This window comes from Streptomyces sp. NPDC021096, from assembly GCF_040641275.1.
GTDB lineage: Bacteria > Actinomycetota > Actinomycetes > Streptomycetales > Streptomycetaceae > Streptomyces.
In genome coordinates this window covers 1-56,015 of record NZ_JBFADG010000031.1, presented here as the reverse complement: position 1 = coordinate 56,015, position 56,015 = coordinate 1, and the positions used below count along the sequence as shown (strand labels likewise).

General features: G+C 72.9%; 53 protein-coding genes, 1 pseudogene and 1 riboswitch (1 of these 55 running past the window's edge). Of the genes and pseudogenes, 27 read left to right on the top strand and 27 right to left on the bottom strand.

All coding sequences use genetic code 11. The annotated features are described in order from the left end of the window. From AB0G59_RS26390 to AB0G59_RS26360, 7 genes are all read right to left on the bottom strand, one after another. Positions 1–302 carry the 5' portion of a DUF6286 domain-containing protein gene (locus AB0G59_RS26390; RefSeq protein WP_360916374.1) on the bottom strand. It extends 292 nt beyond the left edge of the window, so only the first 302 of its 594 coding nucleotides appear in the window; the start codon lies at positions 300–302; its stop codon lies beyond the left edge, outside the window. Next, positions 299–652 carry a hypothetical protein gene (locus AB0G59_RS26385; protein ID WP_360916371.1) on the bottom strand — a complete coding sequence of 118 codons (354 nt, stop codon included), beginning with the start codon at positions 650–652 and terminating at the stop codon, positions 299–301. The genes AB0G59_RS26390 and AB0G59_RS26385 overlap by 4 nt, the downstream gene beginning before the upstream one ends. Positions 653–655: 3 nt before the next feature. Further along, positions 656–856 (bottom strand): hypothetical protein, encoded by a 201-nt coding sequence (locus AB0G59_RS26380; RefSeq protein ID WP_360916368.1) that lies wholly within the window; start codon positions 854–856, stop codon positions 656–658. 10 nt (positions 857–866) lie between these two features. After that, the gene (locus AB0G59_RS26375; protein WP_071962431.1) at positions 867–1,316 is read right to left on the bottom strand and encodes an Asp23/Gls24 family envelope stress response protein; all 450 of its coding nucleotides are present in this window, start codon (positions 1,314–1,316) and stop codon (positions 867–869) included. Between the two features lie 130 nt (positions 1,317–1,446). Beyond that, complete coding sequence (locus AB0G59_RS26370) at positions 1,447–2,238, bottom strand: enoyl-CoA hydratase/isomerase family protein (protein WP_360916364.1); 792 nt, start codon at positions 2,236–2,238, stop codon at positions 1,447–1,449. A 131-nt stretch (positions 2,239–2,369) separates the two neighbouring features. After that, positions 2,370–2,591: a helix-turn-helix domain-containing protein gene (locus tag AB0G59_RS26365; RefSeq protein WP_006606369.1), complete on the bottom strand. Its 222-nt coding sequence runs from the start codon at positions 2,589–2,591 to the stop codon at positions 2,370–2,372. 378 nt (positions 2,592–2,969) lie between these two features. Further along, positions 2,970–4,568 carry an ABC-F family ATP-binding cassette domain-containing protein gene (locus tag AB0G59_RS26360; RefSeq protein WP_360916361.1) on the bottom strand — a complete coding sequence of 533 codons (1,599 nt, stop codon included), beginning with the start codon at positions 4,566–4,568 and terminating at the stop codon, positions 2,970–2,972. A gap of 254 nt (positions 4,569–4,822) precedes the next feature. Between AB0G59_RS26360 and AB0G59_RS26355 the strand changes: the two genes are divergently transcribed. Both AB0G59_RS26355 and AB0G59_RS26350 read left to right on the top strand, forming a co-directional pair. After that, positions 4,823–5,710 carry a neutral zinc metallopeptidase gene (locus AB0G59_RS26355; RefSeq protein ID WP_360916358.1) on the top strand — a complete coding sequence of 296 codons (888 nt, stop codon included), beginning with the start codon at positions 4,823–4,825 and terminating at the stop codon, positions 5,708–5,710. Positions 5,711–5,752: 42 nt separating this feature from the next. After that, positions 5,753–6,175: a VOC family protein gene (locus AB0G59_RS26350; protein ID WP_360916355.1), complete on the top strand. Its 423-nt coding sequence runs from the start codon at positions 5,753–5,755 to the stop codon at positions 6,173–6,175. A 28-nt stretch (positions 6,176–6,203) separates the two neighbouring features. On the opposite strand, the gene AB0G59_RS26345 is transcribed toward AB0G59_RS26350, so the two are convergent. From AB0G59_RS26345 to AB0G59_RS26335, 3 genes are all read right to left on the bottom strand, one after another. Continuing rightward, a complete protein-coding gene (locus tag AB0G59_RS26345) occupies positions 6,204–7,616 on the bottom strand; it encodes a hypothetical protein (protein WP_360916352.1) in 1,413 nt (470 codons plus the stop codon). Between the two features lie 111 nt (positions 7,617–7,727). Further along, the gene (locus tag AB0G59_RS26340; RefSeq protein WP_360916349.1) at positions 7,728–8,852 is read right to left on the bottom strand and encodes an alpha/beta fold hydrolase; all 1,125 of its coding nucleotides are present in this window, start codon (positions 8,850–8,852) and stop codon (positions 7,728–7,730) included. A gap of 45 nt (positions 8,853–8,897) precedes the next feature. Further along, complete coding sequence (locus tag AB0G59_RS26335; RefSeq protein WP_360916346.1) at positions 8,898–9,572, bottom strand: class II aldolase/adducin family protein; 675 nt, start codon at positions 9,570–9,572, stop codon at positions 8,898–8,900. 112 nt (positions 9,573–9,684) lie between these two features. On the opposite strand from AB0G59_RS26335, the gene AB0G59_RS26330 reads away from it, so the two are divergent. The 9 genes from AB0G59_RS26330 to cobC all read left to right on the top strand — a co-directional run bounded on the left by AB0G59_RS26330 (position 9,685) and on the right by cobC (position 20,029). Further along, positions 9,685–10,947, top strand: a complete 1,263-nt coding sequence (locus AB0G59_RS26330; RefSeq protein ID WP_360916343.1) for an inorganic phosphate transporter — start codon at positions 9,685–9,687, stop codon at positions 10,945–10,947. Positions 10,948–10,973: 26 nt separating this feature from the next. Then, complete coding sequence (locus tag AB0G59_RS26325; RefSeq protein ID WP_360916340.1) at positions 10,974–11,204, top strand: hypothetical protein; 231 nt, start codon at positions 10,974–10,976, stop codon at positions 11,202–11,204. 177 nt (positions 11,205–11,381) lie between these two features. Continuing rightward, positions 11,382–11,514, top strand: a riboswitch (cobalamin riboswitch). A gap of 142 nt (positions 11,515–11,656) precedes the next feature. Then, positions 11,657–12,649 (top strand): cobalamin biosynthesis protein, encoded by a 993-nt coding sequence (locus AB0G59_RS26320; protein ID WP_360916337.1) that lies wholly within the window; start codon positions 11,657–11,659, stop codon positions 12,647–12,649. Next, complete coding sequence (locus AB0G59_RS26315) at positions 12,646–14,190, top strand: cobyric acid synthase (protein WP_360916334.1); 1,545 nt, start codon at positions 12,646–12,648, stop codon at positions 14,188–14,190. Before AB0G59_RS26320 ends, AB0G59_RS26315 begins: the two co-directional genes overlap by 4 nt. A 166-nt stretch (positions 14,191–14,356) precedes the next feature. Further along, positions 14,357–16,423 (top strand): putative cobaltochelatase, encoded by a 2,067-nt coding sequence (locus AB0G59_RS26310; protein WP_360916331.1) that lies wholly within the window; start codon positions 14,357–14,359, stop codon positions 16,421–16,423. Next, on the top strand, positions 16,423–17,022 hold the full coding sequence (gene cobO, locus AB0G59_RS26305) for a cob(I)yrinic acid a,c-diamide adenosyltransferase (RefSeq protein WP_360916328.1): 600 nt from the start codon (positions 16,423–16,425) through the stop codon (positions 17,020–17,022). Before AB0G59_RS26310 ends, cobO begins: the two co-directional genes overlap by 1 nt. Continuing rightward, positions 17,019–18,527: a cobyrinate a,c-diamide synthase gene (locus tag AB0G59_RS26300; protein WP_360916325.1), complete on the top strand. Its 1,509-nt coding sequence runs from the start codon at positions 17,019–17,021 to the stop codon at positions 18,525–18,527. Before cobO ends, AB0G59_RS26300 begins: the two co-directional genes overlap by 4 nt. Next, positions 18,524–18,904, top strand: a complete 381-nt coding sequence (locus tag AB0G59_RS26295) for a cobalamin biosynthesis protein (RefSeq protein WP_360916322.1) — start codon at positions 18,524–18,526, stop codon at positions 18,902–18,904. Before AB0G59_RS26300 ends, AB0G59_RS26295 begins: the two co-directional genes overlap by 4 nt. 72 nt (positions 18,905–18,976) lie before the next feature. Continuing rightward, positions 18,977–20,029 carry an Rv2231c family pyridoxal phosphate-dependent protein CobC gene (gene cobC, locus AB0G59_RS26290; protein WP_360916319.1) on the top strand — a complete coding sequence of 351 codons (1,053 nt, stop codon included), beginning with the start codon at positions 18,977–18,979 and terminating at the stop codon, positions 20,027–20,029. Positions 20,030–20,036: 7 nt separating this feature from the next. Here cobC and AB0G59_RS26285 read toward each other — a convergent pair whose 3' ends face one another. Both AB0G59_RS26285 and AB0G59_RS26280 read right to left on the bottom strand, forming a co-directional pair. Continuing rightward, complete coding sequence (locus AB0G59_RS26285; RefSeq protein ID WP_360916316.1) at positions 20,037–20,948, bottom strand: SCO1860 family LAETG-anchored protein; 912 nt, start codon at positions 20,946–20,948, stop codon at positions 20,037–20,039. 213 nt (positions 20,949–21,161) lie between these two features. Further along, on the bottom strand, positions 21,162–22,304 hold the full coding sequence (locus tag AB0G59_RS26280; protein WP_360916313.1) for an amidohydrolase family protein: 1,143 nt from the start codon (positions 22,302–22,304) through the stop codon (positions 21,162–21,164). 173 nt (positions 22,305–22,477) lie between these two features. Between AB0G59_RS26280 and AB0G59_RS26275 the strand changes: the two genes are divergently transcribed. The 3 genes from AB0G59_RS26275 to AB0G59_RS26265 are packed head-to-tail and all read left to right on the top strand — an operon-like array spanning position 22,478 to position 25,439. Next, positions 22,478–23,518, top strand: coding sequence for a hypothetical protein (locus tag AB0G59_RS26275; protein ID WP_360916310.1), 1,041 nt, complete (start codon positions 22,478–22,480; stop codon positions 23,516–23,518). After that, positions 23,515–24,774: a histidine kinase gene (locus tag AB0G59_RS26270; RefSeq protein ID WP_360916307.1), complete on the top strand. Its 1,260-nt coding sequence runs from the start codon at positions 23,515–23,517 to the stop codon at positions 24,772–24,774. Before AB0G59_RS26275 ends, AB0G59_RS26270 begins: the two co-directional genes overlap by 4 nt. Then, entirely contained in the window at positions 24,771–25,439 is a 669-nt protein-coding gene (locus tag AB0G59_RS26265; RefSeq protein ID WP_360916304.1) for a response regulator transcription factor, read from the top strand. Before AB0G59_RS26270 ends, AB0G59_RS26265 begins: the two co-directional genes overlap by 4 nt. On the opposite strand, the pseudogene AB0G59_RS26260 reads toward AB0G59_RS26265, so the two are convergent. Beyond that, positions 25,436–25,561, bottom strand: a pseudogene (locus AB0G59_RS26260) (EstA family serine hydrolase); the annotation flags it as partial. The gene AB0G59_RS26265 and the pseudogene AB0G59_RS26260 overlap by 4 nt on opposite strands. Before the next feature lie 100 nt (positions 25,562–25,661). Here AB0G59_RS26260 and AB0G59_RS26255 point away from each other — a divergent pair. Then, entirely contained in the window at positions 25,662–26,795 is a 1,134-nt protein-coding gene (locus tag AB0G59_RS26255) for a TerD family protein (protein ID WP_360916407.1), read from the top strand. Positions 26,796–26,996: 201 nt separating this feature from the next. On the opposite strand, the gene AB0G59_RS26250 is transcribed toward AB0G59_RS26255, so the two are convergent. Next, complete coding sequence (locus AB0G59_RS26250; protein ID WP_360916301.1) at positions 26,997–28,484, bottom strand: alkaline phosphatase PhoX; 1,488 nt, start codon at positions 28,482–28,484, stop codon at positions 26,997–26,999. 194 nt (positions 28,485–28,678) lie between these two features. Continuing rightward, positions 28,679–30,178 (bottom strand): hypothetical protein, encoded by a 1,500-nt coding sequence (locus AB0G59_RS26245; protein WP_360916298.1) that lies wholly within the window; start codon positions 30,176–30,178, stop codon positions 28,679–28,681. Between the two features lie 321 nt (positions 30,179–30,499). Here AB0G59_RS26245 and AB0G59_RS26240 point away from each other — a divergent pair, with 321 nt between their 5' ends. Both AB0G59_RS26240 and dapA read left to right on the top strand, forming a co-directional pair. Continuing rightward, positions 30,500–32,341 (top strand): endonuclease/exonuclease/phosphatase family protein, encoded by a 1,842-nt coding sequence (locus tag AB0G59_RS26240; RefSeq protein WP_360916404.1) that lies wholly within the window; start codon positions 30,500–30,502, stop codon positions 32,339–32,341. 100 nt (positions 32,342–32,441) lie between these two features. Then, complete coding sequence (gene dapA, locus AB0G59_RS26235) at positions 32,442–33,347, top strand: 4-hydroxy-tetrahydrodipicolinate synthase (RefSeq protein WP_360916295.1); 906 nt, start codon at positions 32,442–32,444, stop codon at positions 33,345–33,347. 75 nt (positions 33,348–33,422) lie between these two features. Here the strand turns inward: dapA and dapD are convergent, their stop codons facing one another. Next, positions 33,423–34,418, bottom strand: coding sequence for a 2,3,4,5-tetrahydropyridine-2,6-dicarboxylate N-succinyltransferase (gene dapD, locus AB0G59_RS26230; protein ID WP_360916292.1), 996 nt, complete (start codon positions 34,416–34,418; stop codon positions 33,423–33,425). 276 nt (positions 34,419–34,694) lie between these two features. Here dapD and AB0G59_RS26225 point away from each other — a divergent pair, with 276 nt between their 5' ends. Beyond that, positions 34,695–35,936: a S8 family peptidase gene (locus tag AB0G59_RS26225; protein WP_360916289.1), complete on the top strand. Its 1,242-nt coding sequence runs from the start codon at positions 34,695–34,697 to the stop codon at positions 35,934–35,936. Between the two features lie 6 nt (positions 35,937–35,942). Further along, positions 35,943–36,956: an agmatine deiminase family protein gene (locus AB0G59_RS26220; RefSeq protein ID WP_360916286.1), complete on the top strand. Its 1,014-nt coding sequence runs from the start codon at positions 35,943–35,945 to the stop codon at positions 36,954–36,956. Between the two features lie 52 nt (positions 36,957–37,008). On the opposite strand, the gene AB0G59_RS26215 is transcribed toward AB0G59_RS26220, so the two are convergent. The 8 genes from AB0G59_RS26215 to AB0G59_RS26180 are packed head-to-tail and all read right to left on the bottom strand — an operon-like array spanning position 37,009 to position 43,587. After that, positions 37,009–37,350, bottom strand: coding sequence for a metal-sulfur cluster assembly factor (locus AB0G59_RS26215; protein ID WP_071965084.1), 342 nt, complete (start codon positions 37,348–37,350; stop codon positions 37,009–37,011). Continuing rightward, positions 37,347–37,820, bottom strand: coding sequence for a Fe-S cluster assembly sulfur transfer protein SufU (gene sufU / locus AB0G59_RS26210; RefSeq protein ID WP_360916283.1), 474 nt, complete (start codon positions 37,818–37,820; stop codon positions 37,347–37,349). The genes AB0G59_RS26215 and sufU overlap by 4 nt, the downstream gene beginning before the upstream one ends. A gap of 18 nt (positions 37,821–37,838) precedes the next feature. Beyond that, positions 37,839–39,092 (bottom strand): cysteine desulfurase, encoded by a 1,254-nt coding sequence (locus AB0G59_RS26205; protein WP_360916401.1) that lies wholly within the window; start codon positions 39,090–39,092, stop codon positions 37,839–37,841. A 2-nt stretch (positions 39,093–39,094) separates the two neighbouring features. Then, positions 39,095–39,862, bottom strand: coding sequence for a Fe-S cluster assembly ATPase SufC (gene sufC / locus AB0G59_RS26200; RefSeq protein ID WP_071964235.1), 768 nt, complete (start codon positions 39,860–39,862; stop codon positions 39,095–39,097). A gap of 7 nt (positions 39,863–39,869) precedes the next feature. Further along, entirely contained in the window at positions 39,870–40,196 is a 327-nt protein-coding gene (locus AB0G59_RS26195; protein WP_071964234.1) for a non-heme iron oxygenase ferredoxin subunit, read from the bottom strand. Further along, positions 40,193–41,374 carry a Fe-S cluster assembly protein SufD gene (gene sufD, locus AB0G59_RS26190; RefSeq protein ID WP_360916278.1) on the bottom strand — a complete coding sequence of 394 codons (1,182 nt, stop codon included), beginning with the start codon at positions 41,372–41,374 and terminating at the stop codon, positions 40,193–40,195. The genes AB0G59_RS26195 and sufD overlap by 4 nt, the downstream gene beginning before the upstream one ends. 60 nt (positions 41,375–41,434) lie before the next feature. Further along, the gene (gene sufB / locus AB0G59_RS26185; RefSeq protein ID WP_360916275.1) at positions 41,435–42,856 is read right to left on the bottom strand and encodes a Fe-S cluster assembly protein SufB; all 1,422 of its coding nucleotides are present in this window, start codon (positions 42,854–42,856) and stop codon (positions 41,435–41,437) included. Continuing rightward, on the bottom strand, positions 42,853–43,587 hold the full coding sequence (locus AB0G59_RS26180) for an ArsR family transcriptional regulator (protein ID WP_360916272.1): 735 nt from the start codon (positions 43,585–43,587) through the stop codon (positions 42,853–42,855). Before AB0G59_RS26180 ends, sufB begins: the two co-directional genes overlap by 4 nt. Before the next feature lie 169 nt (positions 43,588–43,756). On the opposite strand from AB0G59_RS26180, the gene AB0G59_RS26175 reads away from it, so the two are divergent. From AB0G59_RS26175 to AB0G59_RS26165, 3 genes are all read left to right on the top strand, one after another. Continuing rightward, positions 43,757–44,683 (top strand): ABC transporter ATP-binding protein, encoded by a 927-nt coding sequence (locus tag AB0G59_RS26175; RefSeq protein ID WP_360916269.1) that lies wholly within the window; start codon positions 43,757–43,759, stop codon positions 44,681–44,683. Further along, on the top strand, positions 44,680–45,450 hold the full coding sequence (locus tag AB0G59_RS26170) for an ABC transporter permease (RefSeq protein ID WP_360916266.1): 771 nt from the start codon (positions 44,680–44,682) through the stop codon (positions 45,448–45,450). The genes AB0G59_RS26175 and AB0G59_RS26170 overlap by 4 nt, the downstream gene beginning before the upstream one ends. 65 nt (positions 45,451–45,515) lie before the next feature. Beyond that, complete coding sequence (locus AB0G59_RS26165; protein WP_360916263.1) at positions 45,516–46,508, top strand: COX15/CtaA family protein; 993 nt, start codon at positions 45,516–45,518, stop codon at positions 46,506–46,508. On the opposite strand, the gene AB0G59_RS26160 is transcribed toward AB0G59_RS26165, so the two are convergent. The 3 genes from AB0G59_RS26160 to AB0G59_RS26150 form a co-directional block, all read right to left on the bottom strand. Next, positions 46,481–47,527, bottom strand: a complete 1,047-nt coding sequence (locus AB0G59_RS26160; protein ID WP_360916398.1) for an amidohydrolase — start codon at positions 47,525–47,527, stop codon at positions 46,481–46,483. The genes AB0G59_RS26165 and AB0G59_RS26160 overlap by 28 nt on opposite strands. Positions 47,528–47,615: 88 nt before the next feature. Next, entirely contained in the window at positions 47,616–47,939 is a 324-nt protein-coding gene (locus AB0G59_RS26155) for a hypothetical protein (protein ID WP_071964227.1), read from the bottom strand. Positions 47,940–48,031: 92 nt separating this feature from the next. Further along, complete coding sequence (locus AB0G59_RS26150) at positions 48,032–48,979, bottom strand: heme o synthase (protein WP_071964236.1); 948 nt, start codon at positions 48,977–48,979, stop codon at positions 48,032–48,034. A 375-nt stretch (positions 48,980–49,354) separates the two neighbouring features. Here AB0G59_RS26150 and tkt point away from each other — a divergent pair, with 375 nt between their 5' ends. Genes tkt through pgl form a run of 5 tightly spaced genes read left to right on the top strand, consistent with a single transcriptional unit; the run spans position 49,355 to position 55,948 of the window. Next, a complete protein-coding gene (gene tkt / locus AB0G59_RS26145) occupies positions 49,355–51,436 on the top strand; it encodes a transketolase (protein WP_360916259.1) in 2,082 nt (693 codons plus the stop codon). Positions 51,437–51,473: 37 nt separating this feature from the next. Next, positions 51,474–52,589 carry a transaldolase gene (tal, locus tag AB0G59_RS26140; protein ID WP_071965954.1) on the top strand — a complete coding sequence of 372 codons (1,116 nt, stop codon included), beginning with the start codon at positions 51,474–51,476 and terminating at the stop codon, positions 52,587–52,589. A gap of 1 nt (position 52,590) precedes the next feature. Continuing rightward, on the top strand, positions 52,591–54,114 hold the full coding sequence (gene zwf, locus AB0G59_RS26135; RefSeq protein WP_360916254.1) for a glucose-6-phosphate dehydrogenase: 1,524 nt from the start codon (positions 52,591–52,593) through the stop codon (positions 54,112–54,114). After that, on the top strand, positions 54,111–55,172 hold the full coding sequence (gene opcA, locus AB0G59_RS26130) for a glucose-6-phosphate dehydrogenase assembly protein OpcA (protein WP_360916251.1): 1,062 nt from the start codon (positions 54,111–54,113) through the stop codon (positions 55,170–55,172). Before zwf ends, opcA begins: the two co-directional genes overlap by 4 nt. After that, positions 55,169–55,948 carry a 6-phosphogluconolactonase gene (gene pgl / locus AB0G59_RS26125; protein WP_360916248.1) on the top strand — a complete coding sequence of 260 codons (780 nt, stop codon included), beginning with the start codon at positions 55,169–55,171 and terminating at the stop codon, positions 55,946–55,948. The genes opcA and pgl overlap by 4 nt, the downstream gene beginning before the upstream one ends. The last annotated feature ends 67 nt before the right edge of the window (positions 55,949–56,015 follow it).

The window sequence follows — 56,015 nt, the reverse complement described above, 5'->3', positions numbered from 1 at the left end:
CCGGGGGTGACGGCCAGGACGATCAGCCACAGGCCCAGCAGGACGGCGACCACGGCGCCGGCGGTCAGCCAGAAGTCGCCGAGGGGGCGGGTGGCCAGTTCGTGGGCGAGGCGGCGGCGCCAGCGCAGGGCGGGGCGGCCGGCCCGGACGGCGGCGATGTCGTAGAGCAGGGCCCCGGCGGCGGCCAGCACGACGGCGGCGACGAGCGCGGCGGGCAGGCGGCGCGTGGACCAGAAGCGGTGGGCGCGGGGGTGCGCGCCCTGCCCGGGGTCGTCCTTCTCCAGGGAGACGGGCTCGCTCATCGGACCCGCTCCCCGTCCCCGCGGTCCGAGTGCGGCGAGTGCAGCCGCTCCACCGTGATCACCACCTCCGGGACCTCCATGCCCGCCAGGCCGCGGACGCGCTCGACGACGCGGCCGCGCACCGCGCGGCAGCGGGCGCCGACGTCGGCGGGGTAGTCCAGCTCGAGGGCGACCCGCACCCGGGCCGAGCCCTCATGGACGACCACGGAGGCGTGCGGGGGCTCGTGGTGTGCCGCGGCCGTGCCGCTCAGTGCCTCGCGGGCCGCCCGCGAAGCGATCTTCGCGACGACACGGTCGGCGATACGGGTCGCGCCGCGCTCGGCGGGCTCGACCTCCCGTCCTCCCCCCACGCCCTACCTCCTGGGTCCGTCGTGGTCACGGGGGCGCAGGAACCGTTGGAACTCGCCCGGTTCCAGGTCGCCGTCGAGGAACCGGCCCGCCACGAACCCGACGGCGCCCAGCGCCGCCACCAGCAGAAAGGCCCCGAAGCCACCGAAGTAGCCGGCGAATCCGAGCCCCATGCCGGCCATCAGGCCGGCCACCGCCATGCTCATCGCGCGCTCCTCACTGGATCCTGGGCTCGGGCTCTTCCTCTTCCTCGTCCGGGAGCTTGACGTCGGTCACGGCGATGTTGACCTCGACCACCTGCAGGCCCGTCATGCGCTCGACCGCCGCGATGACGTTCTCCCGTACCGCGCGGGCCACGTCCGCGATGGCGACGCCGTAGTCGACGACGATCTCGAGGTCGAGGGCGGTCTGGACCTCGCCGACCTCCGCCTTCACACCGCGGGTGGCGGACTTGCCGCCGCCGGGCACCCGGTCGCGCACGGCGCCGAAGGTGCGGGAGAAGCCGCTGCCCATCGCGTGGACGCCCAGCACGTCGCGGGCCGCCAGGCCGGCGATCTTCTCGACGACGCCGTCGGCGATGGTGGTGCGGCCCCGGTCGGCGGCGGCGACCGGCGAGTGTTTGCCCTGGGCACCGGTCTGGCTGGTCTGGCTCGTGGTATCGCTCATCGTCGATCGCCTCTCTTCCAGTCCTTTTGCCACCTTAGGCGGGGTTACCCCGAGCCGCGCGGCCGATGCGGGGGAAGTCCGGGTGAAGCCCGCCGTTCGGGTGGGGCGGGCCTCACCGGGGAGGCGCGGGCTAGTCGCCCAGGCCGGCCAGGTCCCGCAGCCGGCGGGCCTGGGCGGCGCGCTCGGCGACGCGCTGGTCGTCGTAGGTACGGTCGGCGGCGCCCCGCAGCAGCGCCTTCGTCTCGATGACCGCGTCCCGCGGCGCGGCCAGCAGGGCAGCCGTCAAATCGTCCGTGGCGGCGGCCAGTTCAGCGAGCGGGACGACCACGTTGGCCAGGCCCATGCGCTCGGCCTCGGCCGCGTGGACGAAGCGGCCGGTCGCGCAGATCTCCAGGGCGCGGGCGTAACCCACCAGCGACACCAGGGGGTGGGTGCCGGCGAGGTCGGGCACCAGGCCCAGGCTGGTCTCGCGCATCGCGAACTGCGCGTCGTCCGCGCACACGCGCAGGTCGCAGGCCAGGGCCAGCTGGAAGCCCGCGCCGATGGCATGGCCCTGCACGGCGGCTATGGAGACGATGTCGGTCCGCCGCCACCAGGTGAACGCCTGCTGGTACGTGGCGATTTCGGCGTCCAGCGCCTCGTCGCTGCCGCGTGCGAGGTCGATGAAGGAGGGCTCGCCGTCGAAGCCCTCGGGCGTGAACGCCTGGCGGTCGAGGCCCGCGGAAAAGGACTTGCCCTCTCCCCTCAGCACCACGACGCGCACGGCGCCCGGCAGCAGCCGTCCCGCTTCGGCCAGGGCCCGCCACAGCGCAGGCGACTGGGCGTTGCGCTTGGCGGGGTTGGTGAGGGTGACGGTGGCAACCGCGTCATCGACGGTGAGCTGTACGCCGTCCTGGTCGAGCAGGGTCTTGCGGGCAGTCATGGGGGCCTCCGGAATCGGCCGCAGTCGCGTTGGTTGACTGCACAGTAACCACCCGGAGGGCCGGTCGGCCGACCGGGTGGTGACTGTCCTGACTGCTGTGCTCTGACTGCTGTGCTCTCAGGTGCGCGGCGTCAGGCCGAGGCGGCCTTCTTGCCGCGCGTGGCTCCGCCGCGGCCCCGCAGGACCACGCCGGATTCGCTCAGCATCCGGTGGACGAAGCCGTAGGAGCGGCCGGTCTCTTCGGCCAGCGCCCTGATGCTCGCACCGGAGTCGTACTTCTTCTTCAGGTCTGCCGCGAGCTTTTCGCGCGCGGCGCCGGTTACCCGGCTGCCCTTCTTCAGAGTCTCGGCCACCCGTGCCTCCTCATGGGAGATGCGCCTCTTGACTCTCATGATCACCCCTTGGCGGCCTCATGGCCACCCATTCGGCAAGGTCCATGAGAAGTCGAGGGGAACGGACGTCCGGAAAATCCGGCCGCAGCAGCGCCCGGAGCAGGCGATTCCGAGTGATCGGGCTCGTACGGCCGTACGGGTGGCGGGACGAAGAAGCAGGTCAGGCGGGGGCCTCTCCCGCACGGCGCGAACGGCGCCCCGCACCTCACGCAGCGCATGCGCCGGAGCACCCGGCGCCATCGGGGTACGAGCCGTACTCACTCAGATGATGGATCACCTGTCGGCCGAATGATCGGGACGACACTGATCAAGAGACCGCGCCCGGCGCCGGGCGGCGGATCAGGCGAGAGTCACCAGGTCCGCGTAGTCCGGGCCCCACAGGTCCTCGATGCCGTCCGGCAGCAGGATGATCCGCTCGGGCTCCAGGGCCTCGACGGCGCCCTCGTCGTGCGTCACCAGGACCACCGCGCCCTTGTAGGTGCGCAGCGCGCCGAGGATCTCCTCGCGGCTGGCGGGGTCGAGGTTGTTGGTGGGCTCGTCCAGCAGGAGGACGTTGGCCGAGGAGACGACGAGGGTGGCCAGCGCGAGCCGGGTCTTCTCGCCGCCGGAGAGCACGCCAGCGGGCTTGTCGACGTCGTCGCCGGAGAACAGGAAGGAGCCCAGCGTCTTGCGCACCTCGACGAGGTCGAGGTCGGGCGCGGCGGAGCGCATGTTCTCCAGGACCGTGCGGTCCGGGTCGAGCGTCTCGTGCTCCTGGGCGTAGTAGCCGAGCTTGAGGCCGTGACCGGGCGTGACCTGCCCGGTGTCGGACTTCTCGGTGCCGGCGAGCAGGCGCAGCAGGGTGGTCTTGCCGGCGCCGTTGAGGCCGAGGATGACGACGCGGGAGCCCTTGTCGATGGCCAGGTCGACGTCGGTGAAGATCTCCAGCGAGCCGTAGGACTTCGACAGGCCCTCGGCCATCAGCGGCGTCTTGCCGCAGGGGGCCGGGTCGGGGAAGCGCAGCTTGGCGACCTTGTCGGAGACGCGGGCCGCCTCCAGGCCGGAGAGCAGCTTGTCGGCGCGGCGGGCCATGTTCTGCGCGGCGACGGTCTTGGTGGCCTTGGCGCGCATCTTGTCGGCCTGGGCGTTGAGGGCCGCGGCCTTCTTCTCGGCGTTCTGGCGCTCGCGCTTGCGGCGCTTCTCGTCGGCCTCGCGCTGCTGCTGGTAGAGCTTCCAGCCCATGTTGTAGACGTCGATGGCCGAGCGGTTGGCGTCGAGGTAGAAGACCTTGTTGACGACCGTCTCGACGAGGTCGACGTCGTGGGAGATGACGATGAAGCCGCCGCGGTAGGTCTTGAGGTAGTCCCTCAGCCAGGCGATGGAGTCGGCGTCGAGGTGGTTGGTGGGCTCGTCGAGGAGGAGCGTGTCGGCGTCGGAGAAGAGGATCCGGGCCAGCTCCACGCGGCGGCGCTGACCACCGGAGAGGGTGTGCAGCGGCTGGGTGAGGATGCGGTCGGGCAGGCCCAGGCTGGCGGCGATGGTCGCGGCCTCCGCCTCGGCGGCGTAACCGCCCTTGGTCAGGAACTCCGTCTCCAGGCGCTCGTACTTCTTCATCGCCTTCTCGCGGGTGGCGCCCTTGCCGTTGGCCATCCGGTCCTCGTTCTCGCGCATCTTGCGCAGGACGGAGTCCAGGCCGCGGGCGGAGAGGATGCGGTCGCGGGCGAGCACGTCGAGGTCGCCGGTGCGGGGGTCCTGCGGGAGGTAGCCGACCTCGCCGGAGCGGGCGATGGTGCCCGCCGCGGGGATGCCCTCGCCGGCGAGGCACTTGGTGAGGGTGGTCTTGCCCGCGCCGTTGCGGCCGACCAGGCCGACGCGGTCGCCCTTGGCGATGCGGAAGGAAGCGGACTCGATGAGGACGCGTGCGCCGGCGCGCAGCTCGATGCCGGAGGCGGTGATCACGGGGGTTCTACTCCTGAGCAGGGTGGACGGCGGTGGGACGGGCTGGGGTCGCTATGACGCCGTCTAATGCACGAGGAGGAATGCCATAGGCCCCAGTCTAACGGGGGCGCGCAAGCCGATTTCCGGGGTCGCCCGCCGGGCGCCCCCCGCCCCCGCGCTTCGAAAAGGGCGGAGAAGGGGTGATTCGCGGATACTCGGGGTGGAAAAACCTGGCGGGAGAGCGGAGCGCGGGACGGCCGGAGAGGCGGTGCGCAGTGCAGTTCGACGACGACGCGGATCTCGACACCTCCCAGGTCCAGGACCGGCGGGGCGGGATCCCCGGCGGCGGACTCACGATCGGCGGCGGGGTCGCGGGGCTGATCGCCCTGGTGCTGGGGCTGTTCTTCGGCATCGGCCCGGGTGAGCTGGGTCTCACCTCACAGGAACCGGCGACGCGGGGCACCGCGAGCACGGACGCACAGGTCTCCGGCAGCTGCCGCACGGGCCGGGACGCCAATACCCGCGAGGACTGCCGGATCGTGGCGGTCGTCAACAGCGCCCAGTCGTTCTGGAGCCAGGAGTTCGCCCGCCGCTCGGGCACGTACACGCCCGCCTCCACGGTCTTCTTCACCGGCCAGGTCCGCACGGCCTGCGGGGCCGCCTCCTCGGAGGTCGGCCCCTTCTACTGCCCGGGCGACCGCAAGGTCTATCTGGACCTGGGCTTCTTCGACGACCTGCGGTCGAAGTTCGGCGCGAGCGGCGGCCCCTTCGCCCAGGCCTACGTGGTGGCCCACGAGTACGGGCACCACGTCCAGAACCTGACGGGCACCCTCGGCCGCGCCCAGGACCGGCGCACGGGCGCCGACAGCAACTCCGTCAAGGTCGAGCTGCAGGCCGACTGCTACGCCGGCGTCTGGGCCCGGCACGCGACCACGACACCCGAGAAGTCCACCGGCCGGCCGCTGGTCAAGCAGCTGACGCGGGCCGACATCGACGACGGCCTGTCCGCGGCCGCGGCGGTCGGCGACGACCGCATCCAGGAGAAGTTCCAGGGCCGGGTCACTCCGGAGAGCTGGACGCACGGCTCGGCGGCCCAGCGCCGCCAGTGGTTCTCCACCGGTTACTCCACCGGCGACATGGGGCGCTGCGACACCTTCCGCTGATTCCGATCGATTTCCGCTGGCACCGAAGCGAGGAGCGAACGCATGGCAGGCACGAGCACGACCGCACCGTCCATCTGTCCGGCGCTGCTGTACCAGGACGCGAAGGCGGCGATCCGGCAGCTGACCGAGGCCTTCGGCTTCACCCGGACCGCGCTGTACGAGAGCGAGGACGGCACGGTCCTGCACGCGGAGCTGGTCTACGGCAACGGCCTGGTGATGATCGGCTCCAGGGGCCGGGGCGGGGTGTTCGACGAGGCCATGAAGGACTCGGGGGCCAGCGGCATCTACGTCGTGGTGGAGGACACGGACGCCCACCACCGGCGGGCCGTGGAGCACGGCGCGGAGATCCTGATGCCGCCGACGGACCAGGAGTACGGGTCGCGCGACTACATGGCGCGCGACGTCGGCGGGAACCTGTGGAGCTTCGGCACGTACGCCCCGAAGGGGCCGGAGCTCACGGCCTGAGGCCCGGGGGGCGCCCCGGGCCCCGCGTCTACGCCCCGCCCCGGTGGACCTGGAAGGCCGCCCGGCGGACCGCCTTGGCCAGGGCCGGGTCGGGGTGCGCCGCGGCCAGGGCGACGAGGACCTGGACCGTGCGGGGGTGGCCCACGGCCCGGACCTCCTCCAGCAGGCCCGGCACGGTGCCCTGCACGGCCGACTCGAGGTGGCGCACCAGCAGCCTGCTCTCGCCGTGGTCGGCGACGGCCGCGGCCGTGTCCACCCACAGCCAGGTCGCCTCCTCCCGGGTGAGGACCTCCGCGGCCTCCTCGGGGTCGTGTCCCTCGTGCTCGGCGAGCCACAGCAGCGCGTACGGGCGCAGGACCGGCTCGCCGGCCACCGCCCGCACCGCCGGTTCGGCGGGGGCGCCCACCGCGCGCAGCGCCTCGAAGGCGAGGCCGCGCACCATCGCGTCGTCGCCGCGGGCGGTGTCGAGGAGCTCCTCGACGGCGCTGCGCACGGGCCGGGCGGCGAGCCAGGCGCGGTACTCGGCGCGGGCGGGGCCGGGGGTGAGGTCGGCGCAGCCGCGGAGCATGGCCTCGGCGGACAGCTCGATGTTGCCGGCGGGGCTCTGGGCGGCGACGCAGATCTGTTCGAGCTTGACCCACACCGCCCAGTTGCCGAGCGGTGTCAGGACGGCCTCGGCGCGGGGGCCGGTACCGCCGCGCATGATCAGGGCGCCGACGGAGGCGAGCGCCTCCAGGGCCCAGTCGAGCAGCTCGGGCAGCGGGTCGCCGGCGGGGGCGGCCGGGGCGGGGGCGGGCACGGGCGGCGGGCCGTAGGGGACCTCGCAGCGCTCGGCCCGGATCTCGGCGACGCGCTGCTGCAGCAGGTCCAGGAGCATCGCCACGGAGACGGGGCCGGCCGACAGGTGCATGACCGACAGCAGCTGGGGGGCCGCCTCGACGACCTCGGCGGCGATGGTGGAGTCGGTGCCGGCGGGTTCGGGGTGGGCGAGGGACCAGGCGTCGAAGAGCGCGACCCAGCCGCGCAGCACGGCGCTGTCGTCGCGGTCCCAGGCCTGCAGGCGCCAGCCGGGGCGGGCGGTGCCGCCGTGCAGTTCGAGGAGGCCGGCGAGGCGGGCCCGGTCCCAGTCGGTGCGTACCTGGCCGGCGGTCAGTCCCAGCTCGGCGGCGGCCCGCTCGAGCGTCTCCTCGTCCATCCCCCCGGCCGTGCCCGGCCGCAGTGTGGCGCCGCGGCCGCATTCGGCGGCCGCCCAGCGGGCCAGGCGGACCGCGCCGGTCAGCCCGCCTCTCGCCTGCCGGGCGAGTTCCGGACGGGCCGGGGTGCCCGCGGGCGGGCGGGGAGCCGGCCGGGAGCCCCGGTTCGCCACGGCCCGGCGGGCGGCGGCGATCGGCTGTCGGGGAACGAGTCTGAGCCGGGAGTCGCGCGGAGTACGGGACGTCACAGGAGCAGTCTTGCCGTTCACGCTCCGAAAACCCAATCGGAACCAACTATCCGGCCGCTGACGACCGGTGGTGGGCCGTCGGGAAGGAGCCGGCCGCGGGCTGCGGGCGCCCTACATGAGGGGGACCAGGAAGCGTCGCAGGGCCTCTTCGTAGCCCTGCGGATCGACGTTCCAGGACCCGGCGTGACCGGCTCCGCGCACGGCCCGCAAAGTGATCAGTTCCGGTCGCCCTGCGGCGAGTTCACGGGAGAGCGCCAGGGGCGCGAGGGTGTCGTCGCGGCCGTGCACGAGGAGCGTCGGCATGGGCAGGGCGGCGGGGTCGGCCGCCGCGAGGAGGGCGTGGGGTGCGAGACCGGTGCGGCCCTCGGTCGCCCGGACCGCAAGCGGAATGAGGGCTGCCGGGACGCGGCGGCCGGCGAGGGCGCGCAGCGCGGCCGGCCAGTCGAGGACCGGGGAGTCCAGGACGAGGCCGCTGACGCGGCTGCTCAGCGCGGAGTTCTGGGCGGCCAGCAGGGCCATGGTGGCGCCGGTGGACCAGCCGTGCAGGACCACCCGGCGGGCGCCGTAGCGCAGCGCGTAGCGGATGGCGGCGTCGAGATCCCGCCATTCACCGGCGCCGAAGTGGCCGATTCCATGGGGTGGCCGGGGTGCGCCGGGATCGCCGCGGTACGCGATGTCGAGCACGGGCAGCCGCTGGCCGTGCAGGAACGGCATGACGTTCATGGGGTGCTCGCGGGTGGTGCCCAGGCCGTGCACGGTGATCACCCAGGTGTCGCGGCTGCCGGGCACGAACCACGCGGGCAGCGGTCCGAGCTCGCCGGGGACGTCCACCTCGGCGTGGGCCAGGCCGAGGGCGTCGCGGGGGTTGCCGGCGTGCACCTGCGGGGTGAGCCAGACGCGCTCGCCGGGGCGCAGAGCGCCCCGGGTGACGCGGTCCAGGCGGCGGATCACCCGGTCGTGCGGGTGCGAGACGTCCGCGATGACGGGCCCGACCACGGCGTGCACGCCCCGCCCCGCGAGCCCGTAGACGCCTGGGAGCAGGGAGGCGGGGGTACGGCCGAGGGTGACGGTGGCGCCGGTGACGTCGTGGAGGGCGAGCCGGGGCTCGCCGGGCGGCGGACGGCCGGGGTCCGCCTTCAGGGCAGCGTCACCGGCGTACCGCCCGGCCGCCACCGCGGCCGCTCCGGCACCGATCAGCGTGGTGGCGGCCGCGGCCGCCACTGTGCGCAGCACCATCGCCTTCCAGTGTGGCCGCGCCCGGCGGGCGCGGCCAGTGGGGGCTCAGCCGCGCTGTCCGTAGCCCCGCAGCTTGGCGGCCGCCTCGTCCAGGAGCCCGGGGCCGAGCAGCGAGGGGGTGTGGCCGGGGACGGCGGCGGCGGTGAGCCAGACCCGGCACATCCACTCCAGCTGTGCGGTGCGGTCGTAGGCCTGGTCGAGGGTGGCGCCGTAGGTGAGGGTGCCGTGGTTCTGCAGGAGGCAGCCGGTGCGGCCGTCGAGGGCCCGGAGCATGTGGGCGGCCAGTTCCTCGGTGCCGTAGAGGGCGTAGGGGGCGACGCGGACCGGCCCGCCGAGGGCGGCGGCCATGTAGTGGATCAGCGGCACCTCGGTGACGAGCGTGGAGACGGCCGTGGCGTGCACGGCGTGGGTGTGCACGATCGCGGCGGCGTCGGTGGAGCGGTAGACGGCCAGGTGCATCGGCAGCTCGCTGGTGGGCGCGAGGTCGCCCAGGACCTGGCGGCCGTCGAGGTCCACGCCGACCGCGTCGCCCGGGCCCAGCCGGTCGTAGGGGACGCCGGTGGGAGTGACAAGGACCACGTCGCCGGCGCGCGCGGAGACGTTGCCGGACGTGCCCACCACGAGCCCGTCGGCGGTGGTGCGGCGGGCGGTGGCCACGACCTGGGCCCAGATGCGCGGTATGTCGTCCCGCGCGGCCCCCGCCTGTTCGAACTCCCTCATCGGTCTTCGCCTCCGGTTCGCGTCATCGACCTGCCCGTCCCAGTTCACCTTCCGTTCACCCAGGGTCCCTACGGTCGCCGCGTACTGACCATCGAGCTGATTGCCTGGGTGAATGGAAAACATCACGCTTCTCATCGGGATCGTGATCGTCACGGCCTTGGTGTTCGACTTTACGAACGGCTTCCACGACACGGCCAACGCCATGGCCACCACCATCTCCACCGGGGCCCTCAAGCCCAAGGTCGCGGTGGCCATGTCGGCCGTGCTCAATCTCGTCGGCGCGTTCCTGTCCGTGGAGGTCGCGGCGACGATCTCCAAGGGCATCGTCGACGAATCAGGCATCCGGCCGGAGATCATCTTCGCCGGACTGGTCGGCGCGATCGTCTGGAACCTGCTCACCTGGCTCGCGGGCCTGCCCTCCAGCTCCTCGCACGCGCTGTTCGGCGGCCTGATCGGCGCGACCATCGCCTCGGTGGGCACCGACGCCGTCCACGGTGACGCCGTCGTCATGAAGGTCCTCATCCCCGCCGTCGTCGCCCCGGTCGTGGCCGGCCTGGCGACCGTGCTGGCGACCCGGATGACCTACCGCCTGGCGCGCAACACCGACCCCGAGGCCAGCGCCAAGGGCTACCGCGCCGGCCAGATCGCCTCGGCCGCCCTGGTCTCCCTCGCCCACGGCACCAACGACGCGCAGAAGACCATGGGCGTCATCACCCTCGCGCTGATCTCCGGCGGCGCCCTCGGCGCGGACGCCGACCCGCCGATGTGGGTCATCGCCTCCGCCGGCATCGCCATCGCGCTCGGCACCTACCTCGGCGGCTGGCGCATCATCCGCACCCTCGGCAAGGGCCTGGCCGACATCCAGCCGCCGCAGGGCTTCGCCGCCCAGACCGGCGCCGCCGTCACCATCCTGGCCTCCTCCCACATCGGCTTCGCGCTCTCCACCACCCAGGTCTGCTCCGGCGCCGTCATGGGCGCGGGGCTCGGCCGCAAGGGCGGCGTGGTGCGCTGGTCCACCGCCGGCCGCATGGTCGCCGCCTGGGGCCTGACCCTCCCGGCCGCCGGCCTCGTCGGCGCCGGCGCCGCGCTCCTGGCCGACCAGGGAGACTGGGGCGTCGCCGCGGTCGCCGTCCTGGCCCTGGCCGCCTGCGGCGCCATCTGGGTGGCCTCGCGCCGCAAGCCGGTCACGCACGACAACGTCAACGACCTCAACGAGCCGCAGGGCGTCTCCGTCCCGGCCGAGCCCGTCGGCGTGGTCACCGCGGCCCTCCAGGCCGTCGCCCCGCCGCCGGCCGGCCCGGTCGCCGGCCCCACCGCCGCCCCGGCAGCCGCCCCGGCCGCCGCTCCCGCCCCCGCCCCCGCGACGGCCGGCTGACCGCCGGGCAACGGAGGAGAACCACCATGAACATCGACTGGGCAGCACTCGGCCAGGTCTTCGGCGTCAGCCTCGTGGCCACCCTCGGCCTCGTGGCCGTCTTCACCCTCGGCATCGTGGGCACGTCCCGCAAGGCCGCACCCGCCGCCACCGCCCCGGCGGCCGGCCCGAGCGCGATGGCGCGCACCGGCGCGTACGCCTGCTTCGCGCTGTGCGCGGCCGCCGTGGGATACGGCATCTACCTGATCGTCGCCTGACGCGACCGCAGCACATCCCGCGCACCAAGCGCCGGTCCGGCACCCGCCGGACCGGCGCTTCGTCGTTGCCCGCGTCGCCCGCCGCCCCACCCGTGACCGGCAGCCTCACCGCAGGTCAGGGTGAGTTGACTGCCCTTCCCGGGCCGTGGTGGACTTCCGGAGCCAAACGGCGACAGCAGAGGAAGCCGGTGCGAATCCGGCGCGGTCCCGCCACTGTCACCGGGGAGTGTCCCCCCGATTCCAGGGCCACGGTCCGCGGTCCGCGGACTGGAAGGCCGGGGGCGACGCCGATCCGGGAGCCAGGAGACTCTGGTCGCCGGTCACGTCGAGCCAGGGCGCGGACCCTGAGTGAGGACACATCGCCATGCCCGGCTGCCGTCGCCCCCTGCCCTTCGCGCCCCCTGTGCCCCCGGTGCGCCGCACCCGCCACGGTGTGACGGCGGCCTGATCCGATGCGCCCGACGCGCAGTGATCAGATAGCCGGGAACACGACCGGGAAGCATCTCGCCTTCGTCTGCGGCGCCGCGCTCGGATTCGCCTGCGACCTCGTGGTGGGCGACCCGCGCCGCGGCCACCCCGTCGCCGCGTTCGGCCGCGCCGCGCAGGCCGTCGAGGAGCGACTGTGGCGCGACCACCGCGGCTACGGCACCCTGCACGCGCTGCTGTGCGCGGGCGGCACGGCGGCCGCCGCCGGGCTGCTGGCCCGTACCGCGCGCCGCTCCCCCTCCGCCGGCGTCGCGCTGACCGCCGCCGCGACCTGGGCCGTGCTCGGCGGTACGACCCTGGGCCGCGAGGCACGGGCGGTCGGCGGAGCCCTGGAGGCCGGCGACCTCGAGGTCGCCCGGGAACGGCTGCCGCACCTGTGCGGCCGCGACCCGCAGGCGCTGGACGGGCAGCAGATCGCCCGGGCCGTCGTCGAATCCGTCGCCGAGAACACCTCCGACGCCGTCGTGGGCGCCCTCGTCTGGGGAGCCCTCGCCGGGGTGCCCGGCCTGGTGGGCTTCCGCGCGGTCAACACCCTCGACGCCATGGTCGGCCACAAGTCGCCGCGCCACCGGCGGTTCGGCTGGGCCTCCGCCCGCCTCGACGACATCGTCGGCTGGCCCGGCGCCCGCCTCACCGCCGCCCTCGCCGTCCTCGCCGGCCCCGACCCGCGCGGCGCCTGGCGCGTGGCCCGGCGCGACGCCGCCCGCCACCCCAGCCCCAACGCCGGCCCGGTCGAGGCCGCCTTCGCCGGCGCCCTCGGGGTCCGCCTGGGCGGCACCCTCGCCTACGCCGGCCGCGTCGAACACCGCCCCGTCCTGGGCGCGGAGAACCGGCCCGTGGCCGTGGCGGACATCGAACGCGCGGTGCGGCTCTCGCGCCGGGTCTCCCTGCTGGCCCTGGGCACCGCCGTGGTGGGCAGGCTCTCCCTCGCACACCTCGCCAGAAGGAGGAATCGGTGACAGCTGCCGACAGGAGCGGGCCCGCGCGCCCGCCGGGCGGGGGCCTGCTGGTGGCCGGGACCACCTCGGACGCGGGCAAGAGCGTGGTGACGGCCGGCATCTGCCGCTGGCTGGTCCGCAAGGGCGTCAAGGTCGCGCCGTTCAAGGCGCAGAACATGTCGCTCAACTCCTTCGTCACGCGCGAGGGAGCGGAGATAGGGCGCGCCCAGGCCATGCAGGCCGCGGCCGCCCGCGTCGAGCCGAGCGCGCTGATGAACCCCGTGCTGCTCAAGCCCGGCGGTGACCGCAGCAGCCAGGTCGTGCTCATGGGCAAGCCGGTGGGCGAGCTCAGCGCCCGCGGCTACCACGCGGGCCGGCAGGAGCAGTTGTTCGGCACGGTGACCGAGTGCCTCGAGGAACTGCGGCGTACGCACGACGCGGTGATCTGCGAGGGCGCCGGCAGCCCGGCGGAGATCAACCTGCGCCGCAGCGACATCGTCAACATGGGCATCGCCCGCGCGGGCCGGCTGCCGGTGGTGGTGGTCGGCGACATCGACCGCGGCGGGGTCTTCGCGTCCTTCTTCGGCACCACCGCGCTGCTCTCGCCCGAGGACCAGGAGCTGATAGCGGGCTACATCGTCAACAAGTTCCGGGGCGACGTCTCCCTGCTGGAGCCGGGCCTGGACATGCTGCACGCCCTGACGGGCCGGCGGACGTTCGGCGTACTGCCGTTCGCCCACGGCCTCGGCATCGACGAGGAGGACGGCCTGCGCGTCTCGCTGCGCGGCGCCGTCCGCGAATCGGTGGTGGCCCCGCCGCACGGCGCCGACGTGCTGCGCGTGGCGGTGTGCGCGGTACCGCTGATGTCCAACTTCACGGACGTGGACGCCCTCGCGGCCGAACCGGGCGTGGTCGTCCGCTTCGTCGACCGCCCCGAGGAGCTCGCGGACGCCGACCTGGTCGTGGTGCCGGGCACGCGCGGAACGGTCCGGGCCCTGGCGTGGCTGCGCGAACGGGGCCTGGCGGAGGCCCTGGCCCGCCGGGCCGCCGAGGGCCGCCCGGTGCTCGGCATCTGCGGCGGCTTCCAGGTGCTGGGCGAGCGGATCGACGACGAGGTGGAGTCACGGGCCGGTTCGGTCGAGGGCCTGGGCCTGCTGCCGGTGCGGGTGCGGTTCGCGGTCGAGAAGACCCTGGCCCGGCCGGTGGGCGAGGCCCTGGGCGAGCGGGTGGAGGGCTACGAGATCCACCACGGCGTCGCCGAAGTCCTGGGCGGCGACGAGCCGTTCCTGGACGGCTGCCGGGTCGGTGCCGTCTGGGGCACGCACTGGCACGGATCGCTGGAGAGCGACGGCTTCCGGCGCGCGTTCCTGCGGCGGGTGGCGAAGGCGGCCGGGCGGGCGTTCGTCCCGGCGCCGGACACGTCGTTCGCGGGGCTGCGGGAGGAACAGCTGGACCGGCTGGGGGACCTGATCGAGGAGCACGCGGACACGGATGCGTTGCTGCGGCTCATCGAGGACGGGGTGCCCGGCGGTCTGCGGTTCATACCGCCGGGGGCACCGTGAGCAGGGGAATCCCCGCACGAGCGGGGAGCACAGTAGGGCTTCCACGAGGTGATCGCCGAAGAGCGGACCAACCCCGCCGGTGCGGGGAGCAGAAGGCAAGCGTGACCCTCAACTGCGGCAACGGCCGACCCATTCGGCGAGAGCCCCTCGAAGGAGTGAACAGCGCATGAATACCACCTATCCCTTCACTGCGATCGTCGGCATGGACGATCTGCGCGTGGCTCTCCTGCTGAATGCCGTCTCCCCAGCCGTGGGCGGTGTGCTCGTACGTGGCGAGAAGGGCACGGCCAAGTCGACGGCAGTTCGCGGTGTCGCGACGCTGATGCCACCGATCGCCGTCGTCGACGGCTGCAGGTTCTCCTGTGACCCGACGGCGCCGGACCCGGCGTGTCCGGACGGGCCGCACGGAGTCGATACGTCGAGGGACACCCGGCCAGCGCGGATGGTCGAACTGCCCGTCGGGGCCTCGGAGGACCGACTGGTCGGCGCCCTCGACATCGAGCGGGCCCTGTCCGAGGGCGTGAAGGCCTTCGAGCCCGGCCTCCTGGCCGACGCGCACCGAGGCGTGCTGTACGTCGACGAGGTCAACCTCCTCCACGACCACCTGGTGGACCTCTTGCTCGACGCGGCAGCGATGGGCGCCTCCTACGTCGAGCGCGAAGGCGTCTCCGTCCGTCACGCGTCCCGCTTCCTCCTCGTCGGCACCATGAACCCCGAGGAGGGCGAGCTGCGCCCGCAGCTCCTCGACCGGTTCGGGCTGACCGTCGAGGTCGCGGCCTCGCGGGAGACCGACGAGCGCGTCGAGGTCGTCCGTCGGCGCCTGGCCTACGACGAGGACCCGGCGGCGTTCGCCGCCAAGTGGGCCGCCGAGGAGGACGCGCTGCGCGAGCGCATCGCCGCCGCGCGGGCGCTGCTGCCGGGCGTCCGGCTCGGGGACGGGGCGCTGCGCCGCATCGCCGCCGTGTGCGCCGGGTTCGAGGTGGACGGCATGCGTGCGGACATCGTGACCGCGCGCACCGCGAGCGCGCTCGCCGCGTGGGCGGGGCGTACGGACGTGACGACGGCGGACGTCCGGCAGGCGGCGTTGCTGTCGCTGCCGCACCGGCGCCGACGCAATCCGTTCGACGCGCCCGGTCTGGACGAGGACAAGCTCGACGAGATCCTCAACCAGTTCGAGGACGACGAGCCGGAGCCCGAGCCGGATCCGGAGCCCGAGGGTCCGGACCCGGACGGCGACGGCCCCGACGGCCCCGACGGCGGCGGGCAGCAGCCCCCGCAGGACGGTCCGGGCCCCGACGGCACCCCCGACGTGCCGCAGCAGCGGGAGGGCTCCGACTCACCCGCCCCGCAGGAAGCCCCGGCGTCCGGCTCCGGCGGCGTGGCCCCCGAGGCCCCCGCCGTCGCCGCCGCCGATCCCTTCCGCACGCGCCGGTTCGACGTGCCCGGCCTCGGTGAGGGCGCCGACGGTCGCCGGTCGCGCGCGCTCACCGCGCACGGGCGTACGACGGGGGCGCGCCGCCCCCGCGGTGGCACCCTCGGCAAGCTGCACGTCGCCGCGACCGTGCAGGCCGCGGCCCCGCACCAGCGGGCGCGCGGGCGCAGCGGCCCCGGGCTGGTGGTGCGGCGCGACGATCTGCGCGAGGCGGTGCGCGAGGGCCGCGAGGGCAATCTGGTGCTGTTCGTCGTCGACGCCTCCGGCTCCATGGCGGCGCGCAAGCGGATGAGCGCCGTCAAGGGCGCGGTGCTGTCGCTGCTGCTGGACGCGTACCAGCGCCGCGACAAGATCGGCATGATCACCTTCCGGGGCGCGGAGGCGGAGGTGGCGCTGCCGCCGACGTCCTCGGTGGAGGCGGGCGCGGCGCGGCTGGAGAAGCTGCCGACCGGTGGTCGTACGCCGCTGGCCGCGGGGCTGCTGCAGGCGCACGACGTGCTGCGGGTGGAGCGCCTGCGCGACCCGTCGCGCCGCCCGCTGCTGGTCGTGGTGACCGATGGCCGGGCCACCGGCGGCCCCGAGCCGCTGGAGCGGGCCTCGCGGGCGGCGCGCCTGCTGGCCGGCGAGGGCACGGCGTCGGTCGTGGTGGACTGCGAGTCGGGGCCGGTGCGGCTCGGGCTGGCGGGCGAGCTGGGGCGCGCGCTGGGCGGCCCGGTCGTGACGCTCGACGAGCTGCGCGCGGACAACGTCTCCGCGCTGGTGCGTACCGTACGGAACACGAACTCGAGGAGGGCCGCGTAATGCCCAAGGGACAGCCGACCGTCGTACCGGACGACGGGCTCACCACGCGCCAGCGGCGCAACCGTCCGCTGGTCTTCGTCCACACCGGCATCGGCAAGGGCAAGTCGACGGCGGCCTTCGGCCTGGCGCTGCGGGCCTGGAACCAGGGCTGGCCGATCGGGGTGTTCCAGTTCGTGAAGTCCGCGAAGTGGAAGGTCGGCGAGGAGAACGCGCTGCGCGTCCTCGGCGCCTCGGGCGAGGGCGGGAGCGTCGACTGGCACAAGATGGGCGAGGGCTGGTCCTGGATCCAGCGCGACTCCGAGCTCAGCAATGAGGAGAAGGCGCGCGAGGGCTGGGAGCAGGTCAAACGCGACCTGGCGGCGGAGAAGTACAAGCTGTACGTGCTGGACGAGTTCGCGTACCCGATGCACTGGGGCTGGATCGACACCGATGAGGTGATCGAGGTGCTGCGCAACCGTCCGGGCACCCAGCACGTGGTGATCACGGGCCGCAACGCGCCGGAGAAGCTGGTGGAGTTCGCGGATCTGGTGACGGACATGTCGAAGGTCAAGCACCCGATGGACACCGGTCAGAAGGGCCAGCGGGGCATCGAGTGGTGAGTACGCACATCCCCCGCCTGGTCGTCGCCGCCCCGGCGTCCGGCAGCGGCAAGACCACGGTGGCCACCGGCCTGATGCGGGCCTTCACGGACGCCGGGCTCGCGGTGTCGCCGCACAAGGTCGGCCCGGACTACATCGACCCCGGCTATCACTCCCTCGCGACCGGTCGCCCCGGCCGCAACCTGGACGCCTGGATGTGCGGTCCGGAGCGGATCGCCCCGCTGTTCCTGCACGGGGCGGCGGGCTGCGACCTCGCGGTGGTCGAGGGCGTGATGGGGCTGTACGACGGTGCGGCCGGCCAGGGCGAGCTGGCGTCGACGGCACACGTGGCGAAGCTGCTGCGGGCGCCGGTGGTGCTCGTCGTCGACGCGTCGTCGCAGTCGCGGTCGGTGGCGGCGCTGGTGCACGGCTTCGCGGCCTGGGACCCCGAGGTACGGGTGGCGGGCGTGATCCTCAACAAGGTCGGCTCGGACCGGCACGAGGAGCTGCTGCGGGAGGCGCTGGCGGAGTCGGGGGTGCCGGTGCTCGGGGCCGTGCGGCGCGCCGGCCAGATCCATACCCCGTCCCGCCACTTGGGCCTGGTGCCGGTCGCCGAACGCACCGCCGAAGCGGTGGACGCGGTGGCGGCTTTCGCCGCCAGAGTCCGCGAAGGCTGCGACATGGAGGCCCTCCTGGCCGTGGCCCGCAGCGCCCCGCCGCTGCCGGGCCCGGCGTGGGACCCGGCGGATGCTTTCCCCCACCCCGCCCCTTCCCGTAACCGGGGCTCCGCCCCGGACCCCGGTCCTCAAACGCCGGACGGGCTGCAAGTTGTGGGCAATCGTTCCGCAGGGCTGGGGGTACCCCCAGCGGTAGCTGGGGGAGGGTGGGCACAACGGGACCACGGCCCGCAGACGAACGGTGCCCCCGTCATCGCCGTGGCAGGCGGTGCCGCGTTCACCTTCTCGTACGCCGAGCACACGGAACTGCTCCAGGCGGAAGGCGCGGAGGTCGCCACCTTCGACCCCCTACACGACGAGGCGCTGCCCGAAGGCACCGCCGCCATCCTCATCGGCGGCGGCTTCCCCGAGATGTACGCCCCCGAACTCTCCGCCAACGAACCCCTCCGCAAGGCCGTGGCCGACCTCGCGGCCACCGGCGCGCCCGTCGCCGCCGAGTGTGCGGGCCTGCTCTATCTCGCCCGTTCGCTGGACGGAAAGCCGATGTGCGGGGTCCTGCCGGCGGAGGCCCGGATGTCGGAGCGGCTGACGCTCGGCTACCGCGAGGCCGTGGCGATCGCGGACAACGTCCTGGCCCCGGCGGGCACGCGCGTGCGCGGGCACGAGTTCCACCGCACGGTGATCGAGCCGGGCGCGGGCGCGTCCCCCGCCTGGGGGCTGACGCACCCGCAACGGCGCGTCGAGGGCTTCGTCCAAGGCGCCGTGCACGCCTCGTACCTGCATGTGCACTGGGCCGGAGCCCCCGGCACCGCGGCCCGTTTCGTCGCCGCCGCGGCGGGCCCGAGGTGACCTCGCTGTGTGTCGGCGTCGGCGCCTGCCGGGACGCCGCGGCCGACGAGGTGCTCGCGCTCGTCGAGCGGACCGTCGCCGAAGCGGGCGCGGCCATGGGTGCGGTGACGGTCCTGGCCACGGTGGACGTGCGGGCCGCCGAGCCCGGCGTGCTGGCGGTGGCGGCGCGGCTCGGGGTGCCGGTCACGGCGTACGCCCCGCACGAGCTCGCCGCGCAGCCGGTGCCGCACCCCTCGGACACCGCCCGCAGGGCCCTCGGCACGGCGGGGGTCGCCGAGGCCGCCGCGCTGCTCGCGGCCGGTCCGGGCGCGGTGCTCGTCGTGGCCAAACGGAAGTCCGCGCAGGCCACCTGCGCGATCGCCCGTGGCCCCGCCTGACGCGGGAGCGTCGGCGCTCAGTACCGTGTGAGTACTGCACATACCCGAGCCGGAAGAGAGCTGTCCGCGGCCATGCACACATCCGCCGAACCCGACCTGCGCCACCACGGTGACGCCGAAGTGCGGGGCATGAGCGCGGAACTGACCGATCTCGCCGTCAACGTGCGGGCCGGTACGCCGCCGCAGTGGCTGCGCGAGCGGATAGCCGACTCGCTCGGCACGCTGGCCGCGTACCCGGACGGGCGGGCGGCCCGCCGTGCGGTGGCGGAGCGGCACGGGCTGCCCGAGGAGCGGGTGCTGCTGACGGCGGGGGCGGCGGAGGCGTTCGTGCTGCTCGCGCGGGCGCTGCCGGTGCGGCGCCCGGTCGTGGTGCATCCGCAGTTCACGGAGCCGGAGGCGGCCCTGCGGGACGCCGGGCACACGGTGGAGCGGGTGCTGCTCGACGCGGCGGACGGGTTCCGGTTCGATCCGCGGGCGGTGCCCGGGGACGCGGATCTGGTCGTCGTCGGCAACCCCACCAACCCCACGTCGGTCCTCCACCCGGCCCGGGCGCTGGCCCGGCTGGCCCGTCCGGGGCGGACCCTGGTGGTGGACGAGGCGTTCATGGACGCGGTGCCGGGCGAGCGGGAGTCGCTGGCGGCCCGTACGGACCTGCCGGGCCTGGTGGTGCTGCGCAGCCTCACCAAGACCTGGGGGCTCGCGGGGCTGCGCATCGGCTATGTGCTGGCCTCGCCCGGCACCATAGCCCGGCTGGAGCGGGCGCAGCCGCTGTGGCCGGTGTCCTCGCCGGCACTCGCGGCGGCGGAGGCGTGCAGCGCGCCACCGGCTCTCGCCGAGGCCGCGCACGCCGCGGACCGGATCGCCTCGGACCGCTCCCATCTGCAGTTGCGGCTGGCGGAGTTCCCGGAAGTGACGGTGTGCGGTCCGGCGGCCGGGCCGTTCCTGCTGATCCGGCTGGAGCGGGCCGCGGCCGTACGGACCCGGCTGCGCGGCCTGGGCTTCGCGGTGCGCCGGGGCGACACGTTCCCGGGGCTGGGCCCGGACTATCTGCGGCTGGCGGTCCGGGACCGTACGACCACGGACCGCTTCGTCGCCGCGCTGGGCGAGGCCCTCTCCGCGGACTGACGCGGGGTCAGTCCTCGGCCCGGCCGGCCCGGCGGCGGCGTGCGGCGACGACCGCTCCCCCGCCCCCGACGAGCAGCAGTCCCGCCGCGCCGGCGAGGTAGGGCGTGGTGGAACTGCCGCCGGTCTCGGCCAGGTTGCCCTTCGCGGGCGGTTCGCCGGCCGTACGGGCGGCGGTCTGCGGCTTCGGGTCCGTGGGAGAGGCGTCGGCGGGCGCCTCGCAGCCGGCTCGTACGAGCGTCACCGTGCCCCGGACCTTGGCCACGCCCAGCGCCAGCGGGTCGACGGAGACCTCGAGGCCGAGCGCGGTGGCCGCGGCGGTGCGGGAGGTGGTGGCGGTCTTCGACAGCTCCAGGCGTACGTCGCCGACCCCGGGCACGGAGACCTTGGTGGGGCCGGTGGCGTCGAGCGTGACCTTCTTGCCGAGCACGGAGACGCTGCCGAGGACGTTGGAGGTGGCGGTGGGCTTCTTCCCGGCCTCGCAGACGGCCTCGGAGGTGACCTGCTGGACCTCGACGAGGGAGCGCAGCGGCAGGCCGGGGACGTGCACCCGGGCGCGGACGAGGCGGGCGTAGCCCTTGGCGGCCGTGCGGTCGGCGGTGGCGCGCGAGGTGGCGGCGTCGGCGCGCAGGAGGGTGACGGGCCTGCCCTGTTCGACTCCGTCGAGGGTGACGGCGAGCGTGGTCCTGCCGGCGTCGGCCGGGGCCTTGACGTCGTTGAGCGAGGCGTTGACCGGTACGTGCGCGGCGCCGCCGAGCAGGGAGACGTCGAGGCCGGTGCGCAGGACGGTCGCCGTCGCCGTGCCGGATTCGGTGGCGTGCGCGGGCGCGGCGGCCAGGGTGAGCGCGGTGGCGGTGACCGTAGCGGCGGTGGTCAACCGGCGTGCGGGCATGCCGAAGGAGGAGCTGGTGGTGCTGGACACGTGTGTGGAACCCCCACGGGAGAACGGAGCCGTCGGCGCGCCAATGGGGGACATCGCGCGCCGACGGCATCGACTCCGCAATGTTCGATGCGGTGGGGGTGAACGGACAGAGCTGCGCCGTCAGTTCACTCCAAAGGATGTGTTTCGCCTTCGCATTCGATTCATGCGGCACAGATGCAACGGGCAACCACTCCAGCCACGGGGCCGGACCGTTCAGGCCACCACGCGCCCCCGCAGCACGATCCGGCGCGGGGCGCCCAGCACCCGTACGTCCGCGCGCGGATCGGCGTCGTAGACCACGAAGTCGGCCGGAGCGCCCTCCTCCAGCCCCGGGCGGCCGAGCCATTCCCGTGCGCCCCAGGCGGTCGCCGCGAGCGCGGCCGACGCCGGGATGCCCGCCTTGACCAGCTCCGCGACCTCCTGGGCGACCAGCCCGTGCGGCAGCGAACCGCCCGCGTCCGTGCCGACGTAGACGGGGATCCCGGCGTCGTAGGCGGCGCCCACGGTCCGGTAGCGGCGCTCGTGCAGGCGGCGCATGTGGTCCGCCCAGCGCGGGAACTTGCCCTGGCCGGCGTCGGCGAGCCGGGGGAAGGTGGCGATGTTGACGAGGGTCGGCACGATGGCCACGCCCCGCTCGGCGAAGAGCGGAATCGTCTCCTCGGTCAGCCCGGTGGCGTGCTCGATGCAGTCGATGCCGGCCTCCACCAGCGGGGCGAGGGTCTCCTCGGCGAAGCAGTGCGCGGTGACGCGGGCGCCCAGCCGGTGGGCCTCGGCGATGGCGGCCTCGACCTCGCCGCGCGGCCAGCAGGCCCCCAGGTCGCCCGTCTCCCGGTCGATCCAGTCGCCGACGAGCTTGACCCAGCCGTCGCCCCGCCGCGCCTCGCGGGCGACGTACGCCACCAGGTCCTCGGGCTCGATCTCATGCGCGTAATTGCGGATGTAGCGGCGCGTGCGGGCGATGTGCCGGCCCGCGCGGATGATGCGCGGCAGGTCCTCGCGGTCGTCGATCCAGTGGGTGTCGGAGGGCGATCCGGCGTCGCGCAGCAGCAGTGCGCCCGCGTGCCGCTCGGTCAACGCCTGCTTCTCCGTGGTCTGTTCGTCGACCGCGCCGTGCGCGTCGAGGCCGACGTGGCAGTGCGCGTCCACCAGGCCGGGCAGCACCCAGCCCTCGACGGTGGTGACGTCCCGCGCCCCGGCCGGCCGGTCGAAGGTGATCCGCCCGCCGACCACCCACAGCTCGTCGCGCACCCCGCTCAGAGGGTCCGGGCCGACCAATATCCGCCCCTTGATGTGCAGCACCGGCTGCTCCGGCGCCGCGGCGCCCGCGTCCTTGGAGACCTTGTCCTGGGAGACCATGAACGCACTGTACGAGCCCGCCGCCCCGCCCCGTCACGGCACCCGCCGGCCTCGGGGCGGAGAGCGGCCGGCGGATCCGGGCCGTGAGGAGGAGAGGCGGTTCCGCCGTGCGGAGGAGAAGGTCCGCCGCAGGGGCCGAGGCGCACGGCGCCGCCGCACGGAAGCCTGGTGGCATGAGCCGCACACCGCTGATCACGACCCTTCCGACCCCCACCGTCGCCGCGTCGCAGGGCGCCACGGGACGCGGGTGGGACGACCACGCCACGGCCCGCCGTGTCCTGCGGGCGACGGCCGTCGTCGCCTGCGCCCCCTACCTCTCCCTCAAGGTGGCCTGGATCGCCGGGAGCCGGATCGGCATCCCCGAGGGCAGCGTGCTGCTGGACAACGGCACGACGCTGCGGGCGGCCAACGCGGTCACGGTGCTCATGGACGCGTGCGTGATCGTTCTCGCCCTGCTGCTGACCCGGCCCTGGGGCAGACGCGTGCCGTCCTGGCTCCTGGCCCTGCCGATGTGGGGTGCGACCGGGCTGCTGACGCCCATCATGGTCGGCTTCCCCGCGCAGGTCGCCCTGCGGGTGCTGGGGGTCACGAGCGCCGAAGCGCCCTCGGCCGGGCGGCCGTTCCTGGACGAGTGGGTCTTCTCCGTGGTCTACGGCGGGTTCATCGTCCAGGGCCTGGCCCTGGGCACGCTGTTCGTGCTGTACGCCCGCAGGCGGTGGTCCCACCTGTGGCAGGGGCACACCGGCGGGAAGTCCGCCGCACTGCGGGGCCGGGGACAGCGGCTCGCCGCGACGGCCGCCGCCGTGCTCGCCCTCGCACAGGCGGGCGTGCACCTGATGTGGGCGGCCGGCGCGCGGTCCGGCCTGTCGCAAGCGCTGGTCAGGGAGTACGACGCGGACAACGCCCTGCAGGACGCGGCGTACGTGCTGTACGGGGCGGTGGCCGTCGTCGGCCTGGTGCTGCTGCTGCGCCGCGGGGGCCGCGTCCTGCCGCTGCGGGTGCCGTTGCTCCTCGCGGGGACGGGCTCGGCGGCCGTCGGCTGCTGGGGCGGCTGGATGCTGGCGGCGGCGCTGATCGGCGGGAACGCGGGCGACCGGGCCGCGACGCCCCTGATGATGATCACCTACGCTGTGCAGATGATCGTCGGACTGCTCGTACTCGCGGCCGGCGCCCGCTACTTCGCCCGGCGGGCGGCCGCGGGCCCCGCCTCGTGAGGGCCGCCGCGCGGCGGGTGGCGGGCGCGGCGCTGGGGCGCCGCGCCCGGCTGCGCTGGGTGCACCTGCTGCTGGGCGGCGCGCTGTTGATGCCGTACTACCTGCTCGCCAACACGGTGCTGTCGGTGTTCGTGCCCAGCGCGAACGTCTTCTTCCCCACCTCCCCGTGGTGGCAGTTCGCCGTCCTCGGGATGGCGCTGGTCCCGGCCGCCGTCACGGCGCTGTACCCCCTCGCACGGCCGCTGGAGGCCGGGGCGGTACGGGCGCTGTGCGGGGTGCCGAAGGCGGAACTCGCGGCGGGCCCCAGCCGGTCGTGGGCGGAGCGCAGGAACACGGCCGCCTGGTACACGCTGCATCTGCTGGCCGGCGGCATCATGAGCGGGATGTCGCTGGCCGTGCCGCCGTTCGCCGCGGTGCTGATCGCCGCGCCGTTGACCGGCGTTCCGGACGGGCTGGAGGACACCTACCGGCTCGGCGGCCTCTGGCCGGTGCTGATGCCACTGATCGGGATCGCGATGCTCGCCCTGGTCGTCGGCACGTCCTGGGCCGCGGGCTCCCTGCTGGCGCGCTGGGCCCCCGTCCTGCTGGGCCCGACGGCGGCCGACCGCCTCGCGGAGGCCGAGCGGCACGCCATGCGGCTGGCCCTGCGCAACCGCCTGGCCCGCGAGCTGCACGACTCCGTCGGGCACGCCCTGAGCGCCGTGACGCTGCAGGCGAGCGCCGCGCGCAGGGTCCTCGATCGCGACCCCGAGTTCGTACGGCAGGCCCTGGCCGCGATCGAGGAGACGACGCGCGAGGCGGTCGGCGAACTCGACACCGTCCTGGGCCTGCTGCGCGAGGACGGCCCCGCCTCCGCCGCGCCCACGCCCACCCTCACCGGCCTGGAGGGCCTCCTGCAGCGCACCCGCGCGGCGGGCGGCACCGTCGAGTGCGCCGCGCCCGACGGCCTGGAGAAGATACCGCCGGTCGTCTCCCGCGAGGCGTACCGGATCGTGCAGGAAGGGCTGAGCAACGCCCTGCGGCACGCGGGCGGGGCGCCCGTACGGCTGCGGATCGCCCTGCACGACGACGACTTGGAGGTCGCCTTGGAGAACCCCGTCCGGCCCGGTTCCACCCCCCGCCGCACCGGCGGCGGCCGTGGCCTGCCCGGCATCGCCGAGCGGGCCCGGCTGCTGCGCGGCAGCAGCACCGCGGGCGAGCACGACGGCGTCTGGCGGCTGTCGGTCCGGCTGCCGTTGCGCGGTGACGCCCGATGAGCGCCACCCCGATACGCGTCGTCCTCGCCGACGACGAGCACCTGGTCCGTACGGCCCTGCGCGCCATCGTGGGCGCCGAGCCCGGCCTGGAGGTCGTCGGCGAGGCGACCACCGGCGCCGAGGCGGTGTCGCTCGTGCGCGCCCTGCGCCCCGACGTCGTGCTGATGGACGTCCGGATGCCCGAGGTCGACGGCATCCGCGCCACCGAGCGGATCATGGCGGGCATGCCGGACCCGCCGCGCGTCATCGTGGTGACCACCTTCGAGAACGACAGCTACGTCTACGACGCGCTGCGCGCCGGCGCCTGCGGCTTCCTGCTCAAGCGCGCGGGCGCCGACGAACTCGTCCAGGCCATCCGGCTGGTGGCCACCAGCGACTCGCTGCTCTTCCCCTCCGCCCTGCGCGCCCTGGCCGCCGCCCACGGCCGCGGCGCCGCCCGCGACGACGAGGCCGCACGGCTGCGGCAGCGGCTCTCGGAGCGGGAGGCGGAGGTCCTGCGCCTGATGACGGCCGGGCTGTCGAACGCCGAGATCGCCGAGCGGATGACGGTGGGCCCCGCCACGGTCAAGACGCACGTGGCGGGGGTGCTCGCCAAGCTGGGGGTGCGCGACCGCACCCAGGCGGTCATCGCCGCCTACGAGAGCGGTTTCGTCTCGCCCCGCTAGCCGGCGACGCGGTCGCGCACGGCCTTCGCCAGGAAGCCCGCCTCGGGGGCCGCCCCGCCCGGGAAGGCGTACCGGCGCCGGCTGTAGCCGAAGGCGAGGCCGACGCCGGGGTCGGCGAAGGCATTGTGCCGGCGCCCTGCCATGAGCACCGTTCGAAAATTCCCGACTCCCGGGTCATGGAACCGTAAAGCGACGTCGCTCGTTACCCGGGGCATGACCGCTATGACACCCGGCTCGAACATCCCTCTCGCCGTCGCCCGTGTGACGGTGGACGTCACCGCTCCGGTGCGGCTCGACGTCTCGGGCCTGCTGCTCACCGCCGACGGCAAGGTGCGCTCCGACGACGACTTCGTCTTCTACAACCAGCCCACAGGCCCGGGCGTGACCCACCGCGCCGCGTCCGGCGCCACGCCCGACGGGATCACCGTCGACACCGCGGCCGTGCCCGCCGGCATCGAGAAGATCGTGGTCACCGCGAGCCCCGACGCCACGGGCGCGACCTTCGCCGGCACCGAGCCGACCGCGACCGTCCGCAACGCCGACGACGGCTCCGTGATCGCCACCTTCACCCCGCCCCGGCTGGACACGGAGACGGCACTGGTGGTCGTGGAGGTCTACCGCCGCAACGGCGCCTGGAAGGTCCGCGCGGTCGGCCAGGGCTACGCCAACGGCCTGGCGGGCATCGCCACGGACTTCGGCGTCTCCGTGGAGGAGCCGCCCCCGGCGGCGGCTCCCGTGACGGCCCCGCCGATGCCGACGGCGGCTCCCCCGGCTCCGGGCAAGATCAACCTGGACAAGGGCAAGGTCAGCCTCCGCAAGAACGAGACGGTGTCCCTGGTCAAGGGCGGCCAGCCGCTGACGCGCTCGGTGAAGATGGGCCTGGGCTGGGAGCCCGCCTGGAACAGCCGTGCCATCGACCTGGACGCCTCGGTCATCGCGTACGGCCCCGACCGCAACATGATCGACGCCTGCTACTTCGGCCGCCTACAGATCCTGGGCGGCACCATCCAGCACTCCGGCGACAATCTCACCGGCGACGGCTCGGGCGACGACGAGAGCATCACCGTGCACATGGGCGGCCTGCCGCCCGAGGTGACGGGCCTGGTCTTCACGGTCAGCTCCTTCAACGGCCAGAAGTTCACGGAGGTCGCCAAGGCCTACTGCCGCCTCGTCGACGCCCAGACCGGCGAGGAGCTCGTCCGCTTCGACCTGACCGGGTCCGAGCCGAAGACGGGCGTTCTCATGTGCAAGTTCATCCGCCAGTTCTCGGGCGAGTGGGAGATGACGGCGCTGGGCGACTACGTGAAGGCGAAGACGGTAAGGGACTTGGTGAAGCCGGCGGCACAGGCGCTGTAGAGACCGGCCCGTAGGGGGACCACCGGCAGAAGGGGCCGGGGCGGGACGACGGGCCCTGGCAGGGGGCGTAAGGGTTATTCGCGGCCGCGGTGCCGGGTGACGACACCGCAGGGGGTTCCCGGCCGTAAATAATCCAGCCCCCAGAAGGGCCCGTCGTCCCGCCCGGCCCCGCACCACGACGCGGCGGCAGCAGCAGCGAGCCTAGGCCCCAGGATTCCCCCGACGCCCCTGCCGCCGCCAAGGCCCGGTGATCGCGAGCATGATCCCCGGCTCCTGGATGTTGGCGAACAGCGTCCGCCCGTCCGGCGAGAAGGTCACCCCCGTGAACTCGCTGTACTCCGGCTTGCCGGGGCTGCCGATGTTGAGCTCGTTGCGCGCGATCGGGTACGTGCGCCCGTCCTCGGCGGCGCCGAACAGGTGCTGGACGCCCTCGCCGTCCTCGGCTATGACCAGGCCCCCGTAGGGCGAGACGGTGATGTTGTCGGGCCCGTCGAAGGCCCCGTCGCGCCCCGGCTCCTTGTTGACGCCGAGCAGCACCTTCAGGGTGAGGGTGCGACGGCGCGGGTTGTAGAACCACACCTGCCCGTCGTGCTGGGCCGGGCTCTCCTCCCGGGCGAAGGAGGCGACGACATACGCGCCCCCGTCGCCCCACCACATGCCCTCGAGCTTGCGGGCCCGGGTGACCTGACCGTCCTTGAACTGCTTGCGCACCGGCACGGACCGCGCGTCGCGGTCGGGGACGTCGACCCAGTCCACGCCGTAGACGGTGCCGGTGCGCGTCGCGCGGGCGAGGTCGTCGACGAACCGGCCGCCCGAGTCGTAGCACTTGAACGCCTGGAGCACACCCGCACCGGCGGACAGCGTGCGCAGCTTGCCGCGCCCGTGCCGGAAGCCGGCCGGCGGCGTCCAGCGGTAGAACAGCCCGTTGGGCCCGGAGGCGTCCTCGGTCAGATAGACGTGCCCACGGCCGGGATCGACGACGACGGCCTCATGGGCGTACCGCCCGAACGCCTTGACGGGCCGGGGGTCGCGGCCCGCGCGCCGGTCGTGCGGGTCGACCTCGAAGACGTAGCCGTGGTCCTTGGTCATGCCGTTCTGGCCGGCCTTGTCCTCGGTCTCCTCGCAGGTCAGCCACGTGCCCCAAGGGGTGCTGCCGCCGGCGCAGTTCGTGGACGTACCGGCGATGCCGACCCACTCCGCCACGTGCTCGCCGCGCCCCGCGACCTCCACGACCGTGCAGCCGCCGGAGGCGGCGGGGTCGTAGACGAGCCCGTCGGCGAGCGGCACGGGGTGCTTCCAGGCGGACCGGGGCCCCTTGAGCTCGTGGTTGTTGACCAGCAGCGTCGTTCCGCGGCGTCCCTCGAACGCGGCGGTGCCGTCGTGGTTGGACGGCGTGTACTCGCCCGACTCCAGCTTGGTGACGCCGGTGCGGGTGAGCACGCGGTAGGAGAATCCGGCGGGCAGCGCGAGGATGCCGGCGGGGTCGGGAAGCAGCGGCCCGTACCCGATGGGCGCGGCAAAGACGCCAGCGACGCCCTCCGCGTCACTCACAACATCTTCGGCGCCTCCGGCGCCTCCCGCGGCGAGCGCGCCGGGTGCGCTGGCGAGCACGCCGACGCTGCCGGCCAGCGCCACCCCGGCGCCGGTGAACGCGGTGCGCGTGGCGAAGTCTCTTCGGCTGAGGGTCATCTACGTCTCCAGGGCCCGGGAACGACGGCTCGACGCCCGGACCCCGCGAGGCGGAGCCGGACGGCGCTTACGTTCCCGTTCCCCACCGAATGGCGGATGAACACCCACCGACACCCCCGCGACGAAACGAAGGCGGCACACGCCCGGCACGGTGGTGGGGGCGCCCGGTACTGGGGGGCGCCCCCGGAGAAGGGCTACGCGCGGGAGCGGGCCTTGAAGGCGGCCTTGCGGGCCTCCTTGGCGATCTTCTTGTCGGGGTGCAGGTGGCCCATGGCCTCCAGGACGTCCGCCGTCGCCGGGTGGTCCACCTTCCACGCGGCGTCGAAGAAGCCGCTGTGCCGGCCGACCAGGCCCTCCACCAGCCCCCGCAGCTCCTCCGAGTCGCCCTCGGCGGCCAGCTGCGCGGCGATGGTGTCGATGGTCAGCCAGAAGACCATGTCCTCCCCGGGCTCGGGGACGTCCGTGACGCCGTGGTCGGCGAGCCAGACGCGGGCGAGGCCGCCGAGCTGGGGGTCGTCGAGGACCTCGCGCAGCGCGGGCTCGGCCTCGGCGCCGACGAGGGAGAGCGTCTGCTGGCAGACCAGGCGGCGGCCGGGCGCCTCCTCGTCGGCGCCGCGCGCGGCGGCCAGCAGCTCGCGGGCGGCGTCCAGCGGCGTGCGCCGGGCGAGCCACAGCTCGGCCTCGGCGCGCACGGCGGGGCCGGGGTGCCCGGGCAGGGCGGCCAGCAGGTCGTCGGCGCCGGACTCGGCGAGGTCGCCGACGGCGGGGGCGTCGATGCCGGCCTCGAGCATCCGCGCCCGTACCGCGAAGACGCCGAGCGGGGTGAGGGCGACCATGCCGTAGCGGCTGACGTCCTCCTCCTCGGGGAGCTCGGAGGTCACGCCGTCGACGGACTCGCGGATGTGGCCCTCGCCGTCGACGACCTCGATCAGGGACTCGTCGACGGGCCGGTACTGCACGATCCCGGTCGGGGCGAGGATGCGGAACTGGTCGTCCAGGCGCATCATCGCGTCGGAGACCTCTTCGAGGACGTCGTCCGTGGGCTCGTCCATGTCGTCCGGCACGATCATGGACGCGGCGAGCGCCGGCAGCGGCACGGGCCGCTCGGCGGAGCCCTCGTCGAGGGCGGTGAGCAGGTAGAGGTTGCCGAGGATGCCGTCGAGGAAGTCGGCCTCCTCCTCGGGGTTCCAGTCGAGGGCGTCGAGGTCGATGTCGCCGGTCCCCGAGTCGGTGAGCTGCTCGACGAGGTCGCCGAGGTCGGGCGCGGCGGCGTCGGCCAGGACGGTCTCCAGGCCGCCGAGCCACAGCTCGAGGACGTCCTGCGGGCTGCCGGAGGTGAGCGTGGCGAGCTCCTCGCCGGCGACGGCGGTGCCCGACGGCTCGTCGGCGTCGGCGTCCACGGCCTCCGCGTCCGGGTCCTCCGTGAACTCCACCAGGCCCGTGTCCAGCGCGAGCTGCCAGGCCTCGGCGGCGTAGGCGGCGCCGTCCTCGTCGTCCGTGAGGCCCAGGAGCTCGGTGGCGTCGCGCAGTTGTCCGGCGAGGAGCTCGCCGCCCGCGCCGACCGGGGTGCCCTCGCCGGCCCAGCGGGCGAGCTTCGCGGCGCGGGCGAACAGCGGCGCGCTGAGCGCGTCGCGTGCGAGCTCGGCGTCGGAGGGGAGCCGCACCGGCGGCATGGTGGGGCGATCTCCGGACATCAGGGGGGTCATCTCCTCGGGGTGACGGCCGCGCCGTTGGTTCAGGGCGCGCAGAGGAGCAAGCCTAGGCCGTAGGCAGCGCGGTTCTTCCCCCAACCCGCCCCTTCCCGCGACCGGGGCTCCGCCCCGGACCCCTGTCCTCGAGCGGCCGAAGCAACGGCAAGACCAACCCCACACCGCACAACCCTTGACAACAACCCCATCAGCACACGAAATTGACGCGCGTAGATTGCGTGCCGCATTCGTGACGGCGTGTAATCACCCGGCACCACGTGATCAACCCTCGATCGACCCCCCTCACTCCACCCGGAGGCCTTTGTGCTGCCCACCTGCCGCCCCTCGCGTCACCGCACCGCGACCGTCGGCACCCTCATAGCCGGCGCGCTCGCGGCCGGGCTGCTCGTCCCCGCCCAGTCCGCGAGCGCGACCGACGGGGCCGGCGTCCGCGTCCACGACATCCAGGGCACCACCCGCATCTCCCCGTTCGCGGGCCGGCAGGTGACGGACGTTCCCGGCATCGTCACGGCCGTCAAGAACTTCGGCTCGGCGCGCGGCTTCTGGATCCAGGACACCGCCCCCGACAAGGACGACGCCACCAGCGAGGCCGTGTTCGTCTTCACCGGCAAGGACGCCCCGGCCGTCGCCGTCGGCGACGACGTGCGCGTCTCCGCCACCGTCACCGAGTACTACCCGGGCGGCGAGCCGGCCGGCCTGCAGTCGGTCACCCAGCTCACCAAGCCCACCGTCACCGTCAAGTCCTCCGGCAACGCGCTCCCCGCCGCCGTCCGGCTCCGCCCGTCGACCGTCCCGGCCGCGTACGCGCCCGACGCGCACGGCGGCTCCATCGAGAAGCTCCCGCTCAAGCCGGGCCGCTACGCCCTGGACCGCTACGAGTCCCTGGAGGGCATGCGGGTGGAGGTCCGCGACGCCCCCGTCGTCGGCGCCACCAGCGAGCACAAGGACCTGTGGGTCACCACCGACCCCCGCCACAACCGCACCCAGCGCGGCGGCACCGTCTACGGCTCCTACGCCGACCCCAACGCCGGCCGGGTCAAGGTCGTCTCGCTGCTGCCCTACGCGCAGCACCCCTTCCCCGTCGCGAACGTCGGCGACGAGCTGACCGGCACCACCGCGGGCCCGCTGGACTACGACAACTTCGGCGGCTACACCCTCCAGGCCACCGAGCTGGGCACGCTCAAGGACCGCAAGCTGCAGCGCGAGACCACGCGCAAGCAGAAGAGCGACGAGCTGGCGGTCGCCACGTACAACGTCGAGAACCTCTCCCCCAAGACGCCGCAGGCGAAGTTCGACCGCCTGGCGGCCGCGCTGGTGACCAACCTCGCCTCGCCCGACGTCGTCGCCCTGGAAGAGGTGCAGGACGACAACGGCACGACGAACGACGGCGTCGTGGACGCCGGGCAGACGCTGAAGAAGCTCACCGACGCCATCGTGGCGGCGGGCGGGCCGGCCTACGCGTGGCGCCAGATCAACCCGGTCGACGGCAAGGACGGCGGCCAGCCGGGCGGCAACATCCGCACCGTCTTCCTCTTCAACCCCGCCCGCGTCTCGTTCAAGGACGTTCCGGGGGGCGATGCCACCACGCCGGTGAAGGTCTCCCGCGAGGGCGGCAAGGCCGCTCTGTCCGCCTCCCCGGGCCGCATCGACCCGGCGAACCCCGCGTGGACGAACAGCCGCAAGCCGCTGGCGGGCCAGTTCTCCTTCCGGGGCCGGGACGTCTTCGTCGTCGTCAACCACTTCAACTCCAAGGGCGGCGACCAGGGCGTCGACAGCCGCTTCCAGCCGCCCGCCCGCACCTCGGAGACCCAGCGCCTCCAGCAGGCGCAGTCCGTCAACGCCTTCGTCAAGCAGCTGCTGGCCGCCGACAAGCGCGCGAACGTGATCGTCGCCGGCGATCTGAACGACTACCAGTTCTCCCCCGCCCTCAAGGCGCTCACCGCCGGCGGCGTCCTGACCGACCAGGTGGACCGGCTCCCGAAGAAGGAGCGCTACGGCTACGTCTACCAGGGCAACTCGCAGGTCCTGGACCACATCCTGACCAGCCGCCACCTCGGGCGGGTCGACTACGACATCGTCCACGTCAACGCGGAGTTCGCCGACCAGGCGAGCGACCACGACCCGCAGGTGCTCCGCTGGAAGCCGTAGCAGCACTTAGCGGAACCAGGCAGAACATTTAAATAGACCTGTACGGTCGAAGGGGCCCAGAATCCGGGAAGGCACCGACTGCAACCCGGAGAGTGACGCCATGCCGCCCACCAGCCCCTTCGGCCGTACCGTCTGCGCGATGGTCACCCCGTTCACCCCGGACGGGGCCCTCGACCTCGACGGCGCGCAGCGCCTCGCCGACCGCCTCGTGGGCGAGGGCGGCTGCGACGGGCTCGTCCTCAACGGCACCACCGGCGAGTCGCCGACCACGAGCGACGCGGAGAAGAGCGCGCTGATCGAGGCCGTCGCCGAGGCGGTCGGCGACCGCGCCCGGATCACGGCCGGCGTCGGCTCGGCGGACACCCGGCACACCGTGGAGCTGGCCCGGGCCGCGGAACGGGCCGGGGCACAGGGGGTGCTGGTCGTCACCCCGTACTACAGCAGGCCGCCGCAGGAGGACGTCGCCGCCCACTTCCGCACGGTGGCCGACGCGATCGGCGTCCCCGTGATGCTCTACGACATCCCCGGCCGCACCGGCACCCGCATCGAGCCGGACACCATGCTGGCTCTGGCCGAGCACCCGCGCATCGCCGGCGTCAAGGACTGCGCGTACGACCTGCTCGGCAGCGCGAAGGTGATCGCGGCGACCGGCCTGGCCTACTACTCCGGCTGCGAGGAGCTGAACCTCCCGCTACGGGCGGTGGGCGCCGTCGGCTACGTCAGCACGGTGGCCAACGTCGCGGGCCCGGCGATCGCCGCCGCCCTGGACGCCTACGACCGCGGCGCGAACGCCGAGGCGACGCGCCACCACCAGCGGACGCTGCCGCTGGTCGAACTGATGATGTCCGCCGGCCTGCCCGGCACGGTCACGGCCAAGGCCCTCCTGAACGCCCTGAACCTCCCGTCCGGCCCGGTCCGCGCTCCCTTGCGCGCGGCGACCCAGGACCGGACGAAGGCCCTGCTGGAGGCGTACGAGAGCGCAATATCCAGCCCGTCCGGCGTTTGAGGACCGGGGTCCGGGGCGGAGCCCCGGTTTCGGGAAGGGGCGGGACCGGGGAGAAAAAATCCCGCCCCACCCACATCAGTTGTGGCTGTGCAGCACCTCGTTCAGCCCGCCCCAGCTGCTCTTGTACGGCCGGGCCTCCACCGCACCGGTCGTGGAGTTCCGGCGGAAGAGGATGTTGCTGGACCCCGACAGGGTCAGCGCCTTGACGACCTCACCGTCCGGCAGCGTCACACGCGTACCGGCGGTGACGTACAGACCCGCCTCGACGACGCACTCGTCACCGAGCGCGATGCCGATACCGGCCTCCGCACCCAGCAGGCAGCGCTCGCCGATGGAGATGATCTGCTTGCCGCCGCCGGAGAGGGTGCCCATCGTGGAGGCGCCGCCGCCGATGTCGGTGCCGTCGCCGACGACGACGCCCGCGCTGATGCGGCCCTCGACCATGGACGTGCCGAGCGTGCCGGCGTTGAAGTTGACGAAGCCCTCGTGCATGACGGTGGTGCCGGAGCCGAGGTGCGCGCCGAGGCGGACGCGGTCGGCGTCGGCGATGCGGACGCCGGACGGGGCGACGTAGTCGGTCATGCGCGGGAACTTGTCGATGCTGGTCACCTGCAGGTGCAGGCCCTCGGCCCGGGCATTGAGGCGCGCGGTCTCGACCTGGTCGACGGCGACGGGGCCGAGCGAGGTCCAGGCGACGTTGGCGAGCAGGCCGAAGATGCCGTCCAGGTTCTGGCCGTGCGGCTTGACCAGGCGGTGCGAGAGCAGGTGCAGGCGCAGGTAGGCGTCGTGCGCGTCGCCCGGCTTGTCGTCGAGCGAGGCGATGACCGTGCGGACGGCGACGACCTCGACGCCCCGGCGCGGGTCCGGGCCGAGGGCCTTGAGGGCGCCCTCGCCCAGCAGCTCGGCGGCGCGCTCGGCGGAGAGCCGCTCGGTGCCGGCCTGGCCGGGCTCGGCGACCAGCTCGGGGGCGGGGAACCAGGTGTCGAGGACGGTGCCGTCCCCGGCGATCGTGGCGAGACCGGCGGCGACGGCGCCGGTGGTGGTACGGGTGGTGGCAACAGCATCGGTCATGTCCGAAAACCTAACCGGACGGGCCCGCCGAAGGCGAACCGGCGTCCGGCCGCACCCGGCCGGGGCCCCGCCCACCTCGTGGGAGCCCGTCCGGGGCGTGCCTCACGCGAGTGGCCCAGCGTCGCCAGCCGGTCGGCCCAGTCCGGATCGCGAGCGCCAGCAAAGTCGACATATCCATAGGGGGACGGCTCCGGGAGCCCGCTCCCGCTTCCGGGGCCGGTCGTCTTCACCTGGCTCCCGCTCTCCGCCCCGCACGCGCCACCGAACGGAACCCGCATGAGTCTGCCCCGACGCTGTCTGCCCGCAGCGGCCCTGCTCCTTCTGGCCCTTCCCCTGGCCAACGCCCCGGCGGCCTCGGCCGGCCCGGGCGGGGAGGACTCGCGGCGGCCCGCCCCACTGCGGCCGACGGCCGGTGAGCGCGTGCCCGACCACTACATCGTCACGCTGCGCACGGGGTTCAGTCCGCGCACCCTGACCAGGCGGCTGGGGGTGACCCCGGACTACATCTACACCCACGCCCTCACCGGCTTCGCCGCCAGGCTGAGCGCCGAGCAGCTGGAGGCCGTGCGCAGCGCCCCCGACGTCGCGGCCGTGGAACAGGACGCGGTCCTCGTCCAGGCCGACACACCGGACGGCCCCGCCGCCCCGGTCCGCCCCGGCGCCCCCGGTGCCCGTCCCCGCGTGGGGACCGACGCCTACGGGCTGGACCGCATCGACCAGCGCAGCCTGCCCCTGGACAGCCAGTTCAACGCCGGCGCCACCGGCGAGGGCGCCACCGTCTACGTCATGGACACCGGCATCGACTACACCCACCCCGACTTCGGCGGCCGCGCGAGGAACGGCACCGACCTCGTGACCGCCGGGGGCAACGGCGCCGACTGTCCCTCCGGGAGCGGGCACGGCACGCATGTGGCGGGCACGGTCGGCGGTGCGGCGTACGGCGTGGCCCGCAAGGCGGCCCTGGTCAGCGTGCGGGTGCTGGACTGCGTGGGCAGGACGACGACCGCCAAGTTCATCGCGGGCTTCGACTACGTGGCCAGGACGGCGGGCCCCGGTTCGGTGCTCAACGCCTCGATCAGCGGCCCCTTCTCACAGGCGATCAACACCGCCGCCGGCAGCGTCGCGGGCAAGGGCGTGCCGCCCGTCGTCGCGGCCGGGAACGAGAACGAGAACGCCTGCGACCACTCCCCCGCCGGCGCGCTCGCGGCGTTCGCGGTCGGGGCGACCAATCAGCTGGACCAGATGACCGACTTCAGCAACTACGGCCCGTGCGCCCGCATTCTCGCGCCCGGCGCGGACATCGTCTCCGACCGGAACGGCGGCGGCACCTCCACGAAGAGCGGCACGTCCCAGGCCGCCCCCCACGTGGCGGGCGTCGCGGCGCTCTACAAGGCCGGGAACCCGACGGCCTCGTCGACGACGGTCGTCAACTGGCTCATCGAGCAGTCCACCAAGAACGTGGCCAGGGACATCAAGCCGGGCACCCCCAACCGGCTGCTGTACACCGGCGGCCTGTGACCGGCGATGAACCACTTTCCGTCCGAGTCGCTGCCGCACGCGCGGACCTTCCTGGGCTGGCCGCCCGCCGACTCCGGCTGGGGGCGGCACGTGGCCGAGGTGCGCGCGGACGTCGCCGCGATCGCCCTCACGATCGCCGCGTACGAACCCGTCGTGCTGCTCGCGGGGCCAAACGACGCGGCGGAGGCCGCCACGGCGTGCGGGGGTGCCGTCGAGGTCGTGCCGGTGCCGGTGGACGATGTGTGGCTGCGGGACACGGGGCCGGTGTTCGTCACCGCGCCCGACGGCACCGTCCACGGGATCGACTTCCGCTTCAACGGCTGGGGCGGCAAGCAGGAGCACGGCCGCGACGGCCGGGTCGCCCGGCGCGTGCTGGAGCGGTTCGGCATCCCGCGCGTCGAGGCCCCCTTCGTCGCCGAGGGCGGCTCCCTGGAGACCGACGGCGCGGGCACCCTCCTGGTCACCGAGTCCTCCCTGGTCAACGACAACCGCAACCCGGGCCGCACCCGGGACGACATCGAACGGGAGCTGACCGCCCTGCTCGGCGTCCGCAAGGTGATCTGGGTCGAGGGCGTGCGCGGCGCGGACATCACGGACTGCCACATCGACTCCCTGGCCCGCTTCGTGGGCCCCGCCGAGGTCCTCCTCAGCCGCCCGCCGCGCTCGCCGCGGCCCGATGTGTGGACGCGGGTGTACGAGCGGGCCCGGGCCGCGCTGGAGGCGGCCACCGACGCGGAGGGCCGTGTCCTGGAGATCATCGACCTGCCGGAGCCGGACCCCGCCGAGCTCGGCGACCGCGGCCCCGACTTCCTCGGCAGCTACGTCAACTACTACGTCACCGGAGGGCCCGGCGGTGCCGTCGTCGTGCCCCGCTTCGGCGACCGGGGCGCCGACGAGGAGGCGGCGGCCCTGCTGGGCGCCCTGCACCCGGGGCGCGAGGTACGGACCGTGGAGATCCACGCCCTCGCCGAGGGCGGTGGCGGCATCCACTGCGCCACAACGCATCAGCCCGCCTCCTGACCGGGTCAGGAAGCGGGCCGATGCGGTGCGCGGGAGGCGCGGAGCCGTGCGCTCAGACGTTGAAGCCCAGCGCGCGCAGCTGCTCGCGGCCCTCGTCCGTGATCTTGTCCGGGCCCCACGGCGGCATCCAGACCCAGTTGATCCGGAGCTCGTTGACGATGCCCTCCGTGCAGGACTTCGCCTGGTCCTCGATGACGTCGGTCAGCGGGCAGGCCGCGGACGTCAGCGTCATGTCGAGGGTGGCGATGTTGGCGTCGTCGATGTGGATGCCGTAGATCAGGCCGAGGTTGACGACATCGATGCCCAGCTCGGGGTCGACCACGTCGTAGAGGGCCTCGCGGACCTCCTCCTCCGTGGCCGGCTTGGTGGTGGCCACCTCTGCATTGTCGCTCATGCGGTCTTCCTTGCTGTGTCTTCGCGGTCCCCGCCCATCGCCTGGGCGGTCGCGTCCTTCCACGCCATCCAGCTCAGCAGAGCACACTTCACCCGCGCCGGGTACTTGGAGACGCCGGCGAACGCGACCGCGTCCTCCAGCACCTCCTCCATCGCGTCGTCCGGCTCGAGCTTGCCCTTGGACTGCATCAGCTCCAGGAAGGTCTCCTGGATCCGGCGGGCCTCGGCGAGGTCCTTGCCGACCAGCAGCTCGTTGAGCACCGAGGCGCTCGCCTGGCTGATGGAGCAGCCCTGGCCCTCGTAGGAGACGTCTTCGATCGTCTCACCGGCCAGCCGCACCCGCAGCGTGATCTCGTCGCCGCAGGTGGGGTTGACGTGATGCACCTCGGCGTCGCCGTCCCGCAAGCCCCGCCCGTGCGGATTCTTGTAGTGGTCCAGGATGACGTCCTGGTACATCGAATCAAGCTTCACAGTCAGCAGCCCTCGCCGTCAGCCGAAAAAGTTCCGTACGTGCTCCAGACCCTCGACCAGGGCGTCGACCTCGCCGGGGGTGGAGTACAGATAGAACGACGCTCGCGTGGTCGCGGGAATTCCGTAGCGCAGGCACACGGGGCGGGCGCAGTGGTGGCCGACCCGGACCGCGATGCCCTGCTCGTCGAGGACCTGGCCCACGTCGTGCGGGTGGATGTCACCGAGCGTGAAGGAGACGGCGGCGCCGCGGTCCTCGGCCGTGGTGGGGCCGATGATGCGCAGGTCCGGGACCTCCTGGAGCCTGCGGATCGCGTACTCGGTGATCGCGTGCTCGTGCCGGGCGATGTTCTCCATGCCGATCGAGGTGAGGTAGTCCACCGCGGCGCCGAGGCCGACGGCCTGGGCGATCGGGGGCGTACCGGCCTCGAACTTGTGCGGCGCGGGAGCGTACGTCGAGGAGTGCATCGAGACGGTCTCGATCATCTCGCCGCCGCCGAGGAACGGCGGGAGGTCCTCCAGCAGCTCCTGGCGGCCCCACAGGACGCCGATGCCGTCCGGGCCGCACATCTTGTGGCCGGTGAAGGCCACGAAGTCGGCCTGCAGGGCCTGGACGTCCAGCGGCATGTGCGGGGCGGCCTGCGAGGCGTCGATGACGACCAGGGCGCCGACCTCCTGCGCCCGGCGGACGATCGCCTCGACCGGGTTGACGGTGCCCAGGATGTTGGAGACCAGCACGAAGGAGACGACCTTGGTCTTCTCGGTGATGATCTCTTCGATGTTGGACAGGTCGAGCCGGCCGTCGTCGGTGAGGCCGAACCACTTCAGCTTCGCGCCCGAGCGCTGCGCGAGCAGCTGCCACGGCACGATGTTGGAGTGGTGCTCCATCTCCGTGATGACGATCTCGGTCTCGTGGTCCACGCGGTAGGGCTCGTCGGCCCAGGCCAGCATGTTGGCCACGAGGTTGAGCGACTCGGAGGCGTTCTTGGTGAAGATCACCTCGTCGCGGCTGGGGGCGTTGACGAAGGCGGCGACCTTGTCGCGGGCGCCCTCGTAGAGCGCCGTGGCCTCCTCGGCGAGCACATGCACGCCGCGGTGGACATTGGCGTTGTGCCGCTCGTAGTGCTCGTTGAGCACGTCGAGCACCTGGCGCGGCTTCTGGGAGGTCGCGGCGTTGTCCAGGTAGACGAGCTTCTTCCCGTCGTGGACCACGCGGTCCAGGATCGGGAAGTCCTTGCGGATCGCGTCGGTGTCGAGGAGGCCCGGCAGCAGTATGGTCACGCCGTTACGCCGCCCTTCGTGCTGTATGCCTCGTAGCCCTCGTTCTCGAGCTTGTCGGCGAGCTCGGCGCCGCCGGACTCGACGATGCGGCCGGCCGAGAAGACGTGGACGAAGTCCGGCTTGATGTAGCGCAGGATGCGCGTGTAGTGGGTGATCAGCAGGGTGCCGACCTCGCCGGTCTCACGGACGCGGTTGACGCCCTCGGAGACCTGGCGCAGCGCGTCGACGTCCAGGCCGGAGTCGGTCTCGTCGAGGATCGCGATCTTCGGCTTGAGCAGCTCGAGCTGGAGGATCTCGTGGCGCTTCTTCTCGCCGCCGGAGAAGCCCTCGTTGACGTTGCGCTCGGCGAAGGCGGGGTCCATCTGGAGGCGCTCCATGGCGGACTTGACCTCCTTCACCCAGGTGCGCAGCTTGGGGGCCTCGCCGCGGATGGCGGTGGCGGAGGTGCGCAGGAAGTTGGAGACCGAGACACCCGGGACCTCGACCGGGTACTGCATGGCCAGGAAGACGCCGGCGCGGGCGCGCTCGTCGACGGACATCTCCAGGACGTCCTCGCCGTCGAGGGTGACGGTGCCGCCGGTGATCGTGTACTTGGGGTGACCGGCCAGCGAGTAGGCCAGGGTGGACTTGCCGGAGCCGTTGGGGCCCATGATGGCGTGGGTCTCGCCCTGCTTCACGGTCAGGTCGACGCCCTTGAGGATCTGCCGGGGGCCGTTCTCGGCCTCGACGGAGACGTGCAGGTCGTGGATCTCAAGCGTTGCCATGGGGAACTCAGGACTCCTGGGTGATGGAGACGAGCACGTCGTCCCCTTCGATCTTGACGGGGTATACGGGGACGGGACGCGTGGCGGGCAGGCCGTCGGGCTTGCCGGTGCGCAGGTCGAAGCTGGAGCCGTGCAGCCAGCACTCGATGTGGCAGTCCTCCACCTCGCCCTCGGAGAGCGAGACGTTGGCGTGCGAGCAGATGTCGTTGATCGCGAACACCTCGCCCTCGGTGCGGACGAGGGAGACGGGGGTGCCGTCGATCTCGACCCGCTTGGGGGTGTCCTCTTCCAGCTCGCTCAGCGTGGCTGCGCGTACGTAGACGGTCTCGCTCATGCCAGGGACGCCTCCAGCTCGGCCTCGATCTTGGCGATGAGGCGCTCCTCCAGGTCGGGGATGCCGATCTGCTGCACGAGCTCGGCGAAGAAGCCGCGCACGACCAGCCGGCGGGCCTCGTCGGCCGTGATGCCGCGGGCCATCAGGTAGAAGAGCTGCTCGTCGTCGAAGCGGCCGGTCGCCGAGGCGTGGCCGGCGCCGACGATCTCACCGGTCTCGATCTCCAGGTTGGGGACCGAGTCGACGCGGGCGCCGTCGGTGAGGACGAGGTTGCGGTTGAGCTCGTAGGTGTCGGTGCCCTCGGCGGCGGCGCGGATGAGTACGTCGCCGATCCACACGGCGTGGGCGTCCTGGCCCTGCAGCGCGCCCTTGTAGACGACGTTGCTGCGGCAGTGCGGGGTGTCGTGGTCGACGAGGAGGCGGTGCTCCTGGTGCTGGCCGTTGTCGGTGAAGTACAGGCCGTAGAGCTCGGCCTCGCCGCCGGGGCCGGCGTAGACGACCCGCGGGTGGAGGCGGACCAGGTCGCCGCCCAGGGTGACGATCACGGACTTGAAGGTGGCGTCGCGGCCGACCAGGGCGGTGTGCTGGGCGGCGTGCACCGCGGTGTCGTCCCAGTCCTGGACGGAGACGACGGTGAGCTTGGCGCCGTCGCCGATGAGGTACTCGACGTTGGCGGCCAGCGTGGCGTCACCGGTGTGGTCGATGACGACGACGGCCTCGGAGAAGGCGCCGATCTCGATGACCTGGTGGCCGAAGGCCACTCCGCCCTCGCCGTGCACGGCGACCCGGACGGGCTCGGTGAGCACCGTCTCCTTGGGGATCGAGACGACCGAGGCCTTCTCGAAGGAGGTGAACGCCTGGGCGGCGACCCGGTCGACGGGCTTGCCGGCCTTGCCGAGACGGGCGTCGTCGCGGCCGACGGTCTCCACGGTCACGCCCTCGGGGGCGGTCACCTCGACCTTGACGCCGGCGCCATCAGCGACGGCGGTGCCGTCGTGCAGGCCGCGGAGGCGCGTCAGCGGGGTGAACCGCCACTCCTCCTCGCGGCCGTTCGGCACGGGGAAGTCCGCGACGTCGTACGAGGCGGGGGCGCTGACCCGCGCGTCGATGGGCTGCTTGGGCCCGCCCACCTGGATGGCGCCGTCGGTCGTGCTGCCGGCGGGAGTGTTGTCAGCCATGGCTGTCGTCGTGCTCTCTTCCTGTCACAAAGGGTTCGCTGCGATGTCCGGGGGGCGGGGTCAGCCGACCGAGCCTTCCATCTGCAGCTCGATCAGCCGGTTGAGCTCCAGCGCGTACTCCATCGGCAGCTCGCGGGCGATCGGCTCGACGAAGCCGCGGACGATCATGGCCATGGCCTCGTCCTCGGACAGACCGCGGCTCATCAGGTAGAAGAGCTGGTCGTCGCTGACCTTGGAGACGGTCGCCTCGTGGCCCATGGAGACGTCGTCCTCGCGGACGTCGACGTAGGGGTAGGTGTCCGACCGGGAGATGGTGTCCACCAGCAGGGCGTCGCAGAGCACGTTCGACTTGGAGCCGTGGGCGCCCTCGCCGATCTCGATGAGGCCGCGGTAGGAGGTACGGCCGCCGCCTCGCGCCACCGACTTGGAGACGATGTTGGAGGAGGTGTTCGGCGCCATGTGGACCATCTTGGCGCCGGCGTCCTGGTGCTGGCCCTCGCCGGAGAAGGCGATGGACAGGGTCTCGCCCTTGGCGTGCTCGCCCATCAGGTAGACGGCCGGGTACTTCATCGTCACCTTGGAGCCGATGTTGCCGTCGACCCACTCCATGGTCGCGCCCTCGTAGGCCACGGCCCGCTTGGTGACCAGGTTGTAGACGTTGTTCGACCAGTTCTGGATCGTCGTGTAGCGGCAGCGGCCGCCCTTCTTGACGATGATCTCCACGACGGCGCTGTGCAGCGAGTCGGAGGAGTAGATCGGGGCGGTGCAGCCCTCGACGTAGTGGACGTAGGCGTCCTCGTCGACGATGATCAGCGTCCGCTCGAACTGGCCCATGTTCTCCGTGTTGATGCGGAAGTAGGCCTGCAACGGGATGTCGACGTGGACACCCTTGGGGACGTAGATGAAGGAGCCGCCGGACCACACGGCGGAGTTCAGCGAGGCGAACTTGTTGTCGCCGACCGGGATCACCGTGCCGAAGTACTCCTGGAAGAGCTCGGGGTGCTCCTTCAGGGCGGTGTCGGTGTCCAGGAAGATGACGCCCTGCTCCTCCAGGTCCTCGCGGATCTGGTGGTAGACGACCTCGGACTCGTACTGGGCGGCGACACCGGCGACCAGGCGCTGCTTCTCGGCCTCGGGGATGCCCAGCTTGTCGTAGGTGTTCTTGATGTCCTCCGGCAGGTCCTCCCAGGAAGCGGCCTGCTTCTCGGTGGAGCGCACGAAGTACTTGATGTTGTCGAAGTCGATGCCGGAGAGGTCGGAGCCCCAGGTCGGCATGGGCTTCTTGTCGAAGAGCTTCAGGCCCTTGAGGCGGAGCTTCAGCATCCACTCAGGCTCGGACTTCTTGGCCGAGATGTCGCGGACGACCTCCTCGGAGAGGCCGCGCTTGGCCGCGGCACCGGCCTCGTCGGAGTCGGCCCAGCCGTATTCGTACGTGCCCAGGCCCTCGAGCTCAGGGTGGGCAGTCTCCGTGGGGAGAGTCATGCGGGGTTCCTCCCGGCCGTGCTGGTGGATGCGGTGGTGGTCTTTTTGGGGATGTACGTCGTGCACACACCGTCACCGTGGGCGATGGTGGCGAGACGCTGCACATGTGTCCCGAGCAGGCGGGAGAAGACCTCGGTCTCCGCCTCGCACAGCTGCGGGAACTGCTCGGCGACATGGGCGACCGGGCAGTGGTGCTGGCAAAGCTGTTCGCCGACCGGCGCGCTACGCGCCGTAGCAGCGTACCCGTCCGCGGTCAATGCCCGGGCGAGAGCCTCCGTGCGGTCCTCGGGGGCGACGACCTCGAGGGCTGCGCGATAGGCCTCGGCCTGTGCGGCCATACGGGCGCGGGCGAAGGCCGCGACCGCCGCCTCGCCCATCTCGCCGCCGCCCGCGGACTGGGCGATCCAGCGCAGGGCGTCTCCGGCGAGCTGGTCGTAGGCCTGGTCGAAGGCGTCCCGGCCGCAGTCGGTCAGGGCGAATACCTTGGCGGGGCGGCCACGGGAGCGGGCACCGTAGACGCGCTTCTCGCGGGGCTCGACCACGCCCTCGGACACCAGGGTGTCGAGGTGGCGGCGGACGGCCGCCTGGGTGAGCTCGAGGCGCACGGCCAGCTCGGCCGCGGTGGACGGACCGTGATCGAGGATCGACCGGGCGACGCGGTTGCGGGTGCCTGACTGCTCGTCGTGGGCAGTGGGTATGCGGGGGCCCTGCCCGGCGGCCGGCTCGGCCACGGGTCCCTGTGGAGCTTCGCCCGCGTATTTCACAACACCATTGTTGCGTAATTGCCGGAGGCGCGACAAGCTCGTCCGGATCACGGAACGGTGGCTTTGATCACTTAGGGTCACCTAACCCCGACCCCGGCGGCCCTGACCGGCCCGCGGGCTTCGTACACTTCCGGGCATGCATGCAGAGCCCGCGGTCGCAGTCCACGGCCTGGTCAAACGGTACGGGGCGAAGGCCGCGGTCGACGGCCTCGACCTGAGCGTCGCGACCGGCGGCGTGACGGCCGTCCTGGGCCCCAACGGGGCCGGCAAGACCACCACCATCGAGACCTGCGAGGGCTACCGCCGCCCCGACGCCGGCACCGTCCGCGTGCTGGGGCTCGACCCCGTCGCCGACTCCGCGGCCCTGCGCCCGCGCATCGGCGTGATGCTGCAGAGCGGCGGCATCTACGCCGGCGCCCGCGCGGAGGAGATGCTCCGCCACACCGCGTCACTGCACGCACACCCCCTGGAGGTCGACGCGCTGATCGAGCGGCTCGGCCTGGGCGACTGCGGCCGCACGGCCTACCGGCGGCTGTCCGGCGGGCAGCAGCAGCGGCTCTCGCTGGCCATGGCCGTCGTCGGCCGCCCCGAGCTGGTCTTCCTCGACGAGCCGACCGCGGGCCTGGACCCGCAGGCCCGGCACGCCACCTGGAACCTGGTGCGCGAGCTGCGCGCGGACGGCGTGACGACCGTGCTGACCACGCACTACATGGACGAGGCCGAACAGCTGGCCGACGACGTCGCCATCATCGACGGCGGCAAGGTCGTCGCCCAGGGCAGCCCCGAGGAGCTGTGCCGCGGCGGCGCCGAGAACAGCCTGCGCTTCCACGGCCGGCCCGGCCTGGACCTGGCCTCCCTTCTCAAGGCCCTGCCCGCCGACTCCGCCGCCGTGGAGCCGGCCCCCGGCTCCTATCGCGTCAGCGGCACGGTCGACCCGCAGCTGCTCGCGACGGTGACGTCGTGGTGCGCCCAGCACGGAGTCATGCCCGACCGCATAACGGTCGAGCGCCACACCCTCGAGGACGTCTTCCTGGAGCTCACCGGCAAGGAGCTGCGCGCATGACCGCCACCGGTACCTTCGCGCCGAAGCCCGGCGCCGCCCCCCTCGGCCGGATGATCCGGGCCCAGGCCGCGCTGGAGACGCGGATGCTGCTGCGCAACGGCGAGCAGCTGCTGCTGACCGTCGTCATCCCCACCCTCCTGCTGACGCTCTTCAGCACCGTCGACATCGTCGACACGGGTGAGGACAAGGCCGTGGACTTCCTGACCCCCGGCGTGCTGGCGCTGGCGGTGATGTCGACGGCGTTCACCGGGCAGGCCATCGCCACCGGCTTCGAGCGCCGCTACGGCGTGCTCAAGCGGCTGGGCGCCTCCCCCCTGCCGCGCTGGGGCCTGATGACGGCCAAGACCTGCTCCGTGCTGGTCACCGAGATCCTGCAGATCGCGCTGCTGACCGTGATCGCCTTCGCGCTCGGCTGGTCGCCGCACGGCAACCCGCTGGCCGTACTCCTGCTGCTCGTCCTCGGCACGGCCGCGTTCTCCGGGCTGGGGCTGCTGATGGCCGGCACCCTCCGGGCGGAGGCGACGCTGGCCGCGGCCAACCTCGTCTTCCTGCTCCTGCTCGTCGGCGGCGGCGTCATCGTGCCGCTGGAGAAGTTCCCCGGCGCCGTCCAGTCGGCGCTGGCGCTGCTGCCCATCTCGGCGCTCTCCGACGGCCTGCGGGACGTCCTGCGCGACGGCGCGGCCATGCCGTGGGCCGACCTCGGCATCCTGGCCGCGTGGGCCGCGCTGGGGCTGGGCGCGGCGGCCCGGTTCTTCCGCTGGGAATAGGGCGCGCCGGGGACCTGCCGCCCCCTCGTGAATCCATGCACAAGCCCACCCGTACGATGACTCCCGTGCCGAAAACGCTGAATCCCCTCCAGATGGTCGCCGACCGCTGGCAGCCCTCCGCCCGCTTCGTCCGGGGCGCCACACTGGCCTGCGTCGTCATGGCCGTGATCATCGTCGTGACCGGTGGCGCGGTCCGGCTCACCCAGTCCGGGCTCGGCTGTCCCACGTGGCCGACGTGCACGGAGGACAGCCTGACGCCCACGCCGGCCATGGGCATCAACGGCATCATCGAGTTCACCAACCGCATGCTCACCTACGTGCTGTGCGCGGTCGTGGGCGTGGCGATCGTCGCGGCGCGCGCGTCCCTGCCGCGCCGCCGCTCCCTCACCCGGCTGGGCTGGGCGCAGTTCTGGCTGATCGCGAGCAACGGCATCATCGGGGGCATCACGGTCCTGACGGGACTCAACCCCTACATCGTCGCGTCGCACTTCCTGGCGGCGACCGCGCTGCTGACGGTGGCCGTGGTGATGTGGCGGCGCTCGCACGAGGGCGACGAGGAGCCGCGCGATCTGGTGGCCCGTCCGGTGCGTCAGCTGACCGGGGTCCTGGTCGTCGCGACGGCTCTGCTGATCATCGCGGGCACGGTCGTGACCGGTTCGGGCAAGCACGCGGGCGACGCGTCCAAGGACATCCACCGCATCCCGCTGGACTGGCACCAGATCACGCAGCTGCACGTCGACTTCGTCTTCGTCGTCGTCGGTCTCACCGTGGCCCTGTGGTTCGTGCTGCGGGCCGTCGACGCGCCCGAGGCGCCCAGGCGCCGGGTGGTCGAGCTGTTCGCCGTCCTGATGCTCCAGGGCGTCGTCGGCTTCGTGCAGTACTTCAACGACTCGCCCGAGGTCATCGTCGGCACCCACATGTTCGGCTCCTGCCTGGTGTGGATCGCGGTGCTGCGGGTCTTCCTCTCGCTGCGCGAGCGCGGCGAGCCGGTGGAGCTGCCCGCCCCCTCCGGCGAGCACGAGGCCGCCGCTCAGCCCGCGACGGCGTCCAGCCGGTAGACCCTCCGGGCGGTGCCGGCGGCCACCAGCGAGGCGATCCGCCCCGCCTCGGCCGCCCGGCACCAGCCGTCGGCGACCCAGTCGCCCATCAGCCGCTCCATGGCCCGTACGAAGAGCCGGGCGGCCACCACGTACAGCTCCGCCAGGCCCCGTGCGCCCGTGGAGAACAGCAGCTTGCCGAACGGCGCCTCGCGCAGGGTCTCCTCGGGCCGGGTCCCGACGTCCGCGTAGACGTGCGGGAAGGCGGCGGCCAGCTGGGCCGCCTGCCGCCGGTGCCAGGGGTCCGGCAGCAGCACCAGGTCCGCGCCGCGGCTCGCGGTGGCCCGCAGGAATCCGGTGAGCCGCTGCGGGTCCGGGCAGTGCAGCTGCAGGGGCAGGCCCGTGGCGACCGCGCTCCACAGCAGGTGCCGGCCGAGGACCGCGTCCGTGGGCGCCTCGCCCCGGCGGCGGGTGCGCAGCCAGCGCCCGGCGGCCTCGCGCACCTGTGCGGCCGCGGGCGGGGCGCCCTCGCAGAAGGCGACGCCGGAGGCGAAGGCCGTGGCGGTGCGGGCGGCCGTGTAGAGGACCTCGGCGGTACAGGCGAGGAAGGCGTCCGCGCTGCCGCATCCGTCCGCCACGTGGGCGGCGAGCGGTTCGAGTCGTACGACCTCGTGGGCGCGGCCGTCGGCGGCGCGGGCCAGTTCGGCGGGCGAGGTGAGGTCGCCGGGCGCCCCGGCCGCCAGCAGGAACGTGCCGATGCCGGCGCCGCGCAGCAGCAGGTGCCCGGCACGGTAGGCGCCCAGTTCGCGGCGCCTGGCCAGATAGCGGACGGGCTCGCAGTGCGGTTCGAGGCCCAGCAGGGGCGGGCACCAGCGGCGCACGGCGAGGCCGGCGCGGCTGTCGAAGAAGGTGGTGCCGGGCGGCGCGGGCCCGGTGGACCCGGCGGCCTCGGCCAGGTGCGTCTCGAAGGCGCCGATCCCCAGGTCCCCGTGGACGGCTCCGTGGCTGTACTGGTCGACGAGCGGCGGTATGCCCTCCATCAAGCCGTCCATGCGCCCCTCCCTCACCGGTCCCCACCGTGCGGCGCCGTGGCGCCGCTCCCGGTGGTTCTAACGGGCGAGGGGGCCGTCAGTTATCGGCGGAAGGATTGGCGGGGCCGCCGATCTGGATGCCGGCCATGCGGGACCACTCGTACGGGCCCGTGCGGACCTTGGCGGCCATCTCGCCGTCGAAGTCGTCCTGGAGGGTGATCCCGGCCAGCTCGGTGGCCTGGCGGGCGGTCTCGAAGTCGCGGGCCACGAGGTTGCCCCACTCGCCGTTGGCGCCGACGAGGGCGATGCGGGTGGTTCCCCGCCCTATGTGGGCGAGCTGGCCTTCGGCGCTGCCGCCGTGGCTCCTGGCGAAGGCGGTGATCTGCTTGGCCAGCTTCGCTGCCTGCTTGTTGTCTGCCATGGCCAGGATGCTACCGACGGGTAGCCGAAACGGCGATGGGCGGCGCGGGTGGCTTTGACCACCCGCGCCGCCCGATCGGCAGCCTGTTGACGTCAGCGCAGGAAGGGGTCGATCGCGACAGCGGTGAACAGCAGCGACACGTACGTGATCGACCAGTGGAACAGGCGCATCTCCTTGAGCTTCGCGCCCGTGATGCCCGCCTTGGCGCGCGCCTGCAGCGCGTGCGCCTCCTTCAGCCACAACCCGCCGCATACGACGGCGACGAGCGTGTAGAACCAGCCGGTGTAGCCCAGCGGCGTCAGCAGCAGCGACACGCCGACCATCACCCAGCTGTAGAGGACGATCTGCTTGGCCACGGCCTTGTTGCCCGCGACGACCGGCAGCATGGGCACGCCCACGCGCTCGTAGTCGTCCTTCACCTTCATCGACAGCGGCCAGTAGTGCGGCGGCGTCCAGAAGAAGATGACGAGGAAGAGGATCACGGAGGCCCAGGAGACCTCGTTCTTGACCGCCGACCAGCCGATGATGACCGGCAGGCAGCCGGCGATCCCGCCCCAGACGATGTTCTGGGCCGTACGCCGCTTGAGGATCATCGTGTAGACGACGGTGTAGAACAGGGACGCGCCCAGCGACAGCATCGCCGACAGGGGGTTGACCAGATACCAGAACCACACGGTCGACCCGACGGTCAGCGCGGCGGCGAAGACCAGGCACTCGCGGGGCGAGACCATGCCCGTCACCAGTGGACGCTGCGACGTACGGTCCATCATCGCGTCGATGTCGCGGTCGTAGTACATGTTGAACGCGCCGGCGCCACCGGCGGAGAGGTAACCGCCGATGCAGGTGGCCAGCACGAGCCACAGGTCGGGCACACCCTCGGCCGCCAGGAACATCACCGGCACCGTCGTCATCAGCAGCAGCTCGATGACACGCGGCTTCGTGAGTGCCACGAACGCCTTGACACGGGCCCCGAGCGGCCGGTGACCCGGGACCGGGCTCTCGGTGAGCACCCCCGCAGGACGGGATTCGACGGCCGTCACGCACACCCCTGACAGAGATAAGGCCAGCAAGCGCGTCCGGGCGGGAATCCCGGGTAAAGGCTTGCGCGTACCACGCCACTCTAGACGCAGGGGTCAGCCCGGCCTCCGCCGGGGTGGGGTCGTGTTGAGGCCCCGGCGCCGCCGGATCGTACGGCGCGTAACCCGACAGAACGGTCGCGTTCGAGAGGCGGGCGGGCCGTGCGCCCGGCAGGCTGGAGTCATGGCCGCCGCGCGCACTCAAATGAGAGGCAAGGAGCCCGACTGTACGTCGAAAAAATGCGCGTCCCAGCGGGGGTAGGCTCGACGGCGCCGCGTCGTGGCGGGCAATACCGCCCCCGGCAGATTGAACATGTGGAGAGGAGCCCTGATCCGAGGGTGAGCACCAAGCCGACCACCACAGACCTCGAATGGACCGAACTGGACCAGCGGGCCGTCGATACCGCCCGCGTCCTGGCCATGGACTCCGTGCAGAAGGTCGGCAACGGCCATCCGGGCACGGCCATGAGCCTGGCGCCCGCGGCCTACATGCTGTTCCAGAAGCTGATGCGGCACGACCCCAGTGACGCCGACTGGACCGGCCGCGACCGTTTCGTCCTCTCCCCCGGTCACACCAGCCTGACCCTCTACGTCCAGCTCTTCATGGCCGGCTACGGCCTGGAGCTCGCGGACCTGAAGGCCTTCCGCACCTGGGACAGCAAGACCCCCGGTCACCCGGAGCACGGCCACACCCGCGGCGTGGAGACCACCACCGGCCCGCTGGGCCAGGGCATCGCCAACGCCGTGGGCATGGCGATGGCCGCCCGCTACGAGCGCGGCCTGTTCGACCCGGAGGCCCCGAAGGGCGAGTCGCCCTTCGACCACACCATCTGGGCGATCGTCTCCGACGGCGACCTGGAGGAGGGCATCTCCGCCGAGGCGTCCTCGCTGGCCGGCCACCAGAAGCTCGGCAACATCGTCGCGCTCTACGACGACAACCACATCTCGATCGAGGGCGACACCGAGACCGCCTTCTCCGAGGACGTCCTCAAGCGCTACGAGGCCTACGGCTGGCACGTCCAGCGCATCGAGCAGGCCGCCAACGGCGACTTCGACGTCAAGGCCCTGTACGCGGCGTTCAAGGCCGCGCAGGCCGAGACCGAGCGCCCCTCGATCATCGCGGCCCGCACGATCATCGCCTGGCCGGCCCCGAACGCCCAGAACACCGAGGCCTCGCACGGCTCGGCGCTCGGCGACGCCGAGGTCGCGGCGACCAAGAAGGTCATGGGCTTCGACCCCGAGCAGACCTTCCAGGTCGAGGACGAGGTCTTCGCGCACGTCCGCCAGGTCGTCGACCGCGGCGCCGAGGCGCACGCCGCCTGGGACAAGCGGATCCAGCAGTGGCGCCAGGCCAACCCCGAGCGCGCCGCCGACTTCGACCGCATCAACGCGGGCGAGCTGCCCGACGGCTGGGAGAAGGCCGTTCCGGTCTTCCCGGCCGGCAAGGACGTCGCGACCCGCAAGGCGTCCGGCGAGGTCCTCAAGGCGCTGGGCGGCGTGATCCCCGAGCTGTGGGGCGGCTCCGCCGACCTCGCCGGCTCGAACAACACCACCATCGACGCGTCGTCCTCCTTCCTCCCGGAGGGCAACCCGCTGCCGGAGGCGAACCCGTACGGCCGTACGGTCCACTTCGGCATCCGCGAGCACGCCATGGGTTCGACCATGAACGGCATCGCGCTGCACGGCAACACCCGCATCTACGGCGGCACCTTCCTGGTGTTCTCCGACTACATGCGCCCGGCCGTGCGTCTGGCCGCGCTGATGAAGCTGCCGGTCACCTACGTGTGGACGCACGACTCCATCGGCCTGGGCGAGGACGGCCCGACCCACCAGCCGGTCGAGCACATGGCCGCGCTGCGGGCCATCCCGGGCCTGAACATGGTCCGCCCGGCCGACGCCAACGAGACGGCGATCGCCTGGCGCGAGATCACCAAGCGTCACACCACCCACCCGGCGCCGCACGGTCTGGCCCTCACCCGCCAGAACGTCCCGACGTACGAGGCCAACGAGGGCGTGGCCAAGGGCGGCTACGTCCTGTTCGAGGCCGAGGGCGGCCGCCCGCAGGTGATCCTGATCGCCACGGGCTCCGAGGTGCAGCTGGCCGTCGAGGCCCGCACCGCGCTCCAGTCCGAGGGCATCCCGACCCGCGTGGTCTCGATGCCGTCCGTCGAGTGGTTCGAGGAGCAGGACCAGGCCTACCGCGACGGCGTGCTGCTGCCGGACGTCAAGGCCCGCGTGGCCGTCGAGGCCGGCATCGGCCTGACCTGGCACCGCTACGTCGGCGAGGCCGGCCGCATCGTCTCGCTCGAGCACTTCGGCGCCTCCGCCGACTACAAGGTGCTCTACCGCGAGTTCGGCCTGACCTCGGAGGCCGTCGTCGAGGCCGCCCGCGAGTCGATCGCCGACGTCAACCGCCGCTGACGACGCCCGTATACAACCAGTAGGAGATGCAAACCCCATGACAGACGCACTCAAGCGCCTCTCCGACGAAGGCGTCGCGATCTGGCTGGACGACCTGTCCCGCAAGCGCATCACGTCGGGCAACCTGGCCGAGCTCATCGACCAGAGCCACGTCGTGGGCGTCACGACCAACCCGTCGATCTTCCAGAAGGCCATCTCCAGCGGTGACGGCTACGAGCAGCAGCTCGCCGACCTCGCCGTGCGCAAGGTGACCGTGGACGAGGCCATCCGCATGATCACGACGGCGGACGTCCGCGACGCCGCCGACATCCTGCGCCCGGTCTTCGACGCGACCGACGGCCAGGACGGCCGGGTCTCCATCGAGGTCGACCCGCGCCTGGCGCACGAGACCGCCGCCACCGTCGCCGAGGCCAAGCAGCTGGCCTGGCTGGTGGACCGCCCCAACACCCTGATCAAGATCCCGGCGACCAAGGCGGGCCTGCCGGCCATCGCCGAGGTCATCGGCAAGGGCATCAGCGTCAACGTCACGCTGATCTTCTCCCTCGAGCGCTACCGCGCGGTCATGGACGCCTACCTGACCGGTCTGGAGACGGCCAAGGCCGCGGGTCTGGACCTGTCCCTGATCCACTCGGTCGCGTCCTTCTTCGTGTCCCGCGTGGACACCGAGATCGACAAGCGCCTGGACGCGCTGGGCACCGACGAGGCCAAGGCGCTGCGCGGCAAGGCCGCCCTCGCCAACGCCCGTCTGGCCTACCAGGCCTACGAGGAGGTCTTCTCCTCGGACCGCTGGACCGCCCTGGAGAAGGCCGGCGCCAACAAGCAGCGTGCGCTGTGGGCCTCGACCGGCGTCAAGGACCCGGCCTACAAGGACACCCTGTACGTGGACGACCTGGTCGCCCCCAACACGGTGAACACCATGCCGGAGGCCACCCTGGAGGCCACCGCCGACCACGGGCAGATCACCGGTGACACGGTGCGCGGCACGTACGAGCAGGCCAAGGCCGAGCTCGACGCGCTGGCGAAGCTGGGCATCTCGTACGACGACGTCGTCCAGCTCCTCGAGGACGAGGGCGTCGACAAGTTCGAGCAGTCGTGGAACGACCTTCTGAAGTCCACCGAGGCGGAGCTCAAGCGCCTCGCCCCGGAGGCGTGAATTGAGCAGCAGCAATCCGCTGCGTGACGCTCTGGACCGACGGCTCCCGCGTATCGCGGGGCCGTCGGGCCTGGTCATCTTTGGCGTCACGGGCGATTTGTCCCGCAAAAAGCTGATGCCCGCCGTGTATGACCTGGCCAACCGTGGCCTTCTGCCGCCGGGCTTCTCCCTGATCGGCTTCGCCCGCCGCTCCTGGCACGACGAGGACTTCGCCCACGAGGTGTACACCGCGGTCAAGCAGAACGCGCGCACCCCGTTCCGCGAGGAGGTCTGGCAGCAGCTGGTGCAGGGCTGCCGCTTCGTCGAGGGCGACTTCGACGACGACGAGGCCTTCGACACCCTCAAGAAGACCATGGAGGAGCTGGACAAGGCGCAGGGCACGGGCGGCAACTTCGCCTTCTACCTGTCCGTGCCGCCGAAGTTCTTCCCCACGGTGGTCCAGCAGCTCAAGAAGCACGGCCTGGCCGAGCAGAAGGAGAACTCCTGGCGGCGCGCCGTCATCGAGAAGCCCTTCGGCCACGACCTGAAGAGCGCCCAGGAGCTGAACCGGATCGTCCACGAGGTCTTCCCGGCCGAGGCGGTCTTCCGGATCGACCACTACCTGGGCAAGGAGACGGTCCAGAACATCCTGGCGCTGCGCTTCGCCAACACCCTCTTCGAGCCGATCTGGAACCGGTCCTACGTCGACCACGTGCAGATCACCATGGCCGAGGACATCGGCATCGGCGGCCGCGCCGGCTACTACGACGGCATCGGCGCCGCCCGTGACGTCATCCAGAACCACCTGCTGCAGCTGCTGGCGCTGACCGCCATGGAGGAGCCCGCCTCCTTCGACGCGGACGCGCTGGTCGCGGAGAAGACCAAGGTGCTGGGCGCCGTGCGGCTGCCCAAGGACCTCGGCAAGGACACCGTGCGCGGCCAGTACGCGAACGGCTGGCAGGGCGGCGAGCAGGTCGTCGGCTACCTCGAGGAAGAGGGCATCGACCCCCGCTCGAAGACCGACACCTACGCCGCGATCAAGCTCGAGATCGACAACCGCCGCTGGGCGGGCGTCCCCTTCTACCTGCGCACCGGCAAGCGTCTGGGCCGTCGCGTCACGGAGATCGCGGTCGTCTTCCAGCGCGCCCCGCACTCGCCCTTCGACCACACCGCCACCGAGGAGCTGGGGCAGAACGCCCTGGTCATCCGGGTGCAGCCGGACGAGGGCGTCACCATGCGGTTCGGTTCGAAGGTGCCGGGCACCTCGATGGAGGTCCGCGACGTCTCGATGGACTTCGCCTACGGCGAGTCGTTCACCGAGTCCAGCCCGGAGGCGTACGAGCGGCTCATCCTCGATGTGCTGCTCGGCGACGCCAACCTCTTCCCGCGCCTGCGGGAGGTCGAGCTCTCCTGGGAGATCCTCGACCCGATCGAGGAGTACTGGGACGCGCACGGCAAGCCCGCCCAGTACGCGGCCGGCACCTGGGGCCCGGTCGAGGCGGACGAGATGCTCGCACGAGAGGGACGGAGCTGGCGTCGGCCATGAAAATGGATCTCACGGACACCACGGCCAGCAAGATCAACAATGCTCTGGTCCAGGGCCGCCGGGCCATCGGCACCCCTGCCATCGGCATGGTGCTGACCCTGGTCATCGTCACCGACGAGGAGCACGCGTACGACGCGCTCAAGGCGGCCAACGAGGCCTCCCGCGAGCACCCCTCGCGCAAGCTCGTCGTCATCAAGCGCGTCAGCCGCTCGCCGCGCGACCGCGCCCAGGCCCGCCTGGACGCCGAGGTACGGGTGGGCACGTCGGCCGGCACCGGCGAGACGGTGGTGCTGCGGCTGTACGGCGAGGTCATAGACCACGCCCAGTCGGTGGTGCTGCCGTTGCTGCTGCCGGACGCCCCCGTGGTCGTGTGGTGGCCGGTGGCCTCCCCGATCGACCCGGAGAAGGACCCGCTCGGCGCGCTCGGCCAGCGCCGGGTCACCGACACCTACGCCGCCGAGGACCCCGTCACGGAGCTGGCGGCCCGCGCCTCCAGCTACTCCCCCGGCGACACCGACCTGGCCTGGGCCCGGATCACGCCGTGGCGCTCGATGCTCGCGGCCGCCCTGGACCAGCAGCCGGGCATCGAGGTCACCTCGGCCGAGGTCGAGGGCGAGGCCTACAACCCCAGCGCCGAGCTGCTGGCCATGTGGCTCGCCGACCGCCTCGGGGTGACCGCCCGGCGGACCGTCTCCGAGGGCCCCGGCCTGACGGCCGTCCGCCTGGAGACCACCTCCGGCGTCATCACCCTGGACCGCCCGGACGGCTCCCTGGCCACGCTCTCCATGCGCGGCCAGCCGGACCGCGCCGTGGCGCTCAAGCGGCGGGACACCGCGGAGCTCCTCGCCGAGGAGCTGCGCCGACTGGACCCGGACGACATCTACGAGTCCGCGCTGAAGTACGGCGTGGAGCGGCTCGGCGACCCGGTGCCGGCCGCCCCGGCGGCGGCCGGCGGTCCGGCCCCGGAGGCCGCGGAGGCTCCCGAGGCCGCCCCGGCCGCCGAGGACAAGCCCGCCCCGGCGAAGAAGGCCTCCGGCAAGAAGGCGGCGTCCAAGTGAGCACGCCTCAGATCGTCGTCCACCGGGACAAGGAGCTGATGGCCCAGGCCGCGGCCGCCCGGCTGATCACGAAGATCGTGGACGCCCAGGCCGCCCGCGGCTCGGCGTCCGTCGTCCTCACCGGCGGGCGCAACGGCAACGGGCTGCTCGCGGCCCTCGCCGCGGCGCCCGCCCGGGACGCGGTCGACTGGTCGCGTCTGGACCTGTGGTGGGGCGACGAGCGGTTCCTGGCGGACGGCGACCCCGAGCGCAACGCCACACAGGCGCGCGAGGCCCTGCTCGACGCGGTGGACCTGGACCCGGCGCGGGTCCACTACATGCCCGCCGCGGACGGCACGTACGACGACGCCGACGCGGCGGCGGAGGCGTACGCGGCCGAACTGGCCGCGGCCGCCCGGCCCGAGGACCACGGCCCGGTCCCGTCCTTCGACGTCCTCCTGCTGGGCGTCGGCCCGGACACGCACGTCGCCTCGCTCTTCCCGGAGCTCCCGGGCGTCCGCGAGACCGAGCGCACGGTCGTCGGCGTCCACGGCGCCCCGAAGCCGCCGCCGACCAGGGTCTCGCTGACCCTGCCGGCGATCCGCGCGGCCCGGGAGGTCTGGCTGCTGGCGGCGGGCGAGGACAAGGCCAACGCCGTGGCCATGGCCCTGTCCGGCGCCGGCGAGATCCAGGCCCCTGCGGCGGGCGCCTATGGCTCACGCCGCACGCTGTGGCTGCTGGACCAGTCCGCGGCCGCCCAGCTGCCGCGCGATCTGTACCCGCCGGCGTCACCCTGACGGCGGGGGCTCCGCCCCCGAACCCCCGGTCCTCAAACGCCGGACGGGCTGCATGTGCAGCCCGTCC

Excerpts from the sequence above, each read along its gene's own strand:
- AB0G59_RS26225 (WP_360916289.1), top strand. The coding sequence starts at position 34,695 with ATGAGTCTGCCCCGACGCTGTCTGCCCGCAGCGGCCCTGCTCCTTCTG.
- AB0G59_RS26335 (WP_360916346.1), bottom strand. The coding sequence starts at position 9,572 with ATGAGGGAGTTCGAACAGGCGGGGGCCGCGCGGGACGACATACCGCGC.
- AB0G59_RS26255 (WP_360916407.1), top strand. The coding sequence starts at position 25,662 with ATGACACCCGGCTCGAACATCCCTCTCGCCGTCGCCCGTGTGACGGTG.
- AB0G59_RS26160 (WP_360916398.1), bottom strand. The coding sequence starts at position 47,527 with ATGGAGGGCATACCGCCGCTCGTCGACCAGTACAGCCACGGAGCCGTC.
- AB0G59_RS26195 (WP_071964234.1), bottom strand. The coding sequence starts at position 40,196 with ATGAGCGAGACCGTCTACGTACGCGCAGCCACGCTGAGCGAGCTGGAA.
- AB0G59_RS26215 (WP_071965084.1), bottom strand. The coding sequence starts at position 37,350 with ATGAGCGACAATGCAGAGGTGGCCACCACCAAGCCGGCCACGGAGGAG.
- AB0G59_RS26245 (WP_360916298.1), bottom strand. The coding sequence starts at position 30,178 with ATGTCCGGAGATCGCCCCACCATGCCGCCGGTGCGGCTCCCCTCCGAC.
- AB0G59_RS26370 (WP_360916364.1), bottom strand. The coding sequence starts at position 2,238 with ATGACTGCCCGCAAGACCCTGCTCGACCAGGACGGCGTACAGCTCACC.
- AB0G59_RS26220 (WP_360916286.1), top strand. The coding sequence starts at position 35,943 with ATGAACCACTTTCCGTCCGAGTCGCTGCCGCACGCGCGGACCTTCCTG.
- AB0G59_RS26170 (WP_360916266.1), top strand. The coding sequence starts at position 44,680 with ATGACCGCCACCGGTACCTTCGCGCCGAAGCCCGGCGCCGCCCCCCTC.
- AB0G59_RS26320 (WP_360916337.1), top strand. The coding sequence starts at position 11,657 with ATGCGCCCGACGCGCAGTGATCAGATAGCCGGGAACACGACCGGGAAG.
- AB0G59_RS26310 (WP_360916331.1), top strand. The coding sequence starts at position 14,357 with ATGAATACCACCTATCCCTTCACTGCGATCGTCGGCATGGACGATCTG.
- dapA (WP_360916295.1), top strand. The coding sequence starts at position 32,442 with ATGCCGCCCACCAGCCCCTTCGGCCGTACCGTCTGCGCGATGGTCACC.
- AB0G59_RS26155 (WP_071964227.1), bottom strand. The coding sequence starts at position 47,939 with ATGGCAGACAACAAGCAGGCAGCGAAGCTGGCCAAGCAGATCACCGCC.
- sufD (WP_360916278.1), bottom strand. The coding sequence starts at position 41,374 with ATGGCTGACAACACTCCCGCCGGCAGCACGACCGACGGCGCCATCCAG.
- sufB (WP_360916275.1), bottom strand. The coding sequence starts at position 42,856 with ATGACTCTCCCCACGGAGACTGCCCACCCTGAGCTCGAGGGCCTGGGC.
- AB0G59_RS26325 (WP_360916340.1), top strand. The coding sequence starts at position 10,974 with ATGAACATCGACTGGGCAGCACTCGGCCAGGTCTTCGGCGTCAGCCTC.
- AB0G59_RS26330 (WP_360916343.1), top strand. The coding sequence starts at position 9,685 with ATGGAAAACATCACGCTTCTCATCGGGATCGTGATCGTCACGGCCTTG.
- AB0G59_RS26275 (WP_360916310.1), top strand. The coding sequence starts at position 22,478 with ATGAGCCGCACACCGCTGATCACGACCCTTCCGACCCCCACCGTCGCC.
- cobC (WP_360916319.1), top strand. The coding sequence starts at position 18,977 with ATGCACACATCCGCCGAACCCGACCTGCGCCACCACGGTGACGCCGAA.
- AB0G59_RS26350 (WP_360916355.1), top strand. The coding sequence starts at position 5,753 with ATGGCAGGCACGAGCACGACCGCACCGTCCATCTGTCCGGCGCTGCTG.
- dapD (WP_360916292.1), bottom strand. The coding sequence starts at position 34,418 with ATGACCGATGCTGTTGCCACCACCCGTACCACCACCGGCGCCGTCGCC.
- AB0G59_RS26375 (WP_071962431.1), bottom strand. The coding sequence starts at position 1,316 with ATGAGCGATACCACGAGCCAGACCAGCCAGACCGGTGCCCAGGGCAAA.
- AB0G59_RS26175 (WP_360916269.1), top strand. The coding sequence starts at position 43,757 with ATGCATGCAGAGCCCGCGGTCGCAGTCCACGGCCTGGTCAAACGGTAC.
- AB0G59_RS26340 (WP_360916349.1), bottom strand. The coding sequence starts at position 8,852 with ATGGTGCTGCGCACAGTGGCGGCCGCGGCCGCCACCACGCTGATCGGT.
- cobO (WP_360916328.1), top strand. The coding sequence starts at position 16,423 with ATGCCCAAGGGACAGCCGACCGTCGTACCGGACGACGGGCTCACCACG.
- sufC (WP_071964235.1), bottom strand. The coding sequence starts at position 39,862 with ATGGCAACGCTTGAGATCCACGACCTGCACGTCTCCGTCGAGGCCGAG.
- AB0G59_RS26380 (WP_360916368.1), bottom strand. The coding sequence starts at position 856 with ATGAGCATGGCGGTGGCCGGCCTGATGGCCGGCATGGGGCTCGGATTC.
- AB0G59_RS26250 (WP_360916301.1), bottom strand. The coding sequence starts at position 28,484 with ATGACCCTCAGCCGAAGAGACTTCGCCACGCGCACCGCGTTCACCGGC.
- opcA (WP_360916251.1), top strand. The coding sequence starts at position 54,111 with ATGAAAATGGATCTCACGGACACCACGGCCAGCAAGATCAACAATGCT.
- AB0G59_RS26265 (WP_360916304.1), top strand. The coding sequence starts at position 24,771 with ATGAGCGCCACCCCGATACGCGTCGTCCTCGCCGACGACGAGCACCTG.
- AB0G59_RS26280 (WP_360916313.1), bottom strand. The coding sequence starts at position 22,304 with ATGGTCTCCCAGGACAAGGTCTCCAAGGACGCGGGCGCCGCGGCGCCG.
- tal (WP_071965954.1), top strand. The coding sequence starts at position 51,474 with ATGACAGACGCACTCAAGCGCCTCTCCGACGAAGGCGTCGCGATCTGG.